The sequence below is a fragment of the Rhodococcus sp. IC4_135 genome (genome assembly GCF_011602025.1).
Classification (GTDB): Bacteria; Actinomycetota; Actinomycetes; order Mycobacteriales; family Mycobacteriaceae; genus Rhodococcus_F; species Rhodococcus_F baikonurensis.
Map to the genome: position 1 here is coordinate 1 of NZ_JAAOLG010000033.1, position 48,764 is coordinate 48,764.

Sequence of the window (48,764 nt, forward strand, 5' to 3'; positions counted from 1 at the left end):
GTGGACCCACACTATTGGATGTATCGGAGGCCCGATCGGTTCCCGCAATCTTCAAATTCCCAGTTCACGGTCCCCGGTTCACTCAGAGCGCATCGCCAGCGATTGACGCTCAGCTCAGCAGTCGCATACTGGAGAGGTTGACTACAACTTCGGGAAGGCACCGAGTGAGCGCACCGAAAGCCCCGGCCAAACCAGCGATCCTCAGCGTCGACGACGATCCTGGTGTTTCGCGTGCCGTCGTTCGAGACCTCCGGAAACGGTACGGCGAGAAGTACCGAATCATTCGCGCGGAGTCCGGCGACCAGGCGCTCGAGACCTTGCGTGAAATGAAACTTCGCGGCGATGCAGTCGCTGTGATCGTCGCCGACTACCGCATGCCCGGTTTGAGTGGAATCGAGTTCCTCGAACAGGCAATGGACCTGTATCCCGTAGCTCGGCGCGTTCTGCTGACCGCCTACGCCGATACCGATGCTGCGATCGACGCCATCAACGTCGTCGATCTCGACCACTACCTCCTCAAGCCGTGGGATCCGCCGGAGGAGAAGCTGTACCCCGTCATCGACGCGCTGCTCGATGCCTGGGCAAGCTCGAGTCATCACCCTGCCGAGGAAACCAAGGTGGTCGGCCATCGTTGGTCCGAGCGATCATCCGACGTTCGAGAATTTTTGGCGCGCAACCAACTTGCCTATCGTTGGTACATGTCGGACGAGCCGGAGGGCCAACGACTGCTCTCGGCTGCCGGTATCGACGAACTGCGGCTTCCCGTCGTCATCGCATCCAATGGGGATGTCCTCGTTGAGCCCACTGACGCCGAACTCGCCGACAAACTCGGGTTGAGTACCACCCTCTCCGAAGACTTTTACGATCTCGTTGTCATCGGCGGCGGCCCTGCGGGTCTGGGCGCTGCTCTGTACGGCGCTTCGGAGGGGCTTCGGACGGTTCTCATCGAACGGCGAGCGACAGGCGGTCAGGCCGGCCAGAGTTCGCGGATCGAGAACTACCTCGGCTTCCCCGACGGAGTCTCCGGCGCACAGTTGGCCGATCGCGCACGACGCCAGGCAACCAAGTTCGGCGCCGAGGTCATCACCGCTCGAGACGTCACCGGTTTGGAAATTAACGGCTCGGCCCGCACAGTGCGTTTCGACGACGGTTCGTCGGTCGACGCCCATTCGGTCATCTTGGCGACCGGTGTTTCCTATCGCCAGCTTTCGGCGCCGGGACTCGACACCTACACCGGCCGAGGGGTCTACTACGGATCGGCCGTCACCGAAGCTGCACGGTGCAGCGAGCAGGATGTGTACATAGTCGGCGGCGCCAATTCGGCCGGCCAAGCTGCGGTCTACCTCTCCCGCGGAGCTAGGTCCGTCACCATTCTCATTCGCGGCAACTCGCTCGAAGCATCGATGTCCTACTACCTGATTCAGCAGATCGAAAAGAATCCGAAGATCACCGTGCGTACGTGCACGGAGGTAGTCGGCGCTGAGGGTGACGATCACCTCGAACGAATCACACTGCGTAACAGAGCCACCGGAGAAGAAGACACTGTCGATGCTCAGTGGTTGTTCATCTTCATCGGTGCCGCTCCCCTGACCGACTGGCTCGGCGACGTGGTGGTCCGCGATGGGAATGGATTCGTTCTCGCCGGCCCGGACCTTCCATCCGAAGGTGTCACCCCGGACGGGTGGCCGCTTGATCGCGCCCCACATCATCTCGAAACCAGTGTCCCCGGAGTGTTTGTCGCCGGGGACGTACACGCCGAATCGGCCAAACGCGTTGCGTCGGCCGTCGGAGAGGGCGCGATGGCCGTGATGTTTGTCCACCGCTATCTCGCTCAACAATAGGGAGATTCGATGTCCATTCCTGAGTGCAGCCCCGACCTGCTTCGCACCCTGTTCCTGTTCGAGAAGCTCACCGACGATCAGCTCGAATCGCTTTGCCAGGCAGGCCATATCACCGAGATTGACCGAGGTCAGGTCTACCTCGAAGGTGAGCCTGCCACCTGCTTCTACGTCCTGATCGAGGGCGAGGTGGTGCTGTCCAAGCTGTCGGGCGGCGAAGACATCGAAATCAACAGGACCACCCAGCGTGGCGTCTACTCGGGAGGATGGACGGCGTACCTCGGCGATCGTGTACCGCAGGTCTACGCGGGGTCGATGCGAGTGACGACTCCTTCGACGTTTTTCGTCCTGGACGCCGACAAGTTCGGCAACGCGATGCGCGAGTGGTTTCCGATGGCGGTTCATCTGCTCGAAGGTGTTTTCTTCGGCAAGAAGAACACTCAGCAGATCATCGATCAGCGAGAGCGACTCCTTGCACTCGGATCACTTTCGGCCGGGTTGACTCACGAGCTCAATAACCCTGCAGCCGCAGCGGTTCGAGCGACCGCGTCTTTGCGCGAGCGTGTCGCAGGTATGCGTCACAAACTGGGAATGGTTGCATCGGGCACCTACGACCGCGATGCCCTCGTGACGCTCATGCGGCTTCAAGAGGAAGTTGCAGAGGTTGTCGCCAAGGCGCCGACGCTCACTCCCCTCGAAGCCTCGGATCGAGAGGATTCGTTGGGTGAATGGTTCGAGGATCATTCGATTCGAGAGGGTTGGGATCTGGCTCCGACCTTCGTGCAGGCTGGTCTCGACACCGCTTGGCTCGAGAATGTTGCTGCAGCCGTTGACGAGTCCGTACTCGAAGGCGCAATTCGCTGGCTGAATTACACCATCGAATCCGAACTCCTGATGAACGAGATCGCCGACTCCACAACGAGGATTTCGACTCTCGTCGGTGCGGCTAAACAGTATTCTCAGATGGACCGCGCGCCCTTCCAGACCATCGATGTCCACGAACTACTTGACAGCACGTTGATCATGTTGGGGCAAAAGATCGGAAGCGGAATCGAAGTCGTCAAGGAATACGACCTCGCGCTGCCACCGATCGACGCGTACGCCGCCGAACTCAATCAGGTGTGGACCAACCTCATCGACAATGCGGTCTCTGCCATGGACGGGTCGGGAACACTCACCGTTCGGACAAGCCGCGATGGCGACCGCGTGTGCATCGAGATCTGCGACACCGGTGCCGGGATTCCCGATGACGTCATCGACAGGATCTTCGAACCGTTCTTCACGACTAAGCCTGTTGGCGAGGGAACCGGTCTCGGTCTTGATATTTCGTGGCGAATTGTGGTTGGCAAGCACCGTGGCGAACTGCGGGTGACGTCGGAGCCCGGTAACACCCGGTTCAGAGTTTTGTTGCCTATCGCGGGCCCACCGCGGGATACGCGCGACGACTAGTCGCCCTTGCACGGCCAGAACGCAAAGCGCACGATGAAATGACCGACTTCAGCCAGTGAGAGGGTGGACCATGACCGAGGGACTTCCAGCCGGGATCGATCCGAGCGTCCCGCCCAGTGGCGCGGGATGCGTCGAATGCGATGCGAGCGGCGGTTGGTGGGTGCACCTGCGTCGATGCGCGCAGTGCGGTCATGTCGGTTGTTGCGACTCCTCACCGTCACAGCACGCGAGCAAGCATGCGGCCTCGACGAAGCATCCGTTCATGCAGAGCTACGAACCTGGCGAGGATTGGTTCTGGAGCTTCGAAACCAACGAGGCGTACGACGGACCTGAATTGACGGCGCCCACTTCACATCCCGCAGATCAGCCGACCCCAGGGCCTAAAGGCCGTGTCCCGGCCGATTGGCAGCGACACATCCACTGACTCAGTTCGGTTGGTTGATCGACCTCAAAGTCGAGACGTTCGACGACTCCTGATCCAATGCGTTGTCGATGCAGGCTTGAAACTGAGCCTGCATTGCCTCCACGACCGCGATATGACTCGCCAACACATCGACGAGCGCATCGTGGCCACCGACAGCCTTCTGCGCGAACTTGTCCCGCAACGCCTGCGCCGAGCCCAGAGTCCCGAAGCCGTCAACTGTTCCCAATCGCTGAGCGGGAACGGAGAGTTTGCGCAACTCACCAAGCCAGTCGCCGCAATAATCGCGCAGTAGTTCTGCAGTTTTCGGATCGAGTGAAAACATCTCAACCATTGCCGCCATCCCTCTCAACGCAAGTATCACTTTGGTAAGTACGCCAGCAGGGCGATCGCCTGGCGGGTCGCCAATGCACAGACTTCCTCCTGGTGTCGCTCGCCCAGAAATGCGTCCACTCTTACGAACACCGCACCCTGAACAACTGGAATCGCGACCATGCACAGATTCTTTTGGACGTCCGTGACCTCGCGAAAGGTGACAGCGCCGGGAGCAACCATCGGAGCATCACGGATGTCAGTGTCCTTGGGATTTCGACGAACGTCGTCAAGCGAGTGAAATGTCGACCAAACGCCCAGCGCGTACCAGTCGGATTCCCAGCTACAGATTTCGAACTCCGCTTGACGTACGCCGAGCACTCCGTTGTCCTCCGTCCCGACGTCAACGCCAAGACTCGAGACAACATCGTCCGGGATCGCCGAACATGGATCGAACAGCCCATCAGTTCCTTCTGGGCGCACTGCATGCCCCTCGACCGTTGAGGAACAACCCCCAACCAACAGCGCGGCCGCGACCAAGACCACTGCACCCCTCACTCCCACAGCACTCCCCCTCGTTCGCGGCCCGCTCACAGTATTGGACGCTCCCCAGCACCGATCGGTTCCACCCCATTGCATTCCGTTGCAACCCTTCACCCACGCCGATAATCGGCCTAGCGTCGATCTACCAGGGGATTCACAACGAAGTGAGGTGCGGATCAATGAAGGCAGCACGGTTCCACGGGCAGAAAGACATCCGGATCGAAGAGATCCCTGAGCCCGAATTGCGGCCAGGAACAGTCAAGCTGAAGGTCGCATGGTGCGGAATCTGCGGCACCGATCTCCACGAGTACCTCGAGGGACCGATCTTCATCTCCGCACCCGGCCACCCGCATCCACTCTCACACGAGAATGCGCCGGTCACGATGGGCCACGAATTCTCCGGCACCGTCGAAGAGGTCGGCGAAGGTGTCACGGACGTCGAGGTAGGTGAAAATGTTGTCGTCGAGCCCTACTTCGTCTGCAACGAGTGCGCACCCTGCAAGGCGGGCAACTACCACCTGTGTACGAAGATGGGGTTCATCGGCTTGGCCGGCGGAGGTGGAGGGCTCAGTGAGAAGGTCGTCGTCGACCGTCGCTGGATCCACAAGATCGGCAACATCCCGCTCGACGAGGCAGCTCTCATCGAACCGTTGAGCGTCGCCCATCACGCAGTCGTGCGCAGTGGAGCCGAAAGCGGCAACGTTGCAATTGTGGGCGGAGCCGGACCGATCGGACTCCTCGTTGCGGCAGTTCTCAAAGGGCTGGGTGTCACGACGATCGTCACCGAACTCAGCGAAGCCCGCAAGGCCAAGGCTCTCTCCAGTGGCGTCGCCGACTACGTCATCGATCCCACCACCGAAGACGTCAAGGCGCGCGTCCTCGAACTCAGCGGAGGCATCGGCGCAGACATCGGCTTCGAGTGCGCAGGCGTCAACGCGGTCCTCGACACCATGCTCGACACGGTCCGGCCTGCTGGAGTTGTTGTCAACGTGTCGATTTGGGGCAAGCCCGCGACCATCGACATGCAGAAGCTGGTCCTCAAGGAAATCGATCTACGCGGAACCATCGCGTACGTACGTGACCATGAGGCGGTCATCAAGATGGTCCAGGACGGTGTCGTCGATCTAGCGCCATTCATCACCGGTCGTATTCAGCTCGAAGAATTGATCTCCGAAGGATTCACCACTCTGATCGAGCACAACGACACTGCAGTCAAGATTCTCGTCAGGTCGTAACCGGACGGGGCACCTCCGGGCCCACCGCGGTCAGCGACCCAGGTGCCCGCCCTTTGCCCCATCCGATCTTCTCTCGGTAGCGGCCGATGTGATCGTCCTCGATCACATCGGCCGTTTCCAACGGCGTGGATTGTGGATGCACATACAGCGCATCCGTCGGGCAATATGCCTCACACATGAAGCAGGTCTGGCAATCCGATTGGCGCGCAATCACCGGGACGCCCGACGGCGTCCGATCGAAAACATCTGTAGGACACACATCTACGCACTTGTCGCAGCCGATGCAGTCAGGCGCGGACACCAGCTCGATCATGACGCCACCAGTGCAGACCCGACAGATTCAGAAGTCCGGGTCCACACCGAATCCAAACCGCCGGTGAGGACGTGATGGTGCTGCGTCACATCAAGTTCGGGATAATCGTCCCGCTTGCTCATTCCCCGAGTCTCGGTCCGCGCCAACGTCGAGTGATACATCCAGCGACCGACGGCCGTGATCGCGGCAGCCTGCCGCGCCGCCATCCGACCTGCTGGATCCGCGCCCAGATCCGCACTCACTGCACCCCACAGCGATTCGAGCTCACCGAGCGCTGCGGATACTCGATCACCGCTGCGGAGGTAGTTCTTGTCGAAGGGAATCAGCTGCGCTTGAGCAGCTTTCACAACGTCGTCGGCAGTAAGCCCGGTTCGTGCCGGATTACGCAATGCGACGGTTCCGGCTCCGCGTAGACCACTGGTAGCCCCGCGTCCGACCGACAGCGCATAGCGCGCAGCACCGGTTCCTGCCCATGAACCAGAGGACATCGCCCATGCGGCGTTGTGACTTCCCCCGCCGGTAAACCCTCCGCAGATTCGCTCTCGGGTCGCAGCGTCCCCGGCGGCAAACAGTCCTGGAACCGATGACGCGCAATCGTCGTCGACGACGTTGATTCCTCCAGTCCCGCGAACAGTGCCTTCAGCGAGCATGCCGACTTCGAATTTGTCGGTGAAGGGATCGATTCCGCGGCGATCGAATTGCAGGAAGAAGTTGGGCTGCCCCAGCCTCATTCGACGCTGCACCTCAGCGTCGGCCCGATCGATCTGCGCGAATACCGGCTCATTCCGCAACGTTCTGGCGATGACGGACCTCCCCTTCGCCGAACCGGCACCTTCGAGCACGCTTCCGTCGGCGTGGAAGAACGTCGCGTACGCGTAGTAAGCCGTCTTGGTGATCGTCGATCCGGCCGCTGCGATTCCGTACGCGTTGGAGAACTCCATGCCGGAGAACTCGGCTCCGACTTCGGCTGCCATCAATGCACCGTCACCGGTATCGACATTGGTACCCAACGCACCGGACAGAAACGCACAACCTCCGCTGGCGACCACTACCGCGCCTGCCGAGACGCGGTAGTCCTGATGTTCGTGACGCTGGTATCCGGCAGCTCCGCGAACTCGCCCGGCGTCGTCCACCAACAACTCCAGCGCCGGCGAATGGTCGAGGATGCGCACCCCGGCCCGACGAATCCAGGTGCGCATCCGCCGCATGTACTCAGGCCCCTGCAGGCCGGTGCGTATCTGCTTGCCCGTGCTGGTGTCGACGGGGAACGGATATCTGCCCTCTACCGCGAGGAGATCCATGTTGGAGTAGGTCTGCTCGAGAACGCGGTCCATCCAGTGGTGATCAGCAAGATATCCGCCGAGCGCCTCGCGTCCGGCCTTTGCCCGCTCACGTGCAGTCGCATCCGGTTCGACGTACCAAACACCCGTTCCGGAGGGGGCCGTCGCGCCACTCGTTCCGCAGTATCCCTTGTCGACCAGGACGACGTCTGCACCGGCCTTGGCCGCACGCAACGCCGCCCACGCGCCGGCGGGGCCACCACCGATCACCAATACATCGGTGGAGAGTTCGAGGACGTCCGTCACTGGCCAGCTCCTGTCAGAGGTCTACGCAACACTTCTGTTGCTGCAATATCCCTCGTACGAACTACCCAGCGCCACAGTCAGAATCACTGTGAGCTCAACCAGTCACCGCCGCATCGACAGAGCGCTACGATGCTTCCCGCTCCTCGTCGGTGCACAACGCGGAGTACTTGGCGAAGGCTTCCTGCAAGGTCAGCGATTTGCGTCGCTCGGCGATGTCGCGGGGCTTTCCCTGCGCAGCACATCGACGCGCATGTTCGATCACAGCTTCACGAATGACGCTGGAAATGTCCGCGCCCGTGAGCTCTTGGAGGGTCTCTAGGGCCCTCAGTTCCTCTACGTCGAATCTCACCGTTACCGATCGTCTAGCCACGCTCAGGATGTTACTTGCGGGTACACCAAATTTGGTGAGTTACGTATGCGTCGCTTCGAATATCTTTGGGCGCCAAAACCTTCGAATTCGGATCTACGTGGGTAAATCGTTTTCCACCCGTGGCACTCGTGTAATGCAACGCACACGGCGCCATCCAGCGTGCCGACGGACACTGTCGCTGTCTATGCTTGCGAAACACTGCCTTCGATCGGAGATACATCGCGTGAGCATCGACCACATTGTTTCCGCAGTCGATGGCGACGCTGCCGAGCGGATCAAGACGGCTCTGGCCCAGAGAGCCGAAACCTCGACGGACACGACCACGCTGGTGTTCGACGGCGTCCGGATCGAGATTCCACCGTCGGTCGGCGACGCCGTCGTGCAGCTCCTGACCTACCTCGCTGCCGGGGACAGCGTCGCCCTCGGGCCAGTCGCAGAGCTCCTCACCACCTCGCAGGCAGCAGAGATCCTCGGCGTTTCGGACACGTATGTACGCAAACTCGCCGACGCCGGGAAACTCCCGATCGAACTACGCGGCACCCACCGCAGGTTCCGCCTCGACGACGTGATGGCTTACCGCGAGCAGTTCCCCAAACGCGCCTAGCTCTTCGCGTACATTCCTTCGATCTCCTTCGAGAACCGATCGACGACGACATTGCGCTTGATCTTGAGCGTCGCTGTCATCTCACCGTCTTCCTCGGTCAGATCGCGATCGAGAATGACGAACTTCTTGATCGACTCCGCATGCGAGACAGCGGCATTGGCGTCGTCGACAGCCTTCTGCAGCTCCGCTCGAAGGTCCTTGTCGTCACGTAGTTCGGCGACGGTCGCGCCAGAAGGCTTACCGTTCTCCGCCTTCCACTTCTCGAACACCTCGGGGTCGACGGTCAGCAGCGCCGTGATGTAGGTCTTCCCGTCGCCGACGACGACTGCCTGCGAGACGATGGAATGCGAACGGATACGGTCTTCCATCGGGCCGGGCGAGACGTTCTTGCCACCCGCCGTCACCAGAAGATCCTTCTTGCGTCCGGTGATGGAAAGGTAACCGTCGCTGTCGAGTTCACCGAGATCACCGGTTCGCATCCAGCCGTTGACGAATGTCTCTTCGGTGGCCTTGTCGTTCTTCCAGTATCCCTTGAAGACGACTCCACCGTTGAGTTCGATCTCGCCATCCTCGGCGATGCGAACCCCGTTGCCGCCCATCGGCTGTCCGACGGTTCCGATCTTCTGAGCACCCGGCACGTTGACGCAGTGCGCCGCAGTGGTTTCGGTGAGGCCATAGCCTTCGTAGATCGGAACTCCGAGCCCACGGAAGAAGTGTCCCAACTCAGGAGTGAGGGCGCCGCCGCCGGAGATCGCGAACCAGCACTCGCCGCCGAGAGCCTCACGAAGCTTCGAATACACGAGCTTGTCTGCCACTGCGTGCTTCGCCTTCAAGATCAGCGAAGGACCGCCCTTGTCGAGAGCTTGGCTGTACTCCTTGGCGGTGGCTTCGGCGAAGGCGAAGATCGCGCCGGGAATCTTTCCACCGGACTCCGCCTTGCGTGCTGCGCCGTCACGAACTTTTTCGAAGACACGCGGAACACCGAGGATGGTGTTGGGCTTGTACCGCTCGAATTGAGTTGTAATGGTGGCAAAGTCGGACCAGTGCGCCTGCGACGCACCAGCTTCGAACGTCGCGAGGGACACCGCGCGAGCCAGCACGTGAGCGAGCGGTAGGAAGGTCAGGACTCGGTTTCCCGGAACCGCCACCTTGCCGATCGATGCCGTCAGAATCCCGCGCACCTCGGACAGGAAGTTGCGATGCGTGAGGATGCATCCCTTGGGACGGCCTGTGGTGCCGGAGGTGTAGACGAGTGACGCCAGATCGTCGGCCTTGATGCCCGCGAGTCGCTTCTTCAGCTCGGTATCGTCAACGTCGGCGCCCTGTGCGGTCAGCTTTTCGACTGCTCCGTCGTCGATCTGCATGACGGCCTTGAGAGAGCTTGGCGCGTCCTGGAACAGCTGCTCGTGCGCGCCGGTTTCGACGATCGCGATGACGGCCTCGGAGTCTTCGAGGATCCAGCTGACCTGCCCCTGAGACGACGAGTCGTAGATCGGAACGGTAGCGGCGCCGGCAGCCCAGATGGCGAAGTCGAAGAGCGTCCACTCGTATCGGGTCGCGGAGAGGAGTGCGACGCGGTCGCCTGCCTGCACCCCGGCTGCAATGAGACCGTTTGCGACGCCGGTGACCTGCTCGGCGAACTCTTTGGCTGTGACGTCTACCCAACCCTCTCCCTTGGGGCGGGAGAACACCGTCAGTTCGGGCGTGCGCTCGGCGTGAGTGAAGACGGTGTGCACCACAGACTCATTGTCGGAGATGGTGAACTGGGCTTTGGCGCTGTACTCACTCACAGGGTGTCATCTCCGTTGGTCTGCGATTCGATGCTGATTCTGAAGCGGTGGAGTGCGCGGGCGAAGTCTGCGACCTCGGACTCGGTCCAATCGTGCAGCCTGCCGGCGACTTGGTCGAGCCGACGCGCGTCGGCGGCGTCGAGGTATTTGCGGCCAGCCTCCGTGAGGTGCAGCGGATTGCCCTGACGAACGGATCCCGGATCGGCATATACCCAGCCTGCCTCGATGCACCCGCGCACTTGGCGCGAGATGGTCGAGCGGTTGACGCCGAAGACTTCGGAGATCTCCGTGGCCTTGCAGCCGTCGTTGCGGCCGATGAAGGAGAGGAAGGAATGCTGCGCGATCGACGGGTGGTCATCGGAATGCCGATCCCCCGTCATCAGCTGCCGCGTCAGGTGCACCAGCTCGTCATGAACGGCCGGTGGACCGGTGAGCCCCATTGCTCCGTCGTGTTGCACTGGGCAACTATAACGCTGCCCCCTGTGTCCGACGCAATATGACCGCCGCCACCGACAAGAAGTCCGTCGGTGGCGGCGTGAAAGGTTAGACGAGATCCTCACCGTTGCGGCGAGCAGTTGCCCAGTCCTTGAAGAATCCCTTGCTGATAACTCCCAGCACGACCAAGACCAACGCCGGCCAGATCAGAACGTAAATGGTCAGTAGAGCAGTACTCATCCGTATCCCTTCCACTTGTCTCGAAAGTTACTTTCCGGACGCTCCCACGGCAGGAAGCTCGTCATCGTCGAAGTCTCCCGTCCGCTGCTTGATCAGTTCGAAATCGAACGTCTCACGCTGATTGACGGACATCGCAAAGCACACGACGGTACTGACGGCATAGGCCACCAAAGATCCGCTGAGCGTTGGGTAGTCGTGCAGGAAGCCGATTGCGAACGGTGCGGACAGCACGATCGCCAGGCCGCCGACGATCTGCGCAGCCTTCAGACCGAAGAATCCAAAAACCATGAGCCCCAGCACCACTCCGATACCGACAACGGCAACGATGTCGGAGAAGATCCCGAACATCCCATCGATCGGCACCCAACTGAATCGGACGGGCAAGAAGGCAGCAAGGGCCACCAGCACCGACACAGTGAAGGCTTTGTTGGTGACCTTTCCCCAATAGAAGCTCGCGATAACCGGGAACACCAGCGCGCCCCACAGCGCGCCGACGAACACCAACAGATCCAGAATGCTCAATTGCAGACTTGCCAAGGAGATAGCCGCCGCCGTGGCTACAATCATCGTTACTCGGCCGATGAGCAGCATCCGTCGAGGGTTCGCATTAGCCTTGCCTGCGACGGCTTGGCCGTAAACGTCGGTCATCACGATGGACGATAGCGCAGCAAGGTCCGAGTCCGCCGTCGATGACAGCGCGCCGATGATCATGACAAAGAAGACAGCCAGCAAAATTCCGGGCAGGTACGACGCAGCCATCTGCGGAATCAGGTTGTTGACGTCACCATCCATCGGCTCGATTCCGAGGTACAGCGCGAGAACACCCAGCATTCCGACGCCGATAACGGTGGCGCCATATCCCACGGTTGCGGTGATGAAGGTGGGCTTGATCAGGTCTTCGCGGACCGCGAACAGACGTTGGGCAATGGTCTGATTGCCGATTGCGTAGGCAAGAACTGCCGCGATGTACGGCGCACCCTGCTCGAAGAAGGCAACGCTCGAGAAGAAGTTGCCCTGCTCAGCAGTAAGGTTGCCTGCCCCGGATTCGAAGGCTGCCGGGAACCCCGCCGCAAAGAAGATGAACGGCACCAAAACCGCTACCGCACCGAGCATTCCGATCAGCTGAACGAAGTCGGTCAACACCGAAGCGCGGAAGCCCGACCACAGCGTGTACAGCAAAACGCCCAGCGCAACGATGAACACACCCTGGATGAAGTTGAACGGAGAAAGCAATGCGATCAGCAGACCACCAGCGAGGAAGTTCGACATCAAACTGATGAGACTGCCGATGATATTGGAGCCCGCGAGCATCAGCTGACTCGAGCGTCCGTGCCGCGCGTACATGACCTCAGCCAGGGTGTGGGCTTTCGGCGCTACTTTACGAATTCGCTGCCCAAAGGGATAAATGAAGAGAATCATCAATGCGCCCCACAAACCGTAGTGAATGGGTCCGGAGATTCCGTAGGTGTAGCCAGAAGTGGCGGATGCATACATCGACGACGCCCAAATCCAGGTGGCCGTCATACTCGCGGCCGAAACACCAAATCCTAATTTGTTTCCGGCGGTCATAAATCCGTCGGCATTTTCCTGCTTCTTACCAATACGAAGAGAAATCAGAAAAGTTCCACCATAAAAAGAAATAAGCAGTGAAACAATTACCAAGGTACTGAACTGGACCATGTCGGACCCCGTCACATGCCACATCCTTCGCACATAATCGGCAGAACAAAGAACAAAACCCCTGTTCAGGATCTTTGCGCTTCGTTTCTGCACGCCCTAAGAGCGACCGCCATACCAACACCGGTCACATATTCAATTGACTAGCAACACGCACTTCGTCTTTTTGGAAACCCAACCTCCACAAAATAAATCTTCTGCGCAAGCTTTTGGCTCGACCACGCAATTTAACAACCGAGAATCGACCCTAGCATGATGGCAATTTTGAACAAAAACTCCGATATTTTCCCACTCGAAAATATTCATGTTTCCGCCGCAGTAAAATCGTGCGCTTCCAGCGCATATAACAACTCCGCATCGATTGAAATCGATGCTCGATTCGATCGCATACCTACATCGACAGGACCATCCTGGCAAACCGTCGGCCCCACTCGGGATCGGCGGAAACATGCTGGTCCAGCGGATTGGAGACAATCGCCCCGATCATTCGCAGGTACACGAGAGTGTCTCGCACCATCCACGTCCAATCGTCGTCCCCGAGTCGTGTTCCGTCTGTTGTCGACCAACCCAATGCCGTGAGGCCTTCGATCATCACTTCACTACGTTCGGACTCCGACAAGCCGGCAGCCAACGTAAGGAACAGAATTCGGCCGGCTTCCTGCGCCAACTCACCCTTTCCCAACGGCATGGCCGTCACGATGTGACGCCACAGCTCGCCTTCATATGCAAGCACTGACGCGCCGAGTCGAGTCAGAATCAAAGTGCCTCGGAGTTTCCGGACAAATCCCAGTGTCTTGGCGGCTTCAACGAGTACTGCCAATTGCGAGTCACTCCCTGCCGTGACATCGATCCAGTCACTGCCCCAATCGAGTTCGTCTCGGGCGTCCGCAATATGGTCCGAGGGAAGTGCCCCGGACGCCGTCAACGCAATCCCACCGACTCGCGCGGAGTTCAGCAGCCACAGCAGTTGGCAGGTTGCTCCCTCACGCATCACCTCGAAATAGTTGTCATATCCGCCGCGAAGCTCCGATTTGGCAACTGCGGCAAACAGTTTCGGTGCGGAATGAACCGACAGGCGGCGCAAGAAATTCTCGAACAGCGAGCTTTCCACGGGCGGTGATTTATGCAGTGCCACTGCAATGGTGACTGCTGCATTGGACTCTGCGGGAACAAAACGTTCGGGATCGAACAGTCCGGTACTCGCCTGCACGTTCAGGAACTCGCGATACCCGATCGGACCACCAGAATCCTCCGGCGGGCACGCTCTCTCGCCGTCGAGACAGGATGGCTCAGAAATCGGCTGGTCTTCGACAATCTGCTCGAGAACCAACGTGTGACTCCACCGTGCGCGGGCGTTGTACTCATAACGGACGTACTCCCCGACCGCGGTTACTGCCTCGTCGATCCGGACTTCGTCCTCACCAAACTCGTCTTCCTGGTATCCGTCGCGCTCGATCACCTCTGGCGCGATATACCGATCTGGGCCATTGTCCGTTGAATGATGGACACTCACCCACTGATGAGCGTGTTGATCTCCCCACCCCATCACCGCCTGCACTATCGAATGAAGTTGGTCCAGTTCGATATTCGACGGAACCGAAAACCGTCTCCAAATAGGCGGCGTGATGCAATCGAGTTCGATTCGCATGACAAAGTTCGCCACCTCCGGCCGTCGACGCTGATTCCGCATCTGCCTCGGCGTAAGGGCCTTAATCGGGCCTTGCGCCGCTTGATGTGCAGGTACCAAACGCAGATGTGAAGCTCGCCGAACTCGCTGACCCGTCATGTATGGAGGCTAGATCTACCTACCGACAGCCGAGATACTCACTGCCACAAGGCTGCCCGATTTGTCGGGGCTCGCATCTCGTCGCTGGTCGGCTGTCAAGTCCTGATCAACACGGACCCTGCGCAGGCATTTTTGATCATCCACTGCGCGGACAATAGTGTGCGCCGATTACCGTAGACCTGACAGCTACCGCACGAAAACAGTGCCCAGCGCCTGCTCGGACTGGCACAGAACATGAGGATCCATGAGCGACCAAGACACGACCGCCGACCAGCCCCTCCACATCAACGGCGCAATTGCCTTGGTGACGGACGAGCGCGACGAGTTGGTTCGCCTGTGCGTCCAGACCCTCGCCGAACTACTGGGCAGTGAGCCTGCCACCGATGACGACGGCGACATTGTCGTGCCGGTTCACGGATTTGTCGTCTACGTGACCGTCGCCGACGACGGACCCCAGATCAACGTCTGGTCCTCGGTCCTGACCGGCCTCGGCAATCCCTCGCATGCTGCGACTCGACTTATCGAACTCGCGCAGGAATGGCCGCGCCTCCGCTTCGCCTTCAGCGGTGACCACCTCCTGGTCTCCACGATGCTCGACGCCGATCCCTTCGCTCCGCAGCATCTGCTGAACCTGATCGACGAGGTCCACGACTTCACTCACGAACTCGACGACGATTTTGCTGAATCTTTCGGCGGGTCCCTCGATTGCGACGCGGATGACGACAGCTACGCCGGCGACTGCAACACCGGCGGTTGCGACGGAGACTGTGACTGTGCGTGCGGCGATGAAGCAGACGCCGTCGACGGCGATCTTGGAATTACCCAAGTCAAATAGACTGGCCCATCTTCGACCAGCTACGCAGAGCGCTCGTTGGTGTTTGTCACGAAGCGACATAGATCTGCGTGCGGTGCCAGTCCAGATAGACAACATCCGGACGCTCCGCCTTGTCCGGCAAGATCAATCGGTCTCTCAGAGGTGGCTTCCCGAGTGCGGCGCGAAGCGGACTTTCGATCTCCATATCGCTCTCGACGCCGGGCGCGTAGTGGAGGTTCAAGTCCTCGTCGACGGTGATGAGCCCCGTATCGAAGGCAATGTCATGTGTCGGGCACGCGGTGAAGCCGTTGCGACGGTCAAGTCGCTCTTTGTCAGTGCTGTCTCGCCAGGGCTTGATATGGCTTGCAGTAAGGAGGCGCGGCCGGCGTCGGCCCCCGACATTCGCGCTAAGGCCACAGAACACGCAGCGGTGCTCGTGATTGCTGAGTACGCCAGCGGCGAACCGATGCTGGCCGATTCGAACTCTGGAGGTCAGCAATCGCTGAGTGGTCGCGATGGGGATATCGTTACGCTCGCTAGACCACTTTTCAAGCGACTGCTCCAAGGATCTCTCGATCTCACTTTGGACTAGCTCTTCTTGTCCCACCAACCACAGCGTTTCGCCGCTTTCCAATTCGAGGAAGTCCGGCAACACATGTTCGTCAATTCCGTGGGAACGCGCCGATCGCAGAATTCGAAGGTATACGTCCTGCATCAACGCGCTGTCCGAAAGCATCAACGACGCGACTTCGACCTCATGCCGCCCGCCATGACTACGTGTTCCATCCAGGTTCGCCATCTTTGCGATAAAGCTCGTGGGCCGACGCTTGAACAGACGCGCAAGATGCTGGACCGGCATTCCCGCACGATGTGCAGAGGAGCTACCGAACCGGCGATGGTCAACCAACAGCGATGCGCAGAGCGACAACACGACCTCGCTTGGAACGAACGAAACCTGTCGGCTTCCCTTCGGTACCTCCTGTCGTGCGAGTACCGACTTCCATTGCGCCGCCAGCGCGGCGGGCGATGGGTCAAGAAACTCGGAGATCACCGAAGGTGCCACTATGCGCCTTCCTCGTAAGTGTTCAACCCGCAAGTTCACACACTAGCCGGCGCCGCGCGGAACGATTCAAAGCCACTCCGGGGGTCGCTATCCACCGATGAAGTAGTTCGGCGAACCGGTGCGTCTTTCTGGTGGCGCCCGCTACCAAAAAGACGCATGTGGCGGAGCCCCTACCGGAATGCATTCCCTTTCGAGGTGAGTGCCTTCACCCTCTCCACTGTCCAAACCGCAAGCACATCCACCTTGCGTTTGCGACCCGTCTCCTTGTGGGTATCCATTTCCTGCTCCGCGATGATGTCCTTGATCCCGTCGGCATCGAGGGTCGAAAGACGCTCCAGCAGAACCGCTTCCCCTTCCGCCTTGAAGACCTCGAACGGGTCGAAAGCCCCCGGCTCCCGTTTCACCTTCGGGGCAGCAGCACGACGACGCGGTGCCGGTGCAGAAGCAGGTACCACAGCGGCGGATCCATCCGACGGAACTGCGAAAGCGCTTTCGATTGCCTTCGCGAAGCGCGGGGTACGGGCAGCTTCCTCCGCGACGACCTGAACCAGCTTGGCCAGCAACACCGAGGCCGAGGCATTAGTTGCACCCAACTTCAAGAGCGCGGCACCGGTCTCCTGCACCTGCACGCGACGACGCGCCTCATCGATACCCGCACTCATAGCTTCGCCTGCGCTTCCGTGAGAATGTTCTGCGTAATTGCACGCATCTGATCGAACTGACCTGCATTGCCGTACTTCACCTTCAAAGTGCTGTACGGGTGAAACTCCGCCGACGCGGCAATCTGATTCGACTCCGCGAGATACTCCGGCAATACGTGAGGGACGTTGGGATCGCGTCGAAGATTTCGCACGGTCGTGCGGTGCACCGCCGAGTTGGACTTGTACTTGGTGATCACCAACCCGAGTTCGAAGAGTTCACGGCCGATTTCCTTGCCGAACTTCGCGATGTGCGTCTGGATCTGCGGAATGCCGTACGTGGAGAGCACATCCGGGATCGTGGGAATCACGTAGCCGTCAGCCATTGCCAATCCGTTGAGTGTGATCGGCCCGAGATTCGGCGGGCAATCGATCAGGACGTAGTCGTAGTACGGCATCAACGGGGCGACGGCATCCCTCAACAATTCAACCGGCTTGGTGGAGTTCCGATCAGCAACCCGAAGGGCACTGATCTCCTCCTGCAGCTCGATCAAATCGAGAGATGAGGGAAGCAGATCCACACCCGTCACTCGCTTGACCGGCGAGACTCCGCGCTGAATCGAAGCTTCGAGATCGAAGTTCGACGTGCCATCGACAGCGTCACGGAAAATGGTTGCGCTGGTCAGCCCCTGCTTGTTGAGTTCGAGCCAGTGATCCTCACTGATCATCATCGTCGTCAGATTGATCTGCGCATCGAGGTCGATCAACAGCACGCGCTGACCGAATTCGAGCGACATGAACTCGGCCAACCCCGCGGTGATCGTCGTCTTACCGACGCCGCCCTTGAGGTTGATCGTCGCAATCGTCTTAGCCATCAGAACCCATTCCTGTCTCCCACCACAACACACCTAGTTCGCATCGACGATCGCACCTGTCCCTGACTGCCTCACCCGAAAACCGATTCGCCCCAACGGCTCTGCTGCGTGTGGAAGCGCGTACGAGAACAACGTCGCAAAATCGCGCGAGTCCACCGGACCAGCCTGCGCCCGTTTCAACTGACGAGGAGCCGGATCGTTCGCAAACACCAGAATCAACGCACCGCGAGTCTTCCGATGAAGAGCTCCCGCAAGCGGTCCCCCGTTCTTCTTCGGGGTGCCCGCAATGTGCTCGATCGCATCGCGCTCACGAACGGCCGTACCGGTGAAACCTGTTCGGTACTCGCGTTCCTGACGTTTGCGATTGACGATCGGAAGTTTCTCGTGCCAACCTTTGATCTCGATCGGCTCCCGGGTCTTGGGGTACGGAAGCAGAACTGCGAAGTCTTCGAGCAATCCGGATTCGATTGCGGTCGAGAGCGCTTCGCGGTGGGGACCGAAATCCCACCCGTTTGCCCACTCGAACTGGTCGACGGCCTCCAACACCACATGGGCAGGGACAATGCCGTATCGCGCAGTGAACGATCGCGAAACGTCATCCTTGTCAACGAAATTGAAGGACCCTGTTTCGTCCAACGACTTCAACAATGGTGTAACCGCCCCGAAGTGCCGAGCGTTGATCGAACCGTCGCCTCGCGGGGGCTGCATCGTGAAGCTGAAACTTTCACCACCCATGCCTCGATAAACCAGATCGGCGTTGAACATCTTGTTTCGAGCCGTTGGTCTGAGCCACGGCAGCTGCTGAAAGACCATCGGCGGCACATCGCGTGGAGTGACCCACGGCTCGCCCTTCTCGTTCACGCCGCTGAATCTGGTGAGCTCGTTCCGGAACTCCTGCTCGTCCCGAACGATCGCCTCGAACGCCTTGTACATGTCGTAGTCCGCGCCGGCGGGTCCGCCAACCGTGCGGCCGATGAACAGGCGCACCAAGTCTCGGTACCCGGGGCGGAATCCGAACCATCGTCCCATCTGCATCAATGTGTCAGCTTGGCCCGTTCGACGCGTGTAGTAGGTGATGGTCAGGCCCTCGACTGTAAAGCCGCGACTCAGCTTCGTTCCGCCGACAAGGATCTTCCACACTCCTCGTTCCTGGAAGTCGAGGGAATCCTGCTTGTAGTCCTTCTCCGCCGCACCATTGACCACGATGACAGGGCTGGTGCCCTCGGAAATCTTGTCGTAGGCGGCGCCGATGAACTCCTCCAACTCGGCAAACGACTCAGGGTTCGGCAGTTCACTGCCCCGTGCCGCACTCACCACTGCAAAGTCCTCGGCCCAGAGCTTGTCAAGCCTCGCGAGACTCTTTGCCTGGCTGTACCCCGCCGACTTCCACAAGGCCTTGAAATCGTTGGCCACCGCGTCGTGCTCGGCCTGCTTCACCGATTCGTGCACCAACATCGTGTGGTGCCGATACGGCCTGACGCCCTTCGATTCCCGGAAAAGCTTGATCGCCCCGGTCAGGACAAACGAGTCGAGAGCCCGCAATTGTTCGGCAGAACGATCCTCGTCGCACTCGGCCCGGAGATCCCGTACGTACGCTTTCTGGTTCGAATTGGCCGGAGTCTTGTCGTCGTCTTCGAGATCGTCGAGATCGTCGAGATCGTCGAGATCGTGGAAGTCCGCACCACCCATGTACGGGGCGGGCCGCTCGAGACTGACGATGAAGTCCGAAGGAAAGACGTTGACGCTGTCTTCCGGATCGACAAACACATTGGCAAAAGGTGTTGCGGTGTAACCGATGTACTGGGCACGCTTGAGTAGACCGAGGATCTCAGCGATCTGTCCGTTGATCGCCGTCCGCTCGATCTGCTCGGTTTTCATCTTCTTCGGATCAATTGTGTTCACCGATGCCTGATCGGCTTCGTCGTCGATGATCAGGGCAGGGATCTGATCGAGTTCGGTCGGGACTTTCTTCAGATCGGCCACCAGCTTCTTGAGGCTGGAGACGTTCTTCTTCACGACCGCGATACGAATATTGCTCGGGTACAGATTCTTCGGATCATTCAGAGGAAGGGAGTGATCCACTGTTTCGAAGTGCAGTGCGCTCAGGCCCGCGAGCAGGCTCTTGTAGTCAAAGGTCGAGGTGGTGAGCCGGCGGATAGCCGGGATTTCATTAGTCTTGTTCGGATCGATTTCGTGTTCGAGAAAGTTCCCGTTTCGCCAGTCCTCGTCGTTGGCGTAGTCGTCGTCCACACCGGCACTGATGTTTTGACGACCGACCAATTCCATGTCGAGGCGTCGCTGAGTCTGGCTCCGGAGAATCTCGATCGTGCCGGTCAGAACGATGACCAAGCGGTACCCAGCGTCGATCGCCTTGGCCACGACGCCACTGAAATTCGCCGTCTTCCCGCTCTGGACGTAGCCGACCACCAAACCTTTGGACTGATACGGCTCCGGCCTGGTTGGGTCGGCGAGCCGATGCACAACCTCGGTCGTTGCGATGTCCAGCTTTCCGATTGTTGCTTCGTCCCAGTTCTTGTCGGCTAGAACTCGCTTGTAAGCACGCCAGTAGAAGTCATGCTCACGACGACGCTCTGAGGTGTACCAGGGGTCCCAGGGCTGCTGAGCAGCAATGACAACCGGCCCACCTTCGCGAGGGAAGTGCGCATCCATCTCGGCGTGGGCGTCGACCGGCAATCCCAACAAGTCGTAGATCCGAGCCCGCCGTTCCGGGCTCTGCGGGGTAGTCGAACCCACCCATGTCTCAACACTTTCCGCATCCCACTGCCGCAGACGCGAGGTGAGCGCCGTTCGTACACCGACAGCACTGTCGTCGAGGAACACATCGATGATGTCCGCGATGGTCAGGCCATCCGGATAGCTCGCTCGCAGGCGCGCGTTGACCGGGTAGAGCACATTCTCGGGCGGAAACCCGTCACCGAGTTCACGTGCAACCGCACGGAATACTTCATCACTCACTGCACTACCTGCTCCCGGTGCGCTGCCACTGCGGAAATCAACACTTCCTGCCACGCCTGCATCTTTTCCCTCTGACGAGCGCCGATTCTCGTTCCTTCGAACATCTCACTCACCAACAGGAAGACAAGAGTCTTGAGCACCGGAGCGTCAGCCGGGTCGAGACTGCGACGTCCGAGCAGATCACGCCGAAAACGCGCATTGACCCACAAAGTTCGAGTCTTGAGGTCGACTTCGAAGAACTGATCACGCGCCAAGGCTCGCCAACCCACCGCAACAGGATCATCACCGACGCTGAATTCGAAGGCGTCGCTGAAGGAATCGAGCACGTCTTCCGGAAAGCCGGATGCCGGCTCGATGACGCTGATCGGCCGAGGTGCAGAACTTCGGGCTGCCCGCACGACGCGCTCGGCATCGGTCAGATACGAACGGAATCCACCGTTGCCATCCGTGAAGACGGCCCCGTCGAAGGCAGCCGACGCAGTGGCGTCGAGCGTCACCCCCGATTTCTCGGGATTGATGGTGATGTGCTGCAGCAGAGAATCATTCAGATCGACAGCAATTCGTGCCAATCCGTAGTCCGGTCGGCCCCGCACTATCGCGTTCCAGCCGCCGATCTGCAGGAGTCGATCGTGCCGATAGAAGTAGAGCCCCTGCTGGTCACGGCCAGGGGCGCCGTGGATGCGAAATTCCGGTGCATTGCTCCGGGCGGGCCACACGTGAGCTTCGGTGGTTACTGTGGCACCGGCGATCGACACGGTAAGTGTCCGAGGGTAGTTGGGGTCACCGGTGCGCGGATACCGGAACGGGTCGATGGCACTGACTGTGCGCAGCGCGCCGGCGCGTCCCGCTTCGACGTCGAAGACATCGACAGTCAGAGCAATCCGGCCGGATTCGATGAGACGGTGAAATACGACGCCGAGGTGACTGCGCACGTCGTTGATGGTCTGTTCGAGCCAGCTGGTCTGCTCGTCCGCGTGCGCGGACATGAGAAATGTTGTGATGCTGCGCCATTCGACAACAGTTCCGGTGTCGAAGGGAAAGCGGGGCGTGACTGCGTCGAAGAATTCTTCGGCTTGCCGGTCCTCGATCACCGAAACTGACTGACGCCCCTGCACTGAGGCCGAGTCGATCTCGCGGCCCTGCGTCGGGTGCCCGGACTTTCGAGACCACACTCGGAGCAACCGAGCCTGACTCAACGACGCCGCCTTCATCCCTACACCGAAATGACCCAGGTCCTCGGCGGCATACTCGCGTCGACGGCCGTAGGTCATCGCAGCATCGATGGTGTCACTGTCCATGCCGGAGCCGTTGTCGATCACCATCATCGACACGATCCGTGTGCCGTCCTGAACGAACCTGATCAGCACGTGCGAAGCCGCGGCGTCGAGGCTGTTGTCGATCAGATCGGCGAGCGCTGTCGCGATGGTGTGGTGCAAGCCGATGGCGCCGGCGAGGGACTCGTCCGCCACAAGAATCTTGGTGCTCACTATGCGGGTGTCCGTGACGTCAGTCATGGGATGCGTCCTTACCCTCTGCCTCGCCGATTTCGGATGCTTCGCCGCGCCTCCATGCCGCCTCCAAGAAGTCCAGAATCACGTCCTCACCACGATCTTCGTACGCGCGCAGTATCTTTCGTGGACGGTCTTCGCCGTCCAGACACACGGCTTCGGCAAGGATCCGCACCACATGCCTCTCTGCAGTTCGCAATGGCTCGCGATTGCCAACCTCTGCGAGTGCCTGACGTAGTGGGTCGATGTCAGAGTGGACAATCGCCGGTCGAACCACGCGGAAGGTTCCGTCTGGCCACAGCTCGAGCAACACGTCTTCGCCCTCGACAGCGGAGAGTTCACGCAGGAATCGGCGGATAGTGCCGAACGTCGGCTGCGCTCCGGTCCACCGAACTGCTTGAACGCCGAGGTGGCTCTCCAACTCGATGGTCTCACCGCGCACACAGCCGGCAGCGACCGCAACACCGGCGGGTACTGCAAACCCGGAGCCCCGCAGATGATCTGCGGTCACGGTCAGTCGATACCGCCACGTACTCCCTGACCGGTACAGGCGGCGAGTCAACTCTGGCGTCTTCGCAGTGTTGCGTGTCCGCTTGCGCCGGACTATCCCGTCACCACCAATGTTGAACTCACTGGCTTCTTCAGCCTCTCCCGAAGAAACCGATTCCTCCCCAACGGAATCTGCGCTTCCCCAGGCGTGCAGCCGCCAGACTGCGCCGTCGAGCGCCACGCGATCGTCGGCCTCGAGCGCGCGCTCGATCGACCGGTCACTGCGATCGGACTTCAGCAACTCCACTAGCTCGACGACGGACTTCGGCGATCCGACGGCTTCGAGCGCGCCGACTGCCAGATCGGAGATCCGACGCGCACGCGTCAGCGCAGAATCCGCCACTACGACGACCCCGCACCACGCAAGCCACTTCTCCAGTTCGCCGCGTGACATCGACACCACTTCGGCGACGTCGTCGAGCGCAACCACACCGTTGGGGGACTCAAAGTCTTCCAGCAAGGTCTGAGTGCGTTTCTTGGCCGCCGCGACGCCCGGAGCGGCAGCCCAACCGTCAGTCACCTCGAAGTAGTCGTCGAGGCGGTCCAGAACCAACCACAGCGGAACTCCGTAACCAGGCACCTCCGCCGCGATGCTCGGATGCACGTCGAGGAGGCGATCAAGCGAAGCTACGGGCTGAATCTCGACACGCAGGCTGGCAAGCAGGTTCCCCACCGCCGTCCCGAATCCGCACGCCGCATTGAGTTTGGCTTTCACGTCGGCCTCGATCTGCCCGACTCGCCCCGAGCCCACTCCGAGCTTGGCTCCGATCGCTCCCCTGCGCTGCGGAACTCGCGCCACGATCCGCTCACGCAACACCAACGACTCCCGCTCATCCAGCTGCGAGAAGAGATTGTCGATCTCGTCCATCGCGTCAGTACGGTCGGTGTCGGGCAAGTCGTTCGGCGTCAGAGCCGAGATCCGGGCGGCAACTTCCTGAATCGAGGCCGGAGATTCATCGTCGATCTCGACGGTGACGAGTGGTCTGCTGTCCTGGCCTCGGACCCGTCGCCACATTGCCAGCTGAGCGAGATCGTCGAGCAGCGCTGTGATCGCGGGTGGGGCAACTGCTTCCTCAGCGGCCTCGACGCGGGCGAGCGGAGTCGTCATGACCGCACAGACCAACAGGTTGAGCACTATGTCGTGCACCGTCTGTTCGCTAGTTCCGCGCACGCCGAAGATCTCAGCGGTCGTGTGCGTCAGTAGACCGCCGATTGCTTTGTCGGTGGTGAGCCGTGACAACGCCGTCACTGCGCGAGTATCGAGACTCAACACCTCCAGCGGGAGATCTTCACCAAGGAGCGGAAAGCTCTCGTGTAATACCGCTGCTGCGTGGTGAGCGATGTAGAGGGACGCCAACTCGGAGAGAACCTTCTCGAGATCGACCTCGAGAACAGTGAACGACGGTGCTTCGCTGAACCACCAATCAGGCGACGGGGCCAGCGGCTCGAGCAGCGCAGCACGATCGGATACGTAGTCGTCCAACCAAGGAAACAGATCGACCCACAGCGTCTGACTCAGCTCGTTCGCGGGAAGCGAGTTCACACCCAACGTCAACGCACTACTCCCACTCACGGATACCTTCATTGCGGTCAAAACCGACCGCGATGTCGGTAACAAGTTACTGCAGCTTGTGAGCAGTCGCAGCGCCGGACCTGCTTACCCGACAGTCAGGCTTCTCCGCTCAGTCGACGGCGGTGAAACCCTTCGCCCGATCCTCGTCGCCGAGGCTCCACAGGTTGGTCGACACTTCCGCTTTCACGAGGGGAATCACTTCTTCGGCAAAACGGCGCAACGTGTCCTTTTGCTGCTCGAAGTCGAGCACGTGATTGACCGACACCGACTGGAAATCGTGGCCGAAGCTCTGGTGGTAATCGAGGATCTTCTCGGCGACTCGCTCCGAAGACCCGACCAACGCCGGCCCGCGGTCGACGGCCTCTTCGATGGTCCGGAAGCTCGTCGACTTTCCGACGGCTTTGGGATCGTGCTTGCGTTTGTCGGCCTGCGCAACGGCGCCTTCGTAGATCGGACGGAACTCTTCGATGGCCTGCTCGGTCGTGTCGGCGAGGAACAATCCGCCCGAACCCGAACCGACATACGCCTTGGACGGGTCGTGCCCGTACGCCAGGTACTGCTCGCGGTAGTGGTCGATGAGCACTTTGTAGTTCTCACGGGGCTGGAAAGCATTGGCGGTAACGATGGGATCGCCCCACTTCGCCGCGAGTTCGACGGCCTCGAACGAGGTAGCCGATCCGTGCCAGATCCGGAACGGACCGTCGTACGGACGCGGTAGCGTCGTCGCGTCCTCGAGCGATGGTCGGTGGGTCCCCACCCACTTGACGTTTTCCTCGCTGATCAGCAGTTTGAGGAGTTCGTAGTTCTCGGTGAGGTATTCGTACTGCTTGGCGATATCCAACCCGAGGAGCGGGTATTGAAGAACCTCGTTGCCCTTGCCGATCACGATCTCGAGGCGTCCCCGGCTGAGCTGATCGATGGTTCCGAAATCTTCGGCGACTCGAATCGGGTCGAGTAGCGACAGAACGGTGACACCCGTCGAGAGCAGGATTCTGTCTGTGGCCTGCGCAATTGCCCCCAAAACGACGGTTGGCGCCGACGAAAGAACCGGCCCGGCGTGGCGCTCGCCCACCGAGAACGAATCGATACCCAACTCTTCGGCCAGAACTGCCAGTTCGACGACGCGGTTGAGCCGATCGGACGGGGCAACTTCCTCGCCGGTCACTGGATGGGGTGGGTTGAAAACGATGTCCAGAACCTGAAAACGCATGACCCGTCTTTCTCGATAACCGCACAGCGCGCCTGTCCCTCGGAGGCTAGTGCGCGGTTCCTCGACGGATCCGCCAACCGACCGACGCTCCCAATGCAACCAACGTGCGAAATCTACTAATCAGCAACATCTTTCGACTCAACGAGACCAGTCGGTCGATAAAACTCTCACCGATCCGAAGTCGACCGAAAACATGCCGAACTCCCGCCAGGCAGGACCTGTGTCACCGACCAAACGAGCGCACGGTAAACATGAAGTACTAAGAGTGCGTTCCCTTATCGTTAAGAGGTACTTGATATGAACGGTGCGACAGCCATCGGTGATGGCATATTCCAGATTCCTGTCCCGATCACGGACAACCCGCTCGGCCACACGCTCGTCTACGCCATGGAATCCCCCGGCGGACTGATCTTGGTCGACGCTGGTTGGGGCGACGACAACGGCTGGCAGGGCCTAAACGCGGGGCTCGCCGAGATAGGGCATTCGGTGACCGACATCGAGGGGGTCGTAGTCACGCACTTCCATCCGGACCACACCGGACTGTGCGGGCGGGTCCGCGAGGCATCCGGCGCCTGGATCGCGATGCACGAGGACGACCACTACCTGTTCGATCAGATGTCGACTGCACGCGACGACGAGTGGATGGCCTACCAGCTCGAGAACATGGAACGCGCTGGAGCCCCCAAAGCCGACCGCGATGCCTTCCGGTTGACTGCCGCGGGTGAGTCTCCCGTGGGCCCCGAGTCCGCTCCCGACCGCCTTCTCGCGGACGACGAGATCATCGCGCTGACCGGCCGCGGCCTCCGCGTTGTCTACACCCCCGGCCACACGCCTGGCCACGTCTGCTTCTACCTCGACGACGCCGACGTCATGTTCACCGGCGACCACGTCCTGCAGAAGACAACCCCACACGTCGGCAACTTCGTGTACCCACTCGACGAGCGTGACGCCCTCGCCGATTTCCTCGATTCGCTCGCACGGGTGCAGAACATGAACATCACCCGCGGTCTCGGCGCTCACGGCATTCCGATCGACGACGTCGGAGGTCGCGCCGGCGAGCTGATCGAGCATCACCAGGAACGACTCGATCACCTGCTGCAGGAGTTCGCCGACGACAAGCTCACGGTGTGGGACGTCGCGGCAAAGATGAAGTGGTACAAGCCGTGGGCCGAGATCTCCCCGATGGGAAAGACGATGGCGTTGTCCGAGGGCGCAGCTCACCTTCGCCATCTGGTTGCCCGAGAGCAGGTCTCTCAGGTTCCCGGCTCCGAGCCCGCGCTCTTCGCTCGCTCCGTCTGAAAGATCAGGGCCGACAAGCACTCCGCTCGTCGGCCCTGATTTTTATTCCGCTTCGGCCTGATCGACTATTCGGGTCGACGCGGATCGCGGGACCACCACCACCGGAACCGGCGAGTACCGCACGATCTTCGCTGCCCGACTGCCGAGGAACACCCGGGCCAGTGGACCTGCCTTGCTCGAGCCGACCGTCAGAACGTCACCTCGATCCCACTCGACGCCCTCGAGCGCCTCGGCCCAGTTACGGCCATGGCTGATAACCGATTCCATGACGTCAGGTATTTCGGGCAGTGCACGCACTCTCTCGAAGGCAGCGTTGGTCTCGCGCTCGACCACCTCGGCCCACTCGGAGATGACCGGTGAGTCCCCCTCTGTCCCGAGCGTGGTCGTGTACTGCGCGTTCGCACGAACTGCAAACGCCGCCAATCTGAGTCCGGCATCGACACGCGCAGCCACGGTCGCGGCGGCGAGCACCAGGTCGTCCTGATCGGGTGTGCCCGAGTACGCGGCGGTGACGCGGCGAACCACCTCACCGGGCTTGGTTCGAAATCCCCTCGGCGCCAGCGCGACCGGGACGTCGGAGCTGTGCAGCAAGCGGGAGGTGACGCTGCCGAGAGCCACGTGGCCGAACACCCCGGCCGTGGACGAGTCCAGGACGATCATCTTGGCTTCGTGCTCGTGAACGAGATCGAGCAGGCCACTCGACGTCGACTGAGCCTCATGCACGACATAGGTCACGTCGACGTCGGAGGGCATGTCTGCCCGCGCTTTCGCCAGTGCCGCTTCGGCTTCGGCTCGCAATTGCTGGTGGTATTCGGCGTCGACACGCGCCATCCCGGGCGGTGGCGGCGAGGGAATCACCGCGCAGATCACCAACGGTTCACCGGACGAGCGTGCCAACAGCGTTGCCAGATGGACGGTTCCGGAACTGTCACCGTCGGGTGCGTATCCCGCAAGCAGCGTCATGACTCGGACTCCGATCCCAGTTCGGCGCGGTTCTTCGCACCGAGGCGCGAGTGCTTCATACCGTAGGCGAAGTACCAGATGATCGCGACGGTCACCCAGATGAGGAACACGTAGATCGTGACGGTTCGGAGGTCCTTGATGATCCACAGGCAGCCCAGGATCGAGAGGATCGGCGTCACCGGATAGCCGGGAACTTTGAAGCTGCGCGGCAGGTCCGGGTCACTGCGCCGCAGGATGATGACCCCGATCGAGACCACGAGGAAGGCCACCAGGGTTCCGATGCTGGTCATTTCGGCGAGGAAGTTGATGGGAATGAAACCGGCCAGAATGCTGATGACGACGCAGACGATGATGGTGTTGGGCACCGGCGTCAGAGTCCGCGGGTTCACCTTGTGGAAGATCGACGGAATCATGCCGTCGCGTGACATCGCGAACAGGATGCGGGTCTGACCGTAGATGACCACGAGTGTGACGCTGCAGATGGAGATCACCGCTCCGGCGGCCAGAAGTGTTCCCGGCCAGGTAGATCCGGTCACCTGTTCGAGGATGGCGGACAGTCCGGCTTCCTGACCTTCGAACGATGCGGAATCCTGTGCACCGATCGCCACGGCGACAACGGCGATGTAGATCGCGGTGACGGACACGAGCGCAATGAGGATCGCGAGAGGGAGATTGCGACGAGGGTTCTTCACTTCTTCGCCGGCGGTGGACACTGCGTCGAGGCCGATGTACGAGAAGAAGATGATTCCGGCGGCGGACATGACGCCACTGAATCCGAACGGTGCGAAGTCGGCGAAGTGATTGCTGTTCCATCCGGCGATGCCGACCACGATGAAGAGCAGCAGAATTGCGAGTTTGATCGAGACCATGATGGCGTTGGCCTTGGCTGATTCGCTGGCGCCGCGGATGAGCAGAACACCGCACAGGCACACCAGGATCACTGCGGGCAGATTGATGATGCCGCCCTGCTCCGGCGCTTGTGACAACGCGTCGGGAATCTGGAACCCGAAGAGGTTGCCCAATAGCTGGTTCAAATACTGCGACCATCCGACGGACACCGCCGCGGCCGAGACTCCGTACTCGAGAAGCAGACACGCTCCGACGGCCATGGCTGGAAGCTCTCCGAGCGTCGCGTAAGCGTAGGAATACGACGAGCCCGACGCCGGGACAGCTCCGGCCAGCTCCGCGTAACAAATCGCTGTGAGTCCCGCGACGACACCGGCAACAACGAAGGAGATGATCACTGCCGGACCCGCAACCGGGACCGCCTGCGAGAGGACGAAGAAAATACCGGTGCCGATCGTGGCGCCGATGCCGAACATGGACAACTGCGCCAAACCGATACTGCGGGTCAGCTCACCGCCGTTGGTATCTGCGCCGGTCTCCTGGTCTATCTGCAAAGCCGGCTTGCGCCGAAGTACGTGTTTGACGAGAGTAGCCATCGACGCTCCTCTAGAGTGCCTGGTAGGAAACTGTTGTATCCTCATACTGCACGTAAGTGTCCTGCGACACAACAGTTGGAGCAAAGTTGTCCAGCTCACGCCAACCGTCCGGTCTGGAATGCCCGGATCGTGAACCGCCTTCGGAGAAAACGGGGAGATCATGACCGGACCGACCATCACCGTCGACCTGCGTCGTATCGAACAGAATGCGCGCGTCCTCGTCGAGGCGTCCAGCGCTCACGGTATATCGGTGGCCGGTGTCAGCAAATCTACGTGCGGCTCCCCCAAAGTGGCACGAGCAATGGTCCGCGGCGGCGTCACGCAGATCGCCGACTCCCGCCTGGACAACCTGGCCCGCATTCGCCGCGACGGCATCACCGTTCCCCTGATGCTGATCCGCGCACCGTCGCTGAACGAGATCGACGACACGATCCGCTACGCGGACATCAGCCTCAACTCCGAGTTGACGACGATTGCTGCTCTGGGCAGAGCAGCGCGGGCGCGAGGAGTCGTCCACGACATCGTGCTGATGATCGACCTCGGAGATCTCCGCGAAGGAATCCTGCCGGCGGAGGCGTTGGACGTAGTCGCTGAAATCCTTCCCATCGAGGGCATCAGACTGATCGGAATCGGCGCGAACCTCGCGTGCGTCGGTGGCATCCAACCGACCGTCGACAACCTGTCGAATCTGGTCTACCTAGCCGACGAAATCACGAAGCGGTTCTCGATCGAACTGCCGATCGTTTCCGGCGGCAATACGTTCTCACTGCCACTACTCGAGACGGGCACGATGCCCGAGGGGATCAACCATCTGCGTTTGGGCGCCAGCATCGTACTGGCCGAATCACCTACTCCCCCAGGACTGTACGAACTGCTGAACAACGATGCCTTCACTCTCACCGCGGACATCATCGAGGCGAAGGTCAAGCCGTCGCGGCCGTATGGAGTCTCAGGCGAAGATGCATTCGGCCGACGCCCCGTCTTCGACAACGAGGACAAGCCGAGCCGACGCCTGATCTTGTCCATCGGCCGCGAAGACATCTCGCCGGAAGGCTTGACCCCGATCGATCCGCGTCTGAAGGTGATCAGTGCCAGCAGCGATCACCTCCTCGTCGACGCCGGAGAAACAGGTGACGAATACCGACTGGGTGGCACGGTCGACTTCACGATCGATTACGGCGCGCTCTTGATGGCGATGACGTCGCCCTACGTCGAAAAGCGTTATGTCCTGGGCACCGAACCGATCGACGCCAATGCAACAGTCGAATTGATCGACCTCGAAACTACCGGGCTGGCACGCCATCTCCTCGATCACGGTCTACGCGAAGACATGTCCGGAATCGGATTCAACTGCATCCAAGCCGAGAACGCTGCCGCGGATCTGACGACGTTGCCGCTGTGGCTCACTTCCGAGGCCTGGCAGAACACCAGAATTCCGATCGCCACCGAACCCGGAACCGATTTGGGTGCAATCATTTTCGCCTCCCACGGCGATATCGAGCAATTGCTGTCGTCCGCGGCGGATCTGCACGGCCCCAGTTTGGAGAACACCGTCTTGGTGGGGGTCAAGAACGCCACGGTCGATCACAAGCGCGCACTCGACGAGTACGGGGTGTTGCTGGTGACGATCGACGAGATCGATCGTCATGGCATGGCGGCCTTGATGCCTCGTGTCCTCGCCGCGGCGGGCCAGGGTGTGAACGGTGTCCACGTCCACTTCGACATGGACATCATCGACGGGCGTGTTCTCGGCGTCGACGACACGACGCATCTGGGCGGCCTCACATTCCGAGAAGCGCACCTGGCCGCCGAATTCATCAGCGAGACCGGCCTGACGAGATCGATGTCGATCGGAAGCGTCGCAGCGGCGGACTCGGATCCTCTCGGCCGTCAGGCGACCTTCGTCGACGGATTGGTTGCATCGCTGCTGGGGCGCAAGGTGGTCAAAGCCTGACGTTGTCGGCAGCCCTTGCGAGAATCGTCCGATGATCACGCGGAGCCCCGGTCAACACGTATTCATCGCACTCGGCACGCCTTGGATCGATGCCGTAGTCGCGTTTCTCGAACCCAGAGCACGTGTGGATCCCTGGATCATGCACGGAAAGATGGCCATCGGTGACCTGGTGGTCACTGTTCTCGACACCACTCCTCGCACGGTGCTCTGCATCGAGACCGTGGCTGCGCCGTTCGACGGCACGTCGCGGATGGAAGTCGACGAAGAAGTGAGCGCGCTCCGCTCTTTACCCGTCGTTCCCGAACTCGAACAACGATGGTCCATCACATTTCCCACGGATCCAGGGCCGGTCGACGACGCACTGGCCGACCGGATTCTCGCGGCCGTCCAGTCATACGAAGTGCCCTACTTCGGCGACATCGACACACTGGATCCGACGTCCACGGCTGCCCACGCCCGAACGTTGATGCGCGAGCGGGGAAACTGCACAGGTTGCAGCGCACCGATGCCGTTGCGAAAGTTCAACAGCGGCGATCGCCTTCACTTTCATTCCGCATCACGGATCTTCAGGCAGGCCGAACCTGGGGACGACTACCCAGCCGCCCTGTGCCGCAAATGCACCGGAAGGATGGCCACTTCCGGGCACACCAACTTCATCGACTACATGCTGTCGAAGAATCCACTGTGCCCGCAGTGCGGTGCACACAGAACCGCTCAGTGTGCCCCGGGGATGCCGGTCCATCCGTTCGATCACCTACCGTGGCTCGCCGGAACAGGCTGCGTCGTGGGACCGGACACCCCCGAATGGACGTGCCGAGCGTGCAGTCACTCATGGGGACAGATGTTCCCGCCGGATCACCCGCAGCACGACTGATCAGTTCGCGGCGAAGCCAGGAAGCCGATCGATGTCCGCGATGATCGAATACTCCGCGGCATCGCCCTGGAGGATTCGACTCTGCTCGCCGTGGACGTCGACGGGGACGTCGCCGGCCAATGTCACTCGGTGCACACTGCGGGCCTGAGTCCCGTAGTCGGCGATCCCGTAGTGCTGAGTCGCCTGGTTGTCCCAGATCGCCAGGTCGCCGGCCGTCCAGTTCCATCGAACAGTGTTTTCCAACTTGATGATTCGTGCCTGGAGGATCTGGTAGAGAGCGACCGACTCGGACGGCTTGAGCCCGACGAACTCCTTGAAGAAGTGACCGAGCAGGAGGGTCTTCTCCCCCGTCGCCGGGTGGATCCGCACCACCGGGTGTTCGGTCTCGTAGATTTCTCGGGTGAACTCGGCGTAGTAGGCCAGGCGCTCCGGGTCTACCGGGTTCGCCTGGTTGGCGACCTCGGCGTAGTCGTAGGCATTGGTGTGAACGGCCCGCAGATTCTCGACGAAGACTTTCAGTGAAGGCGGCAGTTGGTCGTATGCAGCGGTGGTGGACGCCCACGTGGTCGCTCCGCCGTACTCGGGAATGGTCGTCGCTCGCAGAATCGAGGCTTTCGGGATGCGGTCGACGAACGTCACGTCCGTATGCCAACTGTTGGCGGCGCGGTCGAGCACCAACAGCTTGTCGCCCCTGGACTTCACCGTCGGGTGCGGGGTGGTCTGCGTGCCGAGGGTTCCGGCGAATTCGTACTGCGACGTGTCGTCGAGATGCTGCTGCCCTTGGAAGAACACAACCTTGTGCGCTGCCAGCGCATAGTTGATCGCGTAGGCGGTCTCTTCGGACAAGTCCCCGGAGAGATGGACGCCGTCGATACGGGCGCCGATCAGCTCGCCCACTTTGTGGACGGTGATTCCGCCGGCAGCGTAGATCTGCTCCGGGGTCTGGATAACGCGTTCGAGTTCGGTGACGGACATGGCGATCTCCTGTGAGTCGGTCAAGCCTGCGGGCACGGCAGTCGTCATGGCGCTGCCTACTGTGAACACTCAATCATTGACGCTGCGGCCTCGAATACGGTTGAACTCGAGGTGATCTCAAAGTTCGCCGCTCCCTCGTCGGAGAATATTGCCGCTCACTGGGACGAGGCCGTCGTCGTTGTCTCATGAGCTGTAGCGTGCGACCTGCCGCACCCACGTCTACGGAGGACAGCATGCAACCCGAGGGCCCTGCCGAACAGATTCGTTCAACGCTCGCTCGGATCGCGCATCTTGCCGATACCGGCTCGGTCGAGGCTTACGTGGAGCAGTTCACCCGCGAGGCCGAATGGAACATGCCCGCTAATCCCGATCGCAGTATCTCCGCACAGGTACGACGTGGCCGTGAAGAAATTGCTGCTGGAGTACGCGAGCGCCGGGCGGCCGGGATACAAGGCCCGGGCACGTCCACACGCCACGTCACCACGGCGATCGCCGTGGACGTGACCTCGGAAACTACAGCGCGCGCGGATGCGGTCTGGACGTTCTACGTCGACACGACCACAATTCCCAAGCTCAGTGGCGTCGGGAGTTACGCCGACGAGTTCGAACTCGAAGACGGGCGGTGGCGACTGTCGCGACGAGTGATCTCGCGCGGCTGACGCTCAGTCTTCTTCGCCGGTGATCGCTTCACACCAGTCTTCGACCTGATCGATCCCCTCTTCCGTCCATTCCGGGCTCATGTCTTCGAGTGCATCGAAGAACACCTCGCAGGTCAGCATCTCCGGTGAACCCTCCGACCCCGCTGCCTCGATTCGCTCCGCAGACGCTGTCGCAACTGGGCCGGCGGCCAGCGCAACCGCCATCGCCCCCGTTCCGACCATCGCTTTCACACGCATGGGAACTCCTCCTTCACTCTCGTTTCGGTCCTCGGGGTACCCGACTCGCCCCGCGCTACCCATCCCCGTCACTCATGTCCGACTTTCGGCGCCGACGGCATAGACTGAGCTCGTCGCCACCACGCTCTCGCAGCGTCGGGGGCGACAGATACACAGCTGGATCAGAATCGGAAGGCATCCCATTACAGAATCTCCCGCTCCGCACGACATCTACTTCGTACCCCCGGAGCAGGACAGCCCCAATCCCGTGGAACCGGCGTCGGCCGCGTCACGCGCACGGATGGGTGAACTACCCGAGACTGTCCGATTCAAGAATCGTTTTGCCCTCGCGATCACGACCACCACGCCGCTCGAAGCGATGGTCGAAGATCTGCTCTTCATCCGCGACATCCTCGACGCCGCAGGAATCGAGTATCTACTCGTGCGCGGGAACGACGAGCGCCCGGTCATCGCGGTCAGCTGGACCGAACGCAAGAACCTGCGGCAGGCACTTGTCGAGGGATGCGCCAACGCACCCTTCTATTCCAAAACCGTCGACGCGAAGAAGAGCCCAGCGCTCCTGGTCGCGGACGGTGCCCTGTCGAAAACCAACAAGTCACGGATCTTCCGCTTGTTCCGTCCGAGGGTTCACGTCGCAAGCGGGATGAACTACGGCGCGAACATCGGCGTTCAAATCGAATTGTGGTCGATTTCCGACGAAGAAATCGTCCTACCCGTCGAGAACTCACTGACACGACGAACCGTCCTCCCCGAAGAAGCTGTCCGAGGAACCGTCGAGCGATTCGGCCGGATCTGGCCGACTATCGAGAACATGTTCGCCGATCATGCCTCCGATATCAGCTTCGATATCGACCTTGTCTTTTCCTGGGTCGACGGCTCTTCCAAAGAGTTTCAGGCTCAGCGCGCCAAGCGGATGCAGAACTACATCGTCGGCGAGGGGGACGAATCCGAGGCACGTTTCCGTCAGATCGACGAGCTCAAGTACGCGCTACGGTCCATCCACATGTACGCGCCGTGGATCCGGCGGATCTTCGTCGCAACCGATTCCGATCGTCCGGACTGGCTTGCCGACGATCCGCGAGTCACGTTCATGCCCAGCGAAGAGTTCTTCGCCGATCCAAGTGTCTTGCCCACCCATAATTCTCAAGCTGTCGAGTGCCAGCTGCACCATATTCCGGGTCTGGCAGAACACTTCCTCTACTCCAATGACGACATGTTCTTCGGTCGCCCCGTCGGCCCGGACATGTTCTTCTCCCCCGGTGGGATCAGCATGTTCATCGAGGCCGACACCAGAATCGGTTTGGGCCACAACGACAACGACCGCAGCGGGTTCGAGAATGCCGCCCGCGTCAACCGCCGACTGCTGCAGGACCGCTTCGGTCTGATGACCACCAGGCATCTGGAGCACGCAGCGACGCCACTGCGCAAGAGTGTGATGGCCGAGATGGAACGCGAGTTCGCCGAAGACTTCGCGGCAACTGCAGCAAGCACCTTCCGCGCGAGTTCCAATATCTCGGTGACCAATTCGCTGTATCACTACTACACACTGATGAGTGGGCGGTCGGTGGTGCAGAAGTCCGCAGCCGTCAAATACGTCGACACGACGGTCAAGGCCGGTTTGCGCGACATGGATTCGCTGCTCGCCAAGCGCTCCATGGACTTCTTCTGCCTCAACGACGGCAGCGCTCCGGAGATCGATCTGGAACTTCGCACGCGCAAGATCACGGAGTTCCTGGAGAGCTACTACCCCATCCCTGCTCCCTGGGAGGCCTAGACGAAGCGAGGGTCCAGCCGATTTCGGCTGGGCCCTCGCCACTGCGGTCGATCAGCGTGCTGTCACATGCTCCCGCTGCACCGGAATGGGCAGACCGAGGTTGTCACGCAACGTCGTTCCTTCGTAGTCGCTGCGGAGAACACCTCGATCCTGCAGCAACGGCACCACGTCGTCGACGAACTCGTCGAGTCCCGTCGGTACGAGGTGCGAGCCGAGGATGAATCCGTCCGAACCGTCGTTGCCGACAAACGAATCGATTTTCTCGGCAACCTGCTGCGGTGTACCCACGATCGGTCCACGCTCGAACTGATCGATCACCACCTCGCGCAAATTCAACTTCTTGCTCTCCGCGACCGCGCGCAGTTTTGCCACGGTCGCGAAACGATCCTGGTGAATAAAGGCGCGCCCCTCGATGATCGGCGGAGCTTCGGGGTCCGGAGCGATATCGGGTAGCGGCCCTTCGGGGTCGTACTTCGACAGATCGAGATTCCAGATCTGCTCGAGCAACACCAGGGCCGTTTGACCTGTGACCTGCTGGTCGCGAATATCGCGGTACTTCTCGATCGCATCTGCCTCCGAGGTGCCGAGAACAAAACTCGCCGACGGCAGGATCTTGATGTCACCCGGGTCGCGTCCGGCCGCGACGGCACGTGCTTTGATATCGCGATAGAAGTCGGCCGCCTCGGGCAACTGACCGTACGGTGAGAAGATCGCGTCGGCATTACCAGCAGCAAAATCGCGCCCTTGCGGCGACACCCCGGCCTGCAGAATAACCGGGCGCCCTTGCGGGCTACGCGGCACTGTGAATCGGCCGTTCACATCGAAATGTGATCCATGAAAAGCGAATTCACCGGCATCCGGTCGCGCGAGAAAGCGCCCTGATGCTTTGTCGGCCACGATATCGTCACTGCGCCACGAATCCCACAGTTCACGCACCAGCGCTACGGTCTCCTCCGCACGCTCGTATCGTTGCGCACGATCCAGGTATCCGCCGCGGCGAAAGTTCTGGCCGGTGAACGCATCGAACGAGGTGACGACGTTCCAGGCGGCGCGGCCACCGGACAACTGGTCGAGCGTCGCGAATTGGCGGGCCAGTTCGTACGGCTCGTTGAACGTGGCGTTGATGGTGCCGGCCAAGCCGAGGTGTTCGGTTACTGCCGCCAACGATGCAAGGACGGTGAAGGTGTCCGGCCTACCGATGATGTCCTGATCGAATATCTGTCCCGCGCGTTCACGAAGGGCGAGACCTTCGGCGAGGAAGAAGAAGTCGAACTTCCCACGCTCGGCGGTTCGAGCGGTGTGTTCGAAGGAATCGAACTCGATCTGGCTGCCCGCCTGCGGATCCCACCATGCAGTGTGATGGTTGACGCCGCCGAGGTAGGCGCCGAGGATGACCTGCTTACGCTTCTGAGAACTCATGAAAATGTATTCCTCGTCTGTCAGGCGGCCGGAGTACCGGCGGCGTAGCGGTTGGGAACGTCGATGGGTAGACCAAGCAGTCCGCGAAGATTCGTCTGCGGATACTCGGTACGGAATGCGCTGCGCCGCTGCAATTCAGGCACCAGCTCACCTGCGATCGCGTCGAGGTCGTCCACGACGACACCCGGCCGCAACCGGAAGCCGCCGATTCCCAACTGCTGCCACCGGAGCAGGAGATCCGCCAACTCAGCAGCGGAGCCGGTGAAGGCCATTGCGTCCGAACGGTATTCGGCGCCGGCCTGCGCGTCGAGGCGAGCGAGTCGTTCCTTCCCTGTCTCTTCGGTCGTATCGAAGAAGACGACAATGTCGGTGAAGACCCGAAGCGCTTCGCCGGTGCGCTGCACGTGTTCCTCGGCTGCTCGCACTTCACCCAGGATCGCCGTGACCTGCTCGTCGTCGAACGGCGTCACGAACACCAGGTCGGCCGTCCGCGCCGCCAGCTCGTATGCGACCCGCTGATGAGCCAATGCGGTGACGACGGGATGGCCCTGCGGCGGGCGCGGAGTCACCGACGGTCCACGAACCGAGAGGTACTTTCCTTCGAAGTCGATGTAGTGCAGCTTGTCCCGGTCGATGAATCGACGCTGCTCGACATCGCGGATCTCGGCGTCGTCCTCCCAACTGTCCCAGAGTCTCCGGACGACGTCAGCTGCCTCCGCAGCTTCGTCGAACAGGTCGCGCACGAAGTCCGGGAGGACGCCGGAAACGATCGACTGACGGTCGGCATCGGTGAGGGCCGGGATGTCGCGACGCCCGAACTGTGCTGCCTCGGGTTCCGACACCGACACCTTCACCTGCCACCCGGCGCGACCACGCGAGGTGTAATCCAGCGTGGCAACGGCTTTGGACACGTGGAACGGCTCGGTGTGAATGGTGGTGATGGTCGGGATCAAGCCGATGTTGCTCGTGATCGGTGCGAGGCGGGCGGCCACGAGATGCGCATCGAGCCGAGCACGTACCCGATCAACCGCGTCGTCGACGGGTTCGAGTGGGTTGGCCGGCACCGAGAGACTGTCCTCGATGGTGACGAAATCGAGCAGACCGCGCTCGGCGGTCGTCACCACGTCGGTCCAATACGACGCGCTGAACAGTTCACTCGGACGCGAGTGTGGCTCTCGCCAGGCTGCAGGGTGCCAACCGGCACCGTCCAGCGCTACGGCGAGATGCAGCGGAGCAAGACGAGAAGGGGTGGAGGTCATCGGCGCATACTCCTGTTCGAGAACTACTCGGGAGCGCACAGTGCCGACCGCAGAAACCGTCAGCACCTGGCTGACGGTTCTCGTGGCGACTGCCGCTTGCGACACGCACCGCGCGTGTCGCCAGGTGTGATTCCGGGGCACCCCATCGGCATGAAGGGTTGCCGTCCAGCTAGCCGGTCCTTGTTGCTGGAGCTCTGCACCTACCTCGACGGTAGTGAGTACGCGACCGCCCGGCAATCGCCCAGAACTGCGCGGGGGTGCCGGAAACCGCCTGCCACCTCAGACGATCGAGCGGCCTGCCTTTTCGCTCTCGCGGATTCGAATACCGGCAACGCCGAGCCTGCGGGCACCCTCGGCCGCGTCGACGGGCTCACCGACCGTCACGTGCGCACCGAGTGGAACGACCGAATGAACAATTGTCTCGTCGTACACGTGCACCAGGTTGCACCCCTGAGCCCCGTCACGACCACGCTGCCCACCGACTTCCACGTTCAAGTCCTGGGTGTAACACGTCGACGACGCCACGGACACCGGAATGCCGGCAAACGTCGCCGTCGTCGAATAGTGCAGGTGCCCGGCAAGAATCGCTCGGACGTCGCTGCCACGCAATACGTCTGCCAACCGGGACTGATCGCGCAACTCCACCAGAACGGCGAGATCCTGAATGCACGGAACCGGCGGATGATGCAGCGCCAGAATTGTTCCGTCGGGCGCCGACACCGCCAATTCTGCTCGTAGCCAATCCAATTGACGATCCGTGATCTCACCGTAGTGATGACCGGGAACCGACGAATCCAGGGTGATCACCCGCAGTCCGTCAAGGTCGTAGACGTTGTCGACGGGATGATCGGTGGCGTCCTCGCCCAACAGCAACGATCTGAACGTAGGGCGGTCGTCGTGGTTGCCCATCGCCCAGACGACCTGCGCATCGATCTCGGCCGCCACAGGTTCCACGATGGCTTTCAGTTCCGCGTATGCGTCGGGGTGCCCCTGGTCGGTCAGGTCGCCAGTGAATATCAGTGCGTCCGGGCGTGCGCCCGAGGCCACGATCCCGCTGAGCACTTCGCGCAATCTCGTCGACGCATCCACGGCGTCGTACAACTCCCCCTGAGCCACCAGATGCGTGTCACTGAGGTGCACCAGGAAATGCTTCGGACGCGGGTACTCGGCATTCCGAACGCTCATCGGTCTCTCGCTTCCGCTTGCCGACGCGTAGGCGCCGGTGCGGCACCTACTGATCGTCGAGACTAGTCAACCGACCAACAGTGACTGATCGGGGCACGCCCGACGAACACGAAGCGAACTCCCGCGGCCACCCTCGGGATCGAGTAGTTGAAGCTGCGAGTAGTGTGTGGACAGTGTTGTTCCTGACCAGTCGGCGTTACGTCGACCTTCGCCTGCAGGCGAGCGCAATGTGTCCGCGCTCGCTCTGACCTGACGCGTACCAGGAAACATTTCTTCGAATCTGCCCGGCCTCTGGTGCCGCGCTGCGTTTCGCTCCCATGATTTTCGAAAGGCATAGTCATGCCCAGCTCCACCTCCACCGGCGTGCCGGAAAAGTCCACGTCCCGTTTTCCGTCCTGGGCGACGGCATTCGGACCGCAGATCGTCGCGGGTCTCGTACTCGGTGTCATCATCGGTCTCGTCGCCCGGGCAATGCCTGACGCAGCCGACGGCAACGTCAACTGGTTGGTCGGCACCGTACAGACCATCGGTTCTAGTTACGTCAAGCTGCTCACCGTTGCGGTGATCCCGCTGGTGTTCACCGCCATCGTCAGCTCGATCGCCAACCTCCGCCAGGTCGCCAATGCAGCTCGCCTGGCCGTGCAGACCTTGCTCTGGTTCGCCATCACCGCTTTCATCGCCGTGATCATCGGCATCATCGTCGGCCTGATCACCGATCCTGGTTCGCGGACCGACGTCGCCGCCGACGCTGCGAAGGAACCCAAGAGTTCGGGTTCGTGGTGGGCGTTCATCACCGGACTGGTTCCGAACAACTTCCTGGGGCTGGGCGCAAAGACTTCCGTCGCAGAGGGAGTAGCAACCACATCCCTGAGCTTCAACGTCCTGCAGCTGCTCGTCATCGCCGGCGCAATCGGTATCGCGGCGCTGAAGATCGGCCCCAAGGCTGCTCCGTTCCTCGAGTTCAACGCGTCACTGCTCGCGATCGTCCAGAAGGTCCTGTGGTGGATCATTCGCCTTGCCCCGATCGGTACGGCCGCACTGATCGCCAACGCTGTCGCCACCTACGGCTGGGATGCAATCGGCTCGCTGGGCGTATTCACCGCCGCCATCTACATCGGTCTGGCCATCGTCTTCTTCGTGGTCTACCCCATCCTGATTGCCGCGCACGGCCTCTCGGTCCGAAGCTTCTTCTCCGGTGTCTGGCCTGCAACTCAACTCGGCTTCGTCTCGCGCTCGTCGATCGGCACTCTGCCGCTGACCGAACGCGTCACCGAACGCAACCTCGGTGTTCCGCGTGAGTACGCCTCATTCGCCGTTCCGCTCGGTGCCACCACCAAGATGGACGGTTGCGCTGCAATCTATCCCGCGATCGCGGCAATCTTCGTCGCCGGCTTCTACGACGTCCCGCTGACCTTCACCGACTACCTGCTGATCGTCGTCGTCTCGGTCATCGGCTCGGCAGCAACGGCCGGAACCACCGGTGCGACAGTCATGCTCACACTCACCCTCTCCACCCTGGGTCTTCCCCTTGCCGGCGTCGGACTGCTCCTCGCAGTCGAACCGATCGTCGACATGGGCCGTACCGCAGTCAACGTCACCGGCCAGGCTCTGGTTCCGGTCATCGTCGCAAAGCGTGAGGGCATCCTCGACAAGGAGCGCTTCGACGCTCCCCGCAACGGTGATCCCTTCGCCGAGGAACTTGTCGACGCGTAACCCTCGCTGACAACAGCAGCGTCCCCGCACCTGAGCAATACGGTGCGGGGACGTTGCTTTTCACCCGGAACTGCACAAACTGTTGCCGAACCGTCAGACGCCCAACGCCCGGGACAAAGTCGGCCACGCCTTGGGTAGTCGTTCACGCCAATATGCCCACGCGTGTGTGCCGTTCGGCTCGTAATCGACCTGGGCCGGAATCTTCAGCTCCTGCAACCGCGCGTCGAACATCTTGGTACAGGCGTGCGCAGCAACCTCGATGCCGCCGCCGATCACCAGACGCTCGAGTAGTTCCGGAGTCTGCAGAGTCTCGTCGGATCCGGGACGACCATTGGCCGTCGACACGTAGATCTCCTTGCCACGCAGCTTCTCTGCGTTGATCAACGAATCGTGTGCCTCCCACTCGGGGCCTCCTGGCACACCCCAGATGTTGGCCGGATCTCCGCTTCGCGAAGAAATCGTGGCCTGGACGGCAGTTCGGCCGAGCGGATCCATCGTGGAATAACAGCCGCTGAACACGGCAACGCCGCGGTACATGTCCGGAAAGCGTTGGGCGAGCATCATTGCGCCCATTGCGCCCATGGAATTGCCGGCAATCGCGTTGATTCCGTTGGTCTTGAGTCGTGCGTCGATCAGCGGTGGCAACTCTTCGGTGATGAAGGTTTCCCACTTGTGCAGTCCCAGCCGCGGATCCGGATTCTCCCAGTCCGAGTACAGGCTCGCGATTCCACCGTTGAGCATCACGACGTTGACGTTCTTGTCGGCGAAGAACGCCGGAGCGCCGCCGATCGTCATCCATCCGCTGCTCTTCTCACCGGCATCGACACCCTCGAGCATGTACAGCGCCGGGCGCGGAACCGAATTGTCAGCGGGTAGCAAAATCTCGACGCCGACCTCGCGTCGAAGTGCAGGCGACGCCACCGTCAGCCTGACCGCTTGCGGTGCGGTCACTTTCTCACCGACGATGGCCGGGACGACGATGTCGTCGCGCAGGTCCGGTTTGGGGCCCGGATCCTCCTGAAGTGGTCCCGGGATCGTCGACCCCGAACTCACGCTGCCCTCGACGCTGCCCAGACTTCCCGAGCTTCCCGCGCTCCCGGAACTCGGCGCTGCCGTCGACAGTCCGCCCAACTGCAAAGAAAGTGCACAAACGGCCACACACACCGCACCTGTGCGCGCAGATCGGATCCACGCACGCCGCTCAGTCCTCATGAAACTCCCAAACCGTCAAAGATGTTTTCCGTGAACATACCGTGCAGTTCGGACTTTCTTGGACAAATGACCACGAAGAGATCTGTCGGTCACCGCTACTAGGCTGGCCCCGTGCAACCGGATTCAGTCAGGGCCCTCGACCTCGACCGAATTCGCGCTGTCGTGGGCACAACCACCTACGAACGCGGTCTTGCCTACCTGCGGCAGAATGCAGTCGAATCCATCGGATGGAACGACACCGCTGACACCTTGACCGGCGCTGTGTCGGGAACTGCACGAGAGCCGTACACCTGCACGATTTCGGTAACCCGCAGCGCGACTGGTACCGCAACTTTCGCACGCGGCCTCTGCACGTGTCCCGTGCGGATGAACTGTAAACACGTGGCTGCGTTGGTACTCGCAGCAGTGGCCGAGGCGAACACGACGCCACAACAACACGGGTGGGACGGCGCGCTCGAGCAGTTGCTCCGACCCGACCCCGATCTCGGTGCCACTCGCGGACTCGGCATTCAATTCAGCACCCGAACCAAGGGCACATCGACACGGCTCCTCGTCAAACCAGTGCAACCAGGAGCGAGAGGGTGGATCTCCGGCGGACTCGCCTGGAACAAACTCGGAAGCACCTTTCAGTTCCCTGCGGATCACCTCCGGGTTCTACGCGACATACATCTCCTGCACAGCGCCGGCAATTACTACCGCAATCAGAATGCCGCGGAAATCGATCTTGCCGGGTTCACGAGCCCGCAACTCTGGTCGCTGCTTCGTGAGGCGATCAGCCTGGGTGTTTCACTCGTTCACTCGAAGGCCTGCCTCGGCAACGTCTCCCTACTCGACGATGCCAACATCTGCCTCGACGTCCACGGAGCAGAAGACGACAACCTCCGTCTCACGCCCCGAATTCAGGCCGGTGGGCACATCGTCACTCATTCCGACTGGGGACTCGTCGGCACGCCGGCACATGGCGTCTTCACGCTCGACGACGCCAACGCGATCACGCTCGCACCACTACACACGCCGGTAACCCACCAACTGAGGCAGTTGATCGACTCCGGAAAGTCAGTCGACATACCCGCCGAGCATCGGGATGCGTTCACTTCACGGTTCGTGTTCAAACTCGGAAACCTCGCTCCCGTCACATCTTCCGACGGCACCTACAACCCACCGACTGTGTCCGGTCCTCGGCTACAACTGGTCGCCACATACGAGGACAACCATCGCATCGACATCGAATCGGCATGGAAGTACACCGTCGATGCCGACGAACTGATCATTTCTACCGCGGATACATCCACCGACGAGTCCGAGGTCCGCAATCACGTGGCCGAAGATGCCATCGCCAAGAGCCTCGGTGCGGCCGGGGCGAAGGCCACTCTCGCGGGAACGCTGACCGGTCTCGATTCCATGCAGTTCACACTCGACCTCCTCCCCCAACTCGACGCGAACGCCGCCGTCGACCTCACCGTCGCGGGCACGCCGGCCGACTATCGTTCTGCAGACGACGCTGTCGTAATCGGTCTCAGCACGTCAGCCCCCGACGGGAACAGCGGATCCGACTGGTTCGACCTCGATGTCACCGTCGACGTTGCGGGACAAAGTGTTCCGTTCACAACACTGTTCTCCGCTCTGAGCAAGGGTGAGACCCACATCCTGCTACCGGACGGCGCCTTCTTCCGACTCGACGCACCTGACCTTCTCGGTCTACACCGACTCATCACCGAAGCGCGGTCACTGCTCGATCGCCCAACCGGCAAACTTGCGATCAGCAAGTTTCAAGCCGGGCTGTGGGATGAATTGACCACACTGGGAAGAGTCGAACATCAAGCAGCAGCATGGAAGAAGCAGATCGCAGGATTGCTCGACAGTTCCGGGATCGATCCCGTCGAAGTCCCCGACACCTTGACGGCAACACTGCGTCCCTATCAGGTCGACGGTTTCCGCTGGCTCAACTTCCTCCGGCAGCACAGCTTGGGCGGCATACTCGCCGACGACATGGGCCTGGGCAAAACCCTGCAAACCCTCGCAATGATCTGCGCTGCACGGCAATCGAATCCAGCGGCGCCGCCCTTTCTGATCGTTGCTCCCACCAGCGTGGTCTCCAATTGGAAATCCGAGGTGGCCAAGTTCGCACCAACCCTCCACGCCGCTGTCATCACGGATACTCTGCGGCGCAGAAGAACCGACCTGGCAACACTCGTCGACGGGGCAGACATCGTCGTGACGTCGTACGCACTCTTTCGCCTCGACAACGAGGCGTATTCCGCAGTCCTCTGGTCCGGACTGGTACTCGACGAAGCCCAATTCGCCAAGAACCACAAGTCCAAAGTCCACCGGTGCGCGCGAGCGGTGGACGCACCTTTCAAACTCGCGATCACCGGAACTCCCATGGAGAACAATCTCATGGAGTTGTGGTCGCTCCTCGCGATCACTGCACCCGGACTGTTCCCCAGTCCCACCACCTTCACCGACCTCTACCGCAACCCCATCGAAAAGGGAGGCGACACAGAGCGATTGGCGCAACTTCGACGGCGCGTCAAACCGCTGATGGTTCGGCGCACCAAGGAACAGGTGGCCGCAGACTTGCCGCCGAAGCAGGAGCAGATACTCGAGATCGAGTTGCATCCGAGTCATCGTGCAATCTACGACACTCACCTACAACGCGAACGGCAGAAGATTCTCGGATTGCTGGACGACGTCGACAAGAACCGATTCACGATCCTGCAATCGCTGACGCTGCTACGCCAACTCAGCCTCGACGTCTCGCTGGTCGACGAGGAAAACGGACCCGTCCCGTCGGCCAAGGTCGACGCTCTCGTCGAGCAATTGGACGACGTCATCGCCGGCGGGCACCGTGCGTTGATCTTCAGTCAGTTCACCGGATTCCTCGGTTCGGTGCGCGCCCGACTCGACGCAGAGAGCATCCCCTACAGCTACCTCGACGGTTCGACGCGCAATCGCGGTGAAGTCCTGGAGGAGTTCAAGTCTGGCGCAATGCCCGTCTTTCTGATCAGCCTCAAGGCTGGTGGCTTCGGTCTCAATCTCACCGAGGCCGACTACTGCTTCATCCTCGATCCCTGGTGGAACCCAGCCGCCGAAGCACAAGCGGTCGATCGCACTCACCGCATCGGGCAGACGCGAAACGTCATGGTCTACCGTCTCATTGCCAAAGACACGATCGAAGAGAAGGTCATGGCACTCAAAGCGAAAAAGTCGGCATTGTTCTCGAATGTCATGGACGCCGAAGGGACGCTCGGCACCGGACTCGACGCCGAGGATCTTCGCGCGCTGTTCGAGTGAGATAGCTATTCGGTCGAACCGCACCTACCCGCTCACGGTAATGTGAGTCGAGAACGGACAACACAGAACTCCCGAACGAAGAAATTCACTTCGTTCGAACGAGAGGAACCTGAATGGGCGTCACACTTGCCAAGGGCGGCAACGTATCTCTGTCGAAGGCCGCACCCAACCTCACCAAGGTCGCAGTCGGTCTCGGCTGGGATGCACGCAGTACCAGTGGTGCCGACTTCGACCTCGACGCCAGCGCGTTGGTCACCGGCCCGGAACGCAAGGTGCTTTCCGACCTGCACTTCGTCTTCTACAACAACCTTCGCTCGCCCGACGGATCCATCGAGCACACCGGCGACAACCTCACCGGTGAAGGTGACGGCGACGACGAGGTCATCAACGTCGACCTCCCGGCTGTACCGCCCAACGTCACCAACATCTTCTTCCCCGTCTCGATTCACGACGCGGACGCCCGGCTCCAGTCCTTCGGGCAGGTCACCAACGCCTACATCCGCGTCGTAGATCTGTCGAATGGCTCCGAGCTGGCACGCTACGACCTCTCGGAAGACGCTTCCACCGAGACCGCCATGCTTTTCGGTGAGCTCTACCGCCACAACGGCGAGTGGAAGTTCCGCGCAGTCGGACAGGGATACGCATCCGGACTCGCCGGTATCGCCCGCGACTACGGCGTCAACATCTGATCTCTATCGGTACGCGAAACGGGGTTCGATCCGGCATTTCCGGATCGAACCCCGTTTCAGTTGTCTGGGTCCGTGCTCGAGCTAACGCTGCAGAATCGCCCTCGCGAGATAGGGAGCCCAGGACGAGTCCGCTTTGGTGCCGAACTTCCCCAGCTCGTAGCCCGTAGCCCCGATCAAACCAAGCACCTCTACAGTGCTCCCCGATGTGTCACGTTTGGAGGTCTGAGCTCCAGACATCAGGATGCTCGACGCGCGAATCGGCTCGAGCGCTCGCGAGACGAAGCGATGACGATCTGACGGCGACATGCCAGCCGCAACTGCGAGGAGTGCAAGGAGCTCCACCGCCCGCTGCGAGCCACCCGGCGCAACCGGAACCCCTTCGACGATTACCGACCACATCATCGACGCGTCCCGCTGAGCTGACTGTCCCCGCTTCGTCAGAACAATCTGCCCTTTGTGCTTTCGCACCAGGCCAAACCTCTTGAGTACCGCGAAGAGTGATCGCCCTTTGGGGAGATTGACAGGTCCCAGTTCAGGTTCGTCGAGCATCGCGTCGACGGTCGTGAAGAAATCATCCGCCTCGATCCCTTCGACACCGATCAGCGTCAGGACCGCCTGAAGGCGGTGGCCGGCTTCGAGGTGGATCAGCTTTCCGACTGCCGACCGATCTTCGATGCCGGCTCGGTCCAGAACCGCGTGCAATTCCGGGACTCGCGCGGGTTCCAGGCATTCGACGAGCTTTGCAACGTCGTACGGCGCAACGATCTCGTCCGGTCGAGATGTACGCCTGTCGGACAGGCGACCGTTGACCTCGGCGATCTCGAATCGTGTCGGCTCGAATTCAGTTTGCGGCCATTCGAGGGTCCACTCGTGGGAGCGCAGCTTCTCCGAAGCGAGGACACCGAGGAGCTGCTCGTACTCGTCAGGCCCGACGCATTCTTCCGGAGGACATGCGCCGCGACCCGCGGCGCACACAACTTGAAAACCGTCGGGCAGTCGGTCCGAAGATTCGAGAGTCAGTGTGTGGCGCCAATTCCCGTAACGCCCATAGCGATAGCTGAGCTCATCACCTGGCAAGACCATGACCTCGTCCAGGCGTACCGCGGACTCCACGACCGCCACTCGACCGGGGCGGCGCTGTTCTGCGTTGCTTCCGGACGCCACATACTCTTCGACCTCACCCGGAAATCTCCTCCCGGACTTGGACCAGGCGTGCGAATGGAGGTCACTCCACCCCATTGCTTGTTGGACCACGGAATGCAGGTCATCCAGATTCAGATCTGAAGTGACGAGAATTCGTCGCCAGATCTGAGTGGAAACATTGTCGACACTGATACGTATCGCGTACTGCGCTGGAACCGAGCGCCGCTGCGAACGCAACGAGCGCGCAAACGGAAAGCCCCCACGCTCTCCGCCAACTTCTTGAACAAACCTTTGCAGTTCTTCCGGTTCCGTCGGAACGAGTCGCAAATGCGACACCCTCGAGCTGCTCAACCCCACCATGTCACTCAGCCTAGGCCAAAGTGCTAGGGACAAAGGCACAAAATCGGAGAGTACTTCGAACTTATGAGGGGGTTCACAATCTGTACCTTGGCTAATAAGTCGCTACGTGCTTCGGCGCCGGCATCTTCCTCACCCCGTCTGCCTTTGCGCTGCCTTTGCCCTGCCCTGATCGTGTGAACGGTACGTTCGGTCGATCTGAGGCGACGGATGTACCGTTCGCTCGACGTCGGGGGTGGTGCGCCGGCCGTGACGGTGCCGGCAGTACCCTGCCCCTGGTGGTGTGAACGGTGCGTTGGGTCGATCTGAGGCGACGGAGGTACCGTTCGCTCGCGGTCGGGGTGTGTTTTGGGTATGAGAAAGCCCCCCAACCATGACTGGTTGGGGGGGCTTCTCTTACAGTGTGTTCGGCGGTGTCCTACTCTCCCACACCCTGTCGAGTGCAGTACCATCGGCGCTGAAGGGCTTAGCTTCCGGGTTCGGAATGGGACCGGGCGTTTCCCCTTCGCTA

Annotated in this window: 40 protein-coding genes, 1 rRNA gene and 1 riboswitch; of the genes, 14 read left to right on the top strand and 27 right to left on the bottom strand. The window is 60.9% G+C overall.

Annotation, left to right across the window (positions count from 1 at the left end):
- Positions 1–164: 164 nt before the first annotated feature.
- The 3 genes from G8767_RS30375 to G8767_RS30385 all read left to right on the top strand — a co-directional run bounded on the left by G8767_RS30375 (position 165) and on the right by G8767_RS30385 (position 3,711).
- Positions 165–1,841: an FAD-dependent oxidoreductase gene (locus tag G8767_RS30375; protein ID WP_166813573.1), complete on the top strand. Its 1,677-nt coding sequence runs from the start codon at positions 165–167 to the stop codon at positions 1,839–1,841.
- A gap of 9 nt (positions 1,842–1,850) precedes the next feature.
- Complete coding sequence (locus tag G8767_RS30380; protein ID WP_003941311.1) at positions 1,851–3,287, top strand: ATP-binding protein; 1,437 nt, start codon at positions 1,851–1,853, stop codon at positions 3,285–3,287.
- A gap of 70 nt (positions 3,288–3,357) precedes the next feature.
- On the top strand, positions 3,358–3,711 hold the full coding sequence (locus tag G8767_RS30385; protein ID WP_124569520.1) for a UBP-type zinc finger domain-containing protein: 354 nt from the start codon (positions 3,358–3,360) through the stop codon (positions 3,709–3,711).
- Position 3,712: 1 nt separating this feature from the next.
- Here G8767_RS30385 and G8767_RS30390 read toward each other — a convergent pair whose 3' ends face one another.
- A complete protein-coding gene (locus G8767_RS30390; protein WP_240952918.1) occupies positions 3,713–4,042 on the bottom strand; it encodes a hypothetical protein in 330 nt (109 codons plus the stop codon).
- A gap of 26 nt (positions 4,043–4,068) precedes the next feature.
- On the bottom strand, positions 4,069–4,560 hold the full coding sequence (locus tag G8767_RS30395; RefSeq protein ID WP_166813575.1) for a DUF3558 domain-containing protein: 492 nt from the start codon (positions 4,558–4,560) through the stop codon (positions 4,069–4,071).
- A 182-nt stretch (positions 4,561–4,742) separates the two neighbouring features.
- Here G8767_RS30395 and G8767_RS30400 point away from each other — a divergent pair, with 182 nt between their 5' ends.
- Positions 4,743–5,798, top strand: coding sequence for a 2,3-butanediol dehydrogenase (locus G8767_RS30400; RefSeq protein WP_003941279.1), 1,056 nt, complete (start codon positions 4,743–4,745; stop codon positions 5,796–5,798).
- On the opposite strand, the gene G8767_RS30405 is transcribed toward G8767_RS30400, so the two are convergent.
- The 3 genes from G8767_RS30405 to G8767_RS30415 form a co-directional block, all read right to left on the bottom strand.
- Positions 5,788–6,111 carry a ferredoxin family protein gene (locus G8767_RS30405; protein WP_007726052.1) on the bottom strand — a complete coding sequence of 108 codons (324 nt, stop codon included), beginning with the start codon at positions 6,109–6,111 and terminating at the stop codon, positions 5,788–5,790. The genes G8767_RS30400 and G8767_RS30405 overlap by 11 nt on opposite strands.
- A complete protein-coding gene (locus G8767_RS30410) occupies positions 6,108–7,697 on the bottom strand; it encodes an FAD-binding protein (RefSeq protein WP_166813577.1) in 1,590 nt (529 codons plus the stop codon). Before G8767_RS30410 ends, G8767_RS30405 begins: the two co-directional genes overlap by 4 nt.
- Positions 7,698–7,821: 124 nt before the next feature.
- On the bottom strand, positions 7,822–8,067 hold the full coding sequence (locus tag G8767_RS30415) for a hypothetical protein (RefSeq protein ID WP_235169808.1): 246 nt from the start codon (positions 8,065–8,067) through the stop codon (positions 7,822–7,824).
- A 223-nt stretch (positions 8,068–8,290) separates the two neighbouring features.
- Between G8767_RS30415 and G8767_RS30420 the strand changes: the two genes are divergently transcribed.
- Positions 8,291–8,671, top strand: coding sequence for a helix-turn-helix domain-containing protein (locus tag G8767_RS30420; RefSeq protein ID WP_166813579.1), 381 nt, complete (start codon positions 8,291–8,293; stop codon positions 8,669–8,671).
- On the opposite strand, the gene G8767_RS30425 is transcribed toward G8767_RS30420, so the two are convergent.
- The 5 genes from G8767_RS30425 to G8767_RS30440 all read right to left on the bottom strand — a co-directional run bounded on the left by G8767_RS30425 (position 8,668) and on the right by G8767_RS30440 (position 14,503).
- On the bottom strand, positions 8,668–10,461 hold the full coding sequence (locus tag G8767_RS30425) for a long-chain fatty acid--CoA ligase (protein ID WP_166813581.1): 1,794 nt from the start codon (positions 10,459–10,461) through the stop codon (positions 8,668–8,670). The genes G8767_RS30420 and G8767_RS30425 overlap by 4 nt on opposite strands.
- Positions 10,458–10,901, bottom strand: a complete 444-nt coding sequence (locus G8767_RS30430) for a MarR family winged helix-turn-helix transcriptional regulator (RefSeq protein ID WP_206029942.1) — start codon at positions 10,899–10,901, stop codon at positions 10,458–10,460. Before G8767_RS30430 ends, G8767_RS30425 begins: the two co-directional genes overlap by 4 nt.
- 103 nt (positions 10,902–11,004) lie before the next feature.
- Positions 11,005–11,136 (bottom strand): putative transporter small subunit, encoded by a 132-nt coding sequence (locus tag G8767_RS36030; RefSeq protein ID WP_003941363.1) that lies wholly within the window; start codon positions 11,134–11,136, stop codon positions 11,005–11,007.
- Between the two features lie 27 nt (positions 11,137–11,163).
- On the bottom strand, positions 11,164–12,816 hold the full coding sequence (locus G8767_RS30435) for a sodium:proline symporter (protein WP_206029946.1): 1,653 nt from the start codon (positions 12,814–12,816) through the stop codon (positions 11,164–11,166).
- Between the two features lie 388 nt (positions 12,817–13,204).
- Positions 13,205–14,503, bottom strand: a complete 1,299-nt coding sequence (locus tag G8767_RS30440; RefSeq protein WP_346843052.1) for a plasmid pRiA4b ORF-3 family protein — start codon at positions 14,501–14,503, stop codon at positions 13,205–13,207.
- Positions 14,504–14,843: 340 nt separating this feature from the next.
- On the opposite strand from G8767_RS30440, the gene G8767_RS30445 reads away from it, so the two are divergent.
- Positions 14,844–15,434 carry a hypothetical protein gene (locus G8767_RS30445; protein WP_166813589.1) on the top strand — a complete coding sequence of 197 codons (591 nt, stop codon included), beginning with the start codon at positions 14,844–14,846 and terminating at the stop codon, positions 15,432–15,434.
- A gap of 46 nt (positions 15,435–15,480) precedes the next feature.
- On the opposite strand, the gene G8767_RS30450 is transcribed toward G8767_RS30445, so the two are convergent.
- From G8767_RS30450 to G8767_RS30480, 7 genes are all read right to left on the bottom strand, one after another.
- Positions 15,481–16,476, bottom strand: coding sequence for an HNH endonuclease (locus tag G8767_RS30450; RefSeq protein WP_166813591.1), 996 nt, complete (start codon positions 16,474–16,476; stop codon positions 15,481–15,483).
- A gap of 170 nt (positions 16,477–16,646) precedes the next feature.
- A complete protein-coding gene (locus tag G8767_RS30455) occupies positions 16,647–17,138 on the bottom strand; it encodes a hypothetical protein (RefSeq protein ID WP_166813593.1) in 492 nt (163 codons plus the stop codon).
- A complete protein-coding gene (locus tag G8767_RS30460; RefSeq protein ID WP_166813595.1) occupies positions 17,135–17,989 on the bottom strand; it encodes a ParA family protein in 855 nt (284 codons plus the stop codon). The genes G8767_RS30455 and G8767_RS30460 overlap by 4 nt, the downstream gene beginning before the upstream one ends.
- A gap of 33 nt (positions 17,990–18,022) precedes the next feature.
- Entirely contained in the window at positions 18,023–20,965 is a 2,943-nt protein-coding gene (locus tag G8767_RS30465; RefSeq protein ID WP_166813597.1) for a Z1 domain-containing protein, read from the bottom strand.
- On the bottom strand, positions 20,962–22,479 hold the full coding sequence (locus G8767_RS30470; RefSeq protein WP_166813599.1) for an ATP-binding protein: 1,518 nt from the start codon (positions 22,477–22,479) through the stop codon (positions 20,962–20,964). The genes G8767_RS30465 and G8767_RS30470 overlap by 4 nt, the downstream gene beginning before the upstream one ends.
- Positions 22,472–24,595: a hypothetical protein gene (locus G8767_RS30475; protein ID WP_346843053.1), complete on the bottom strand. Its 2,124-nt coding sequence runs from the start codon at positions 24,593–24,595 to the stop codon at positions 22,472–22,474. Before G8767_RS30475 ends, G8767_RS30470 begins: the two co-directional genes overlap by 8 nt.
- 109 nt (positions 24,596–24,704) lie before the next feature.
- Positions 24,705–25,805: an LLM class flavin-dependent oxidoreductase gene (locus G8767_RS30480; RefSeq protein WP_166813603.1), complete on the bottom strand. Its 1,101-nt coding sequence runs from the start codon at positions 25,803–25,805 to the stop codon at positions 24,705–24,707.
- 297 nt (positions 25,806–26,102) lie between these two features.
- On the opposite strand from G8767_RS30480, the gene G8767_RS30485 reads away from it, so the two are divergent.
- The gene (locus tag G8767_RS30485) at positions 26,103–27,104 is read left to right on the top strand and encodes an MBL fold metallo-hydrolase (protein ID WP_166813605.1); all 1,002 of its coding nucleotides are present in this window, start codon (positions 26,103–26,105) and stop codon (positions 27,102–27,104) included.
- A 42-nt stretch (positions 27,105–27,146) separates the two neighbouring features.
- Here G8767_RS30485 and G8767_RS30490 read toward each other — a convergent pair whose 3' ends face one another.
- Complete coding sequence (locus tag G8767_RS30490) at positions 27,147–28,067, bottom strand: universal stress protein (protein ID WP_020908397.1); 921 nt, start codon at positions 28,065–28,067, stop codon at positions 27,147–27,149.
- Positions 28,064–29,509, bottom strand: coding sequence for an amino acid permease (locus G8767_RS30495; protein WP_003940657.1), 1,446 nt, complete (start codon positions 29,507–29,509; stop codon positions 28,064–28,066). The genes G8767_RS30490 and G8767_RS30495 overlap by 4 nt, the downstream gene beginning before the upstream one ends.
- A 160-nt stretch (positions 29,510–29,669) precedes the next feature.
- On the opposite strand from G8767_RS30495, the gene G8767_RS30500 reads away from it, so the two are divergent.
- Together G8767_RS30500 and G8767_RS30505 are read left to right on the top strand one after the other, a co-directional pair.
- Complete coding sequence (locus G8767_RS30500; RefSeq protein ID WP_166813607.1) at positions 29,670–31,463, top strand: alanine racemase; 1,794 nt, start codon at positions 29,670–29,672, stop codon at positions 31,461–31,463.
- Positions 31,464–31,494: 31 nt separating this feature from the next.
- On the top strand, positions 31,495–32,337 hold the full coding sequence (locus tag G8767_RS30505) for a hypothetical protein (RefSeq protein ID WP_166813609.1): 843 nt from the start codon (positions 31,495–31,497) through the stop codon (positions 32,335–32,337).
- On the opposite strand, the gene G8767_RS30510 is transcribed toward G8767_RS30505, so the two are convergent.
- Entirely contained in the window at positions 32,338–33,312 is a 975-nt protein-coding gene (locus G8767_RS30510) for a TauD/TfdA family dioxygenase (RefSeq protein WP_166813623.1), read from the bottom strand.
- A gap of 233 nt (positions 33,313–33,545) precedes the next feature.
- Here G8767_RS30510 and G8767_RS30515 point away from each other — a divergent pair, with 233 nt between their 5' ends.
- Positions 33,546–33,971: a nuclear transport factor 2 family protein gene (locus G8767_RS30515; protein WP_166813611.1), complete on the top strand. Its 426-nt coding sequence runs from the start codon at positions 33,546–33,548 to the stop codon at positions 33,969–33,971.
- A gap of 3 nt (positions 33,972–33,974) precedes the next feature.
- Here the strand turns inward: G8767_RS30515 and G8767_RS30520 are convergent, their stop codons facing one another.
- Positions 33,975–34,208 carry a hypothetical protein gene (locus G8767_RS30520; protein ID WP_166813613.1) on the bottom strand — a complete coding sequence of 78 codons (234 nt, stop codon included), beginning with the start codon at positions 34,206–34,208 and terminating at the stop codon, positions 33,975–33,977.
- Between the two features lie 280 nt (positions 34,209–34,488).
- Here G8767_RS30520 and G8767_RS30525 point away from each other — a divergent pair, with 280 nt between their 5' ends.
- Entirely contained in the window at positions 34,489–35,982 is a 1,494-nt protein-coding gene (locus tag G8767_RS30525) for a stealth family protein (RefSeq protein ID WP_206029948.1), read from the top strand.
- A gap of 51 nt (positions 35,983–36,033) precedes the next feature.
- Here the strand turns inward: G8767_RS30525 and G8767_RS30530 are convergent, their stop codons facing one another.
- The 3 genes from G8767_RS30530 to G8767_RS30540 form a co-directional block, all read right to left on the bottom strand.
- Positions 36,034–37,401 (bottom strand): NtaA/DmoA family FMN-dependent monooxygenase, encoded by a 1,368-nt coding sequence (locus G8767_RS30530; protein ID WP_095971495.1) that lies wholly within the window; start codon positions 37,399–37,401, stop codon positions 36,034–36,036.
- A 20-nt stretch (positions 37,402–37,421) separates the two neighbouring features.
- On the bottom strand, positions 37,422–38,765 hold the full coding sequence (locus G8767_RS30535) for an LLM class flavin-dependent oxidoreductase (protein ID WP_166813615.1): 1,344 nt from the start codon (positions 38,763–38,765) through the stop codon (positions 37,422–37,424).
- Positions 38,748–38,861: riboswitch (SAM riboswitch) on the bottom strand. It overlaps the preceding gene by 18 nt.
- Positions 38,862–38,939: 78 nt before the next feature.
- Positions 38,940–39,845, bottom strand: a complete 906-nt coding sequence (locus G8767_RS30540; RefSeq protein ID WP_166813617.1) for a phosphodiesterase — start codon at positions 39,843–39,845, stop codon at positions 38,940–38,942.
- 339 nt (positions 39,846–40,184) lie between these two features.
- Between G8767_RS30540 and G8767_RS30545 the strand changes: the two genes are divergently transcribed.
- Entirely contained in the window at positions 40,185–41,558 is a 1,374-nt protein-coding gene (locus G8767_RS30545; protein ID WP_095971492.1) for a dicarboxylate/amino acid:cation symporter, read from the top strand.
- A 93-nt stretch (positions 41,559–41,651) separates the two neighbouring features.
- Here the strand turns inward: G8767_RS30545 and G8767_RS30550 are convergent, their stop codons facing one another.
- The gene (locus G8767_RS30550; protein ID WP_095971612.1) at positions 41,652–42,770 is read right to left on the bottom strand and encodes an alpha/beta hydrolase family protein; all 1,119 of its coding nucleotides are present in this window, start codon (positions 42,768–42,770) and stop codon (positions 41,652–41,654) included.
- Between the two features lie 111 nt (positions 42,771–42,881).
- On the opposite strand from G8767_RS30550, the gene G8767_RS30555 reads away from it, so the two are divergent.
- Entirely contained in the window at positions 42,882–46,064 is a 3,183-nt protein-coding gene (locus G8767_RS30555; protein WP_166813619.1) for a DEAD/DEAH box helicase, read from the top strand.
- Positions 46,065–46,177: 113 nt separating this feature from the next.
- The gene (locus tag G8767_RS30560; protein ID WP_003940660.1) at positions 46,178–46,753 is read left to right on the top strand and encodes a TerD family protein; all 576 of its coding nucleotides are present in this window, start codon (positions 46,178–46,180) and stop codon (positions 46,751–46,753) included.
- Positions 46,754–46,834: 81 nt separating this feature from the next.
- On the opposite strand, the gene G8767_RS30565 is transcribed toward G8767_RS30560, so the two are convergent.
- Together G8767_RS30565 and rrf are read right to left on the bottom strand one after the other, a co-directional pair.
- The gene (locus G8767_RS30565) at positions 46,835–48,256 is read right to left on the bottom strand and encodes a plasmid pRiA4b ORF-3 family protein (protein ID WP_206029943.1); all 1,422 of its coding nucleotides are present in this window, start codon (positions 48,254–48,256) and stop codon (positions 46,835–46,837) included.
- Between the two features lie 402 nt (positions 48,257–48,658).
- A 5S ribosomal RNA gene (rrf, locus tag G8767_RS30570) occupies positions 48,659–48,764 on the bottom strand; the annotation flags it as partial.

What these genes read in the sequence shown, in the direction of transcription:
- G8767_RS30380 (WP_003941311.1), top strand. Translation starts at nt 1,851, where the DNA reads ATGTCCATTCCTGAGTGCAGCCCCGACCTGCTTCGCACCCTGTTCCTG.
- G8767_RS30385 (WP_124569520.1), top strand. Translation starts at nt 3,358, where the DNA reads ATGACCGAGGGACTTCCAGCCGGGATCGATCCGAGCGTCCCGCCCAGT.
- G8767_RS30390 (WP_240952918.1), bottom strand. Translation starts at nt 4,042, where the DNA reads ATGGTTGAGATGTTTTCACTCGATCCGAAAACTGCAGAACTACTGCGC.
- G8767_RS30400 (WP_003941279.1), top strand. Translation starts at nt 4,743, where the DNA reads ATGAAGGCAGCACGGTTCCACGGGCAGAAAGACATCCGGATCGAAGAG.
- G8767_RS30405 (WP_007726052.1), bottom strand. Translation starts at nt 6,111, where the DNA reads ATGATCGAGCTGGTGTCCGCGCCTGACTGCATCGGCTGCGACAAGTGC.
- G8767_RS30430 (WP_206029942.1), bottom strand. Translation starts at nt 10,901, where the DNA reads ATGGGGCTCACCGGTCCACCGGCCGTTCATGACGAGCTGGTGCACCTG.
- G8767_RS36030 (WP_003941363.1), bottom strand. Translation starts at nt 11,136, where the DNA reads ATGAGTACTGCTCTACTGACCATTTACGTTCTGATCTGGCCGGCGTTG.
- G8767_RS30435 (WP_206029946.1), bottom strand. Translation starts at nt 12,816, where the DNA reads ATGGTCCAGTTCAGTACCTTGGTAATTGTTTCACTGCTTATTTCTTTT.
- G8767_RS30440 (WP_346843052.1), bottom strand. Translation starts at nt 14,503, where the DNA reads ATGCGGAATCAGCGTCGACGGCCGGAGGTGGCGAACTTTGTCATGCGA.
- G8767_RS30445 (WP_166813589.1), top strand. Translation starts at nt 14,844, where the DNA reads ATGAGCGACCAAGACACGACCGCCGACCAGCCCCTCCACATCAACGGC.
- G8767_RS30455 (WP_166813593.1), bottom strand. Translation starts at nt 17,138, where the DNA reads ATGAGTGCGGGTATCGATGAGGCGCGTCGTCGCGTGCAGGTGCAGGAG.
- G8767_RS30460 (WP_166813595.1), bottom strand. Translation starts at nt 17,989, where the DNA reads ATGGCTAAGACGATTGCGACGATCAACCTCAAGGGCGGCGTCGGTAAG.
- G8767_RS30470 (WP_166813599.1), bottom strand. Translation starts at nt 22,479, where the DNA reads ATGACTGACGTCACGGACACCCGCATAGTGAGCACCAAGATTCTTGTG.
- G8767_RS30480 (WP_166813603.1), bottom strand. Translation starts at nt 25,805, where the DNA reads ATGCGTTTTCAGGTTCTGGACATCGTTTTCAACCCACCCCATCCAGTG.
- G8767_RS30485 (WP_166813605.1), top strand. Translation starts at nt 26,103, where the DNA reads ATGAACGGTGCGACAGCCATCGGTGATGGCATATTCCAGATTCCTGTC.
- G8767_RS30490 (WP_020908397.1), bottom strand. Translation starts at nt 28,067, where the DNA reads ATGACGCTGCTTGCGGGATACGCACCCGACGGTGACAGTTCCGGAACC.
- G8767_RS30495 (WP_003940657.1), bottom strand. Translation starts at nt 29,509, where the DNA reads ATGGCTACTCTCGTCAAACACGTACTTCGGCGCAAGCCGGCTTTGCAG.
- G8767_RS30500 (WP_166813607.1), top strand. Translation starts at nt 29,670, where the DNA reads ATGACCGGACCGACCATCACCGTCGACCTGCGTCGTATCGAACAGAAT.
- G8767_RS30505 (WP_166813609.1), top strand. Translation starts at nt 31,495, where the DNA reads ATGATCACGCGGAGCCCCGGTCAACACGTATTCATCGCACTCGGCACG.
- G8767_RS30510 (WP_166813623.1), bottom strand. Translation starts at nt 33,312, where the DNA reads ATGTCCGTCACCGAACTCGAACGCGTTATCCAGACCCCGGAGCAGATC.
- G8767_RS30515 (WP_166813611.1), top strand. Translation starts at nt 33,546, where the DNA reads ATGCAACCCGAGGGCCCTGCCGAACAGATTCGTTCAACGCTCGCTCGG.
- G8767_RS30520 (WP_166813613.1), bottom strand. Translation starts at nt 34,208, where the DNA reads ATGCGTGTGAAAGCGATGGTCGGAACGGGGGCGATGGCGGTTGCGCTG.
- G8767_RS30525 (WP_206029948.1), top strand. Translation starts at nt 34,489, where the DNA reads ATGGGTGAACTACCCGAGACTGTCCGATTCAAGAATCGTTTTGCCCTC.
- G8767_RS30530 (WP_095971495.1), bottom strand. Translation starts at nt 37,401, where the DNA reads ATGAGTTCTCAGAAGCGTAAGCAGGTCATCCTCGGCGCCTACCTCGGC.
- G8767_RS30540 (WP_166813617.1), bottom strand. Translation starts at nt 39,845, where the DNA reads ATGAGCGTTCGGAATGCCGAGTACCCGCGTCCGAAGCATTTCCTGGTG.
- G8767_RS30545 (WP_095971492.1), top strand. Translation starts at nt 40,185, where the DNA reads ATGCCCAGCTCCACCTCCACCGGCGTGCCGGAAAAGTCCACGTCCCGT.
- G8767_RS30550 (WP_095971612.1), bottom strand. Translation starts at nt 42,770, where the DNA reads ATGAGGACTGAGCGGCGTGCGTGGATCCGATCTGCGCGCACAGGTGCG.
- G8767_RS30560 (WP_003940660.1), top strand. Translation starts at nt 46,178, where the DNA reads ATGGGCGTCACACTTGCCAAGGGCGGCAACGTATCTCTGTCGAAGGCC.
- G8767_RS30565 (WP_206029943.1), bottom strand. Translation starts at nt 48,256, where the DNA reads ATGGTGGGGTTGAGCAGCTCGAGGGTGTCGCATTTGCGACTCGTTCCG.